A 57,671-nucleotide genomic window follows, 5' to 3' on the forward strand; every position below is an offset into this window, starting at 1 on the left:
GTCCACTTTAGTGGGATTGTATCACTTGTTTCGGAAAGTGTGAATTCTATGAAAGATACAAATATTGTTGTTAATGATGATGTTGGTCAATTGACCGATGAAGATAGAAAAAAGGCTTTTGTCCTTTGGTTTGATCAATTGCGTCGTAAAGATGTCAATTTAGTTGGTGGTAAGTCTTCATCATTAGGTGAATTGACATCTGGAACAAATGTCCCAGTCCCTTATGGTTATGCTACAACATCGACAGCATATCGTTACTTCATGGAAACTACTGGTTGCCGTGAGAAAGTGGATAAACTTTTGGCAACATTGAAGGATCCTGAAGATTCAGATCAATTGCACCGTGTAGCATCAAGCATTAGAAAAGTTATTAAGAGCGCAAAGATGCCAGAAATCTTAGCTACCATAATCGGTGATTCATACGATCAATTAGCTAAGAAAATGGGTCAAAATGAACCTTATGTAGCAGTTCGTTCAAGTGCTACTGCTGAAGATTTGCCAAATGCAAGTTTTGCAGGTGAACAAGATACTTACTTAAACGTTCATGGACGTGATAACGTTATTCGCAAGGTACAAGATTGTTATGCATCACTTTATACTGATCGTGCAACTTACTACCGGATTAAGCAACACTTCCCAGAAGAAAAGGTTGCTTTATCAGCTGCTATCCAAATGATGGCCTTCTCAAAGGCTGCAGGTGTTATGTTCACGGTTAACGTAGCTACTGGTGATGATACCAAGGTAATGATCGAAGGTTCATGGGGCTTAGGTGAATATATTGTCCAAGGCACTGTAACTCCTGATAACTATGTTGTTGATAAGAAGTCAATGACTATTTCAAGCAAAACCATCAATAACAAGAATATTGAATTGATTCGTTTGCCAGGTGGTGGCGTTGAGCAAAAAGATGTTCCTGAAGATATTGCTAAGAAACCAGCATTAACTGATGAACAAGTTATTGAACTTGCTGGTTATGCTGAACAAATTGAAAAGCACTATGGCTGTTACATGGATATGGAATGGTCTTTGGATCAAAACAATAAGTTATGGTTAGTACAAGCTCGTCCTGAGACAGTTTGGTCACAACGCAAGAAGAATGGTGAAAAAGCTAAGACTGAAGATGAGCAAGTAACTACAGATCATAAAGTATTATTGAAAGGTTTGCCAGCAAGTCCAGGTTTAGCAAGTGGTATTGTTCATGTGATTGATGATCCTAAGGACATTAAAGAATTCAAGAAGGGTGAAATTCTAGTAACGTTGATGACCTCACCTGATTGGGTTCCTGCAATGAAGAAGGCTAGTGCTATTATTACCAATAATGGTGGTATGACTTGTCACGCAGCTATCGTTTCTCGTGAAATGCAAATTCCATGTTTGGTAGGCACTAGTTCTCGTGGCTCTGCTGCAACCAGAATTTTAAAGACAGGTCAAGAAGTAACTGTTGATGCCAAAGACGGTGTTGTATATCAGGGCAAGATCGAAGAAGCTAAGAAACCACAAGCAAGTCAAGCTCCTACTACTAGTGTTGCTGAATACTTCCCACCAACAGCTACTAGAGTCATGATGAACTTAGGTGACCCTGATTTAGCAGAGAAGTACTCCAGCTTACCAGCTGACGGTATTGGTTTGATGCGTGAAGAGTTCTTATGGACTACTTATATTCACCAACACCCACTTTACTTGATTGAAACCGGTCATCCAGAAAGAGTAGTTAACGAATTAGCTAATGGCATTAGTAAGGTAGCTCGTGCTATGGCTCCACGTCCAGTTGTCCTAAGATTCTCAGACTTTAAGTCAGGCGAATATCGTAACTTAAAGGGTGGAGAAAAGTATGAACCACATGAATCAGCTGACCTATTAGGTTGGCGTGGTGCTTCAAGATATTACGATCCTAAGTACTTACCAGCATTTAAGCTTGAATTACAAGCTGTTAAGAAAGTTCGTAATGAATACGGTTTAAAGAACTTGAATGTTATGATTCCATTCTGCAGAACTGTTGAAGAAGCTCGTAAGGTAACTTCAATTATGGCTGATGAAGGCTTGGTAAGAAGTGCAGACTTCAAGGTTTATATGATGGCTGAAATTCCTTCAAACATTATCTTAGCTGATCAATTCAACCAATATGTTGATGGTTACTCAATTGGTTCCAATGACTTGACCATGTTGATCTTAGGTTGTGACCGTAACAGCGACATCGTTTCTCACTTATTTGATGAACGTAACTTAGCTGTCAAGAGAGCGATCCGTCACTTAATCAAAGCTGCTCACAAAGATGGCAAGACCGTTTCTATTTGTGGGTAAGCTCCATCTGAGTATCCAGAATTCACTGAATTCTTAGTAAGAAGCGGTATCGACTATGTATCAGTAAACCCAGATATGGTAAAGCAAACCAAGTTGAATGTTGCTCACTTTGAGCAAAGAATTTTACTTGACCATGCTACAGGGTTAGGCAGACAAGATCCAACTGACTACGAATGGTAATAAATTAAATAAACTATTGATCTAGCTGATAAAGATCGCTATACTAAAGAAAGTATTGCATCTGCGATCGGTGCAAAATCAACAGAAATTTAAAAATCTCCTTAAAGGAAAATTCCTTTAGGGAGATTTGTTTTTTATCTACCAATTAATTTAAATTTAGTCCAAGGTTTAATGAAGTCTAATAGAAATAATTCATCTTTTCGAATAGAGCCAATTTTATTCTTTCTTGAGTCTTTGTGTGGCTCTAATACAATTTGTAATTCATTTTTATAGATGCCAAAATCATCATTACCAATTAGGACATCGCCACGCTTAAAGATTTCTTCATTATCGTGTAATGGGTTAGGAATATCTTTATAAGTTACTCTTGGAATTGTGGAACGAATAACTGTGGTATTCATATCTCCGCGACGAAAATGCTGTGTTTCTTCAACGATCTTTTTTTCAATGTTATTGATTCCGTCGACATAATCAATATGAAGCTGCAATTGATAACGATTAACTTGTGATAATGCTCTAAGTTCATCTTCGCTTGCATAGGCATTTCCAATAATGACATCGTCAATTAAATTAGAGGCGAAAAGATGCATAGCTTGAACATCAATTGGTAAGTCGCGATCCTCTTCAAGAGTAGGTAAGCCATCTTCCACATTCCAAGGTCCCATTGTACCTGTTTGACTAGAAACAAATGCTGCAGTATGAATGTTAAATCTCTTGAATCGTTTGCTACAATCTAGGAAAAAGTTATAGGGTAAACCGGTTCCTCGTTGTGGATAAAAATTATGGCAACCGTAGATAAATGGCTCATTAGCTTGATAAGAAATGATGTTGTTTAGGTAATCAACATTGTTGCTCATATTTAATTCAATGATTAGACCATATGGGTTATAGGAAAGCATAGCTTCTGTTGCGCCATTGAATGCTTCATCTAATCTTATTCCAGTTGTCCCAATATCCGCAAAGAATTTAAGATCAGAATAGTCAATACCTAATTTTTTGAATAATTGTGGTGAAACATCAAGAAAAGTTTGATAACCTAATTTATTACCATATTCAATGATTTTCTTGTATTTGGCTTGTGTCTCCGCAGGACTACCTTGTATCTCAAGCATGCTCATAAAGATACGTGAGAAGCCATATTTATGTCCTAATGTTAAATATTTGGCATCTTCTTCAAAATTGCTATGGTCTGGATAAATGGACAGACCTAATGATCTCATAGTCATCTATAATACCTCACTTTTCTAGCTGTCTATACCAATTATAAATGATTTATTATTAAAGGTCTAGTCCAATAGCCTAATAAAAAAAGATGAGTAAAAAAACTCATCTCTTTTGATGTTATTAAACTTATTCGCTAAATAAAGCAGTTGAAAGGTAACGATCACCGCCATCGGGCACTACAGTTACTACAGTATGCCCTTTGCCAAGTTTTTTAGCTAATTCTAGTGCACCATGAATATTTGCCCCGGCAGAAATACCTGGCAAAAAACCTTCATTTTTAGCCACTTCGCGAGCAGTAGTCATAGCTTCTTCCGTTGAGACTTCCACTACACCATCATAAACATTCTTATCTAGGTTTTTAGGAATAAAACCAGCTGCAATACCTTGAATACCGTGTTTACCGGTCTTGCCGTCCTTGAGAAGAGGAGACTCAGCTGGCTCCAATGCGTAAACCTTAGTATGGCTGTTTTCACGTTTTAATGCACGACCAATTCCTGAAAGAGTACCACCAGTGCCGACCCCAGCTACAAATGCATCAATTGATTTGCCAATTCCATTCATAGCACCAATAATTTCAGGACCAGTAGTTAATTCGTGAATATTAGGATTTTCAGGATTGTCAAATTGCATTGGCATGAAGTAACCTTTTTCCTTAACTAGCTCCTCAGCTTTAGCAATTGAGCCTTTCATGCCTTCAGCACCAGGCGTTAAAATTAGTTCTGCACCATAACCTTTCATCAATTTGCGACGTTCAACACTCATTGTTTCAGGCATGACGATAATAATATGATAGCCTTTAGCAGCAGCTACCATGGCTAAACCAATTCCTGTATTGCCAGAAGTTGGTTCAACGATTGTACCACCAGGTTGCAAATTTCCATCTCTTTCTGCTTTTTCAATCATTGCTAAGGCAATTCTGTCTTTAATAGAACCAGCGGGATTTTCAAATTCTAATTTTACGTAAACATCGGCAGCGTCTTCTGGCACGATGCGATTTAATTTTAATAATGGTGTATTGCCGATTAACTCTGTAATTGAATTATAAATTGTACTCATATACTAACCTCTTATTTATTTAAAACTAATTTATTACTTTCTACTTCTTTTAACCAATTATTGAAAAATATCTTCTGAGTGTCTTGCCACTGAAAAAGTGGGGTGGACAACGAATAATTTTCTGGCTTCTTATAATGGCGGTCAGGATGAGCAGCAATTTCACGTTGATATTCATCTCTTAAGCCATTACGATCATATTCGATGTGTGAAAAGATAAAGTTTTGTTCAGGCTTATCTTTAGCAGATACCATAAAAAGATGACCATTATCATCAATTGAATTTATGGTTAAACGAGGATTCTGCATAATCTGCTTTTTGTCCATTTCTGCATAACGTGCATGGGGAGCAATAAAACCTTGGCTTAAGCCATTTAATAAGGGATGCGGCTCGATTATTAAATGAGAATAGATGCCGAAGATTTTCTCAGGTAAAATCCTTTTTTCAATACCATAGAAGTAATTCATTGCGACCATTGCGCCCCAACAGAAATAAAGTTGTTGTACTTTATATTTATTCAGTTCTTGGAGCAAACATCGAATTTCTTCAATGTAAGTGACATTTTTGAAATCAAGGTGATCAATGGGTGCGCCTGTGATAATAAAACCGTCAAAGTTACGTATTTGATTAAGGTTAAGTGGCTTTGATGTAGAAGCAACATCCATTGGAACAGGACGATCTTGATAATGCATACGTGGGTAGAAAAAAGTTAGATTCACTTTAGGTAGTACAGTCTTAAAACGTTTTTGCGTATCCATTTTGTTATGCATTAGGTTTAATACACCTATTCTAGTGTTAGTGCCAAGTTTATACCTCCTTACTTTTTACAAGTTATCTTAATTATATAGCTTATCAAAAATAAGTAAAGAAAAATGATTGTACAAAAAAACTGACATTACTGTCAGTTTGAAAAATATTTAAAAGATCGGTGAAAGCAATCTAGAAAAGTATTGTTTGAATTTTAACCATGAAGATTGTTTGGCAAAGTATTCATTAGTTAAAAGAGTACATTCTTCCAGGTCTTTTTCGAAAATAGTTTTTAATTCTTGTGCTAGGACTGGGTTATAGTTGAATGAGTTTACTTCAAAGTTCAATGTATAACTACGGAAATCTTGATTAGCTGAACCTACAGAAGATATGTCTGATCCACTTACCATAGTCTTAGCATGAATAAAGCCATCATTATATTTATAAACTTTGACGCCATGTGCTACCAAATACTTAGCATAGTATTCTGTTGCACGATAAACAAATGGATGATCTGGCATACATGGAATCATGATACGAACATCAACACCACTATTTGCGGAAACGATTAACGCTTCAAGAATTGAATCTTCTGGAATAAGATACGGCGTTTGAATATAGATATATTTTTTAGCACTGGCGATAATCCCCTCATAGCCACGGCGAATGCCATAATGTTGGTTATCTGGACCAGAAGAGACAATTTGCATAGCTACATTATCTTTTTGATTAAAGTCTTTACGATCAATAGTAAATTTCTTAAGTTCTTTTAATTCGAATTTTGGTAAACTGGTTCTTCTAGTCGAGGTATTCCAATCCATGGCGAATCTCGCCTCCATTAAAACTGGAGATTGACCTACAACTCGTAGATGAGTGTCACGCCAATGACCAAATTTTTTAGATTGATTTACATATTGATCACCAATATTAAAGCCACCAATATAACCAATTTCATGATCAATAATTACCAGTTTTCGGTGTAAATGGTAGTTTAGTCGTGGAGTGGTAAACCAGTGCTTTTTCGAAGTAGAAATAAATGGTTGTGCTTGACCGCCTAATTCTCTTAAATGATCGAAAAAAGCTGGTTTAGTACCGCGCGATCCAGAGGTATCATAAATCACTCTAACTTTAGCTCCATTTTTAGCAGCTTCTTCCAGAGCGTTTAAAACCCTTTTGCCTAGATTGTCAGCATAAAATGTATAAAACTCAAGACTAACAGATTTTTTAGCCATTCTAATATCTTTGATCATTTGTTCAAATAATTGTGGCCCATCAGTGAAAATCTTAACTTTATTTGCAAAAGTTAAAATAGCATCGTCATTATTTAGATTGAGTTCAGATAACATTCGAGCTCGGGGTACGCGTTCCTTTTCAGGAAGGAGATCATGTCCCTCTAACATTTTGCGTTGTTTATTTAAATAATAATTACGTGCCTTTTTCTGTTCCTCTTGGATAGCGAAAATTTCATCCTGTGAAAGTTGGCGCCCGAAAAACAGATAAAGGATAAAACCAATACCAGGCAAGACAGTCAAAACAAGCATCCAAGCCCAAGTTGCGACTACACTGCGTTGACTTCTAAAGACAGTCCAAACAGCAAAAGCAATATTGATTAACCATAAAACTTCAATGGTTCGTCGTATAACATCCCAAGTTAACATCATTGATAAATTACTCCCTTAAATAGTATCAATAAGTAATTTTAGCAGATATTATCTAAAAAAATGACTCCAATTATTTATTCTCTGATAAAATAGAAGTGGAGATAAAAAATACGAATTTATTAGACGGGGGTAGTGACAATGATGAGAAAGAAGATTATTTACATTGCCGGCTTAACTTTGATGGCTTTGGGCTTAGGAGCTGCAACTACTACCCAATCAGTTAGTGCAGCTGTTGCTAATCCAATTCAACAAGGTAAGAGATTAAATTTAACTAGAAAAGCTACAGTTTTTAATAAAAAAGGTGTTAAAGTTGGTCATTTAAGAAAGGGTAGAGTATACAAGATTCGTGCACTTCGTATTATCAATGGTGACACTTATGTTAAAATTGGCAGAAATAGATTCGTTAAAGAAGAGGCTTTCTTGCCATATTTAAAGCCAACTATGAAAGTTGAAAATAGAATAAAGAGACCATCATTTATTTACGATGAGAATGGTGAAAAGATCCCTGGTAAGTTTGTAAAACGGGGAGCTAAAGTAAATAATTTGGGTCATAAAGAAATTAATGAAAAGCCTTTTATTAAGATTGCAGAAGGTCAATATGTTAAAGCTTTTAATGTTTTAACTACTATCATTAATTATTAAATGTATTAGAGCATAAAAAAGAGAAGTTGCGATTGCAACCTCTCTTTTTTAGTTATCTATTTTTCATTACAGGTTGGTAAACCAAGTCAATTAATACTGCTGCAATAACTGCAACGACTACGGTAATTAGCAAATTCTGCCAACTAATTTGTGCCATTGCTAAACCACACAGAGCGAGGATAAAAGTTAAAATTACATCAGCAATTTGTACAATACCCACTAATTTAGATGGATAGTCTTGCCAGAAGTATTTACGTGTTCGAGTAATTAAAACAATCAGCATTGCGCTAAGTACTAAATAAACATAAACCATCGTTGAAATAGAATTGTGTGCCCAACCATGAGTATTGAGATACCAAACAAAGATGAAACCAATTAAGGTCCAGCCTGCAGCCAAAGAAAAGGCAATTTTGGCTAGTTTAGCCATATCCCAGTTCTCTGGCTTGTAAGTGATGTGCGTTCTATCGGTACCAATCATCATAGTAACCATGTTGTTCATAATAGTATAGATAACCATAGCATTTAAAGCCATTGGAATATAATTAAAGAAAAGATAACCAAAGGTTAATAGCATGGTTAATTCAGCAGTTCTGGCTAATTTGGTTAAAGACCAAGTAGTCATTCTTTGATATACACGGTGACCGGCATCAAGGATCTTAATAATTGAAGTTAAACCATCATCTAAAAGAACCATCTTACCTGAACGTTTAGCCACATCTGCTGCGTTGGATACAGCAATACCGACTTCCGCTTGTTTTAAAGCAGGTGAGTCATTGACACCGTCTCCAGTCATGCCCACGATGTAACCTTTCTTTTGGAAGAATTTTACCATTTTCAGTTTATCTTCAGGCAATACGTCAGCAATACCAGCTAATTGATTAATGTCAGTATTTTCATTGAAATCATGAATTGAAATGACTTCACCAGTTAAATCAACTTGCTCAGCGACTGCTGCAGCAGTTCTTTGATTGTCACCGGTTAACATGATAGGACGAACGCCACGTTTCTTAAGTTCTGCAAGGGCAGCCTTAGAATCTTTTCTAACTTTATCTTGCAAAATAAAGACACCAGCAAGTTGATTATCAATTAAAACAGCCACGGAACGACCAGCCTTAAAATTAATATCCTCAACTTTTTCATTAGCCGTTTTATCTATTAGAGATAATTGTTTGAATGAACCTAATTTGACATTATGACCATCAACATCAGCCATTGAGTAACCAGTATCAGAAGTAAATGGGGTGAAATTATTAGCCTTTATTACAGGGATGCTCTTTTTATTTAAAAATTCATCAATGGCGATATCAATAATACCAGCATTTCTCTTATCAGTAGCGGCACCTGTTAAGGCTAAAACGTCTTTATCTGGTAAATCACTTAAATCAGTCCATCCAGCAACCGCAGTTTTATTTTCAGTAATCGTTCCCGTTTTGTCGAGTAATAAGAGATTTAAGTTAGCTGCATCTTGAATACCCGTTAAGTCAGAAGTTAGAACGCCTTCTTTGCTGAGTCGTGTAGCTTCAAATGAATTAGAAAGTGCAAAAGTTGATGGCATTGCGACAGGAATTGAAGCAATAAACATCATAGCCAAGAATGGAAGCATATTAATGAAGGTGTTGAAATTACCACCTTTGAAGAATGAGGCGATAATGATTATCAGAGTAAGGACACCATCAAGCAGGCAAAGATAATAAATAATCTTTGTTAAGAGCTGTTGCAAGTGACCAGGAGCAGCTGAATTGTTGATCAAATTAATTGTTTTGCCACTTCTGGAGTCCTTACCAGTAGCTGTAACAATAGCCAAGCCATCGCCTTCTACCACAGTAGTACCAGCGTAAGCCGTACTATCAATTTCTTTTTTAACAGGCTTAGATTCTCCAGTAATTGAGCTTTCATCGCAAGCTAAATGACCATCAGCGATTCTAACGTCAGCAGCTAAGACGTCACCACGTTGTAGTGAGATTAAATCACCTTTGACTAATTGCTTTGAATCAATTCTAATCCATTTGCCATCACGTTCTACAGCAACTGTTGGCGTTAATTTATGTGAGATAGTATTTAGTACTCGCCTTGATTGCTTCTTTTTAGATGCACCATTAAAGGCTGCAAATAAAAGCATTAATAAAACAAATAATGATTGTACCCACTTGCCTAGAATACATTCAAGGATTAAAGCTCCTTCGAGGATCCAGGCGGAAAGATTCCATAACTTTGACAAGAATTCCTTAAAGAAATTATATTCTGGCTCAGGTACTTCATTTAAGCCATCTTCTTTAAGTCGCTTGTCCGCTTCGGCTTGAGTTAAGCCATGTAATTGTTCAGACATTTTATTCCCTCCAAATCTACCTTATTAAATTAGCACATAAATTGCTGCAATTAAAATACTGAAATACAATATAAGATATAAAATTTTTTAATATCACTAATTTGAAAAATAAAAAGGATAGATTATGAACCTTAAACAATTACGTTATTTTCTTGTAGTGGCAGAAGAGAAGCAGATTACTTCTGCTGCTGAAAGACTTTATATAGCTCAACCACCACTTAGTTATCAATTAAAGCAACTTGAAAAAGAATTAGGCGCACAGCTTTTTAAACGAACTGCTCATGGTGTTGAGTTAACTGATGCAGGGCAGATACTTCAAAGTTATGCTACAGAGATACTGTCTTTGGCACAAAATGCACGCAATCAAGTACATAAAACGATTTCTGGTGAATTAGGTACAATTGCAATTGGAATGGCATCTTCATCGACAGGATTAATTCCTATGCCTTCTTTTCAAAATTTGATTAAATTCTATCCAGAAATAAGTTTTGATATTTATGAAGATAATACTTTTGGCATTATAGATAAGTTAGAAAAGAAGACCATTGACTTAGGGATTGTTCGTACGCCCTACAATCGTAATGGCCTGAACGCTAAGACTTTGACCACGGAGAAAATGATGGCAGTTACAGTGGATCCTGAATTAAGAAAGAAAAAGCAGTTGTACATTAAAGATTTAGCCAATCAACCATTAATTATTTATCGACGTTTTGAAGACATTTTCAATCAAACTTTTGCTCATCATGGGTTTAAACCTTTTTACGCAGTTAAATGCGATGATTCTCGAACAGCAATTACCTGGGCTAAGAGAAAGATGGGAATTGCATTAGTTCCTGAATCTATTGCTACAACTTATGCTAAAAAAATAATGATTCCGGTGAAACATGCTAATTGGATTACTCATTTGCAACTAGTATGGCGGAAAGACGAGCAGGTTACACCATTAATGGATAAAATAATTAAATCAATCAGCTGAGAGAATTGTAACTTTTGTCTAATTGATCCATAATAAATGTAAGCGGATGCAAAATTAGACAGGAGGGATGATTTGATGAGTAGTCCTATTCATATTTATTCAGAAATTGGTAAATTAAAAACAGTTATGCTTCATCGACCTGGCAAAGAATTAGAGAATCTTTCTCCAGATATTCTTAATCGGATGTTGATTGATGATATTCCTTATTTGAAAATTGCACAGGAAGAACATGACTATTTTGCTCAAACTTTAAAAAAGCAAGGGATTCATGTTGTTTACTTAGAAGACCTTTTAGCTGAGTCATTGGTTAAAAAAGAAACTAGAATTAATTTCTTAGATAAATTACTCGAAGAGTCTGGTATTAAAAACAATGACCCTTTACATCAACTGCTTTTGGAATACTTGCTTAATATGCCACCAAAATTAATGGTAAAACAAGTAATCGCTGGAATTAAAAAGAGCGAGATTAAGAATGTAGAACCAACGTTAGCTGATTTAGCTGAAGATCCTGATTATCCATTTTATATGGATCCGATGCCCAACGTTTACTTTACTCGTGATCAACAAGCGGCAATTGGCAACGGCATGACGATTAACCGGATGACTTTTAGAGCAAGAAGACGGGAATCGCTCTTTATGAAAACAATTCTTGAGCATCATCCTGATTTTAAGGATCAAGATATTCCAATTTGGCGTGATCGTGATACACACGGTCGAATTGAAGGTGGGGACGAGCTAATTCTAAATAATCATGTGTTAGCAGTTGGTATTTCACAGAGAACATCAGCTACAGCCATTAGTGATTTAGCACGTAACCTTTTTGGGCATTCGAGTTTTGATACAATTTTAGCAATCAAGATTCCGCACAGTCATGCAATGATGCACTTAGATACGGTGTTCACAATGATTAATTATGATCAGTTTACAGTGAATCCCTTTATTTTAACTAAATCTGGTAAAATCGATATTTATGTACTGCAGCCGGATGGAAAAGGTGATGTTCGGATTACACCAAGAAATGATCTTCTGGCCGTACTGAAAGAATATTTGCATTTGTCAGAAATTGATTTAATTCCAACGGGTGGCGCGGATCCTATTGCTGCACCGCGAGAGCAATGGAACGATGGTTCTAATACGTTGGCAATTGCACCTGGCGAAGTAGTTACTTATGATCGTAATTATGTTTCTAATGATTTATTGAGAAAACATGGCATTTTGGTGCATGAAGTTCGTTCAAGTGAGCTATCCCGTGGTCGTGGTGGTCCAAGATGCATGTCATGTCCACTTGTTCGTGAAGATTTATGAGAGGCAAAAAAATGAAGTATTTACAAAATGTTTTTCAAGGCAGAAGTTTTTTAGACTGTAAAGACTATACACCAGCAGAAATTGAGTATCTGATTGATTTTGCGCTTCATTTAAAAGAGTTAAAGAGAGAACACATTCCACATGAATATTTAAAAGGCAAAAACATTGCTTTGCTTTTTGAAAAGTCTTCTACAAGAACTCGTTCTGCCTTTGTAGTTGCTTGCAATGATCTCGGGGCAAATCCAGAGTATATGGGTGCTGGTGAAATCCATTTAGGCAAGAAAGAAAGCGTTAAAGATACTGCTAAAGTATTAGGCAGAATGTTTGATGGGATCGAATATCGCGGTTTTGCGCAAAAAGATGTTGAGGATTTAGCTAAATATTCAGGTGTACCTGTTTGGAATGGCTTGACTGATAAATGGCATCCAACTCAAATGCTGGCTGATTTTATGACTATCAAAGAAAAGTTTGGTCATTTAAAAGGGCTAACTTTAGCTTATGTGGGTGATGGTCGTGATAATGTTGCGGACAGTCTATTAGTTGCTGGCAGCATGCTAGGAGTAAATATTCATATTGTAACTCCTAAGCCATTATTTACTCATCAAGACGTTCAAGCTATTGCGGAAAAATTTGCAAAAGATTCTGGATCACAAAACTTAATTACAGATGATATTCAACAAGGCGTTAAGGGAGCTAATGTTATTTATACCGATGTTTGGGTATCGATGGGTGAAAATGACTGGAGCGAGAGAATTAAGCTTTTGAAGCCATATACTGTCAATATGAAAATGATGAAAGCTACGGGTACGCCTGATGATCAACTGATTTTTATGCACTGTTTACCAGCTTTTCATGATCGCAGTACAGTAGTTGGTGAGGAAATCTATCAAAAGTATGGCTTAAGTGAAATGGAAGTGACAGATGAGGTCTTTAATTCTAAATATGCTTGGCAATTTACTGAAGCTGAAAATAGACTTCACTCTATCAAGGCTATAATGGCTGCAACTTTAGGTAATTTATTTATTCCTAGCGTTAATGAAAGAGGCAACTAAAATGAAAAAGATAGTTGTTGCTCTCGGAGGCAATGCGATTCAAGCTAATGATAATAGCGCTACTGCCCAGCAAAAGGCAGTCAGGAAGACGATGAAAGTCATAGCCCAGATGATTGAAAATGGGGATCAAGTGGCTATTACACATGGTAATGGGCCACAGGTAGGAAATCTGTTGTTACAACAACATAAGGGTGCTAGTGACGCTAATCCCGCAATGCCGCTTGATACAATTAGTGCGATGACTCAAGGCAGCATTGGTTACTGGATGCAAAAAGCTTTGGATGATCAATTCAAACATGATAATTATCCAAGCCAAGCAGTTGCTTTGGTCACTCAAACAATCGTTGACATTAACGATCCTGCATTCAACAATCCTACCAAACCAATAGGTCCCTTTTATAATTTCAATGAAATGCAAAAACAACGAATTTATCATCCAGATTATATTTATAAACAAGATGCAGGACGAGGATATCGGCAAGTTGTTGCTTCGCCTAAGCCATTAGAAATTGTAAATGCTCCAATTATCAAGAATTTGCTAAATAATAATTTTGTACCCATCGCTGCTGGTGGTGGGGGCATTCCTGTGGTTGTTGATCATGGTCATTTAGATGGCGTGGCTGGAGTAATTGATAAAGATTTTAGTGCCGCTAAGATGGCTGAAGATATCAATGCCGATGAATTAGTTATTCTAACCACTGTTGATAATGCATATTTGAATTACAATGAGGCTAATCAAACGGCCATTGGTAAAGTTAAAGTAGATCAGTTAAAGCAGTATCTTAAAGATGGTCACTTTGCGGCTGGTAGTATGAAACCTAAAATTGAGGCTGCAATTGAGTTTGTTGAAAAAACAGGGAATAGAGCTATTATTACTTCTTTAAGAAATGCAAATAAACTCAATGATGAAGTTGGCACAATCGTTTATAATTAATGCGGTGATTATGAATGAATATTTTTAATGAAGGAAAGCCGCAAGATATTGCTCATGTTTTAAGTGCTAAAGATAAAAGAGTAGCTCTGCAACAAGCAATTTTTACTAAATATCCAATAGGGACACTTGTTGATATCAATTTGAATATTCCTGGTCCGATTAAAAATAATTGTTATTTGGAGAAATTGTTTAGATTTGGAATTTCGCAGTTGGAGAAAAAGTGGCAAAATATGGAGTATTCCTATCGATTGGTTTCTTCGTTGGATGAAGATACTGGTTGTGAGAATTTCTATATTCTTGACTTGCCAGCAAAAGTTGTTAAAAAATCTACTGTTGATTTTGAGGATAATACATCACTGGGTCGTTTATTCGATGCAGATGTTTTAGTTAAGAATCAGGCAGCTGCAATTTCCCGTAAAGATCTTGGAGAAAGGCCAAGACGTTGTTTTCTTTGTAATCGACCAGCAAAAGAGTGTTCTCGTTCTAGACGTCATTCGGTAGTAGAGATGCAGGACTATATTTCTAGGTTATATGAAAAATATGTGAAGTGAGATAGGTTAAATATCTATCTCTCTTTTCATTTTTGTTTAAAAATTACTGCTAAATTTGATCAAAATGATCTAAAATAAAAAGTGAGATAAATGATAAGTATATATGTTTATTAGGAAAAGATATGAAATTAGAAAATAATCAAGACAACTTAGATCAAATTGCCACTTTAATTGAGTATGCTTTTTTAAAAAATAAAGATTTAGAACATGATGTTAATTTTATGTCACGTTATGATCATAGTACTAGCTATGGTTATTTTGATAAAAAGAAACTAACTAGCTATATTATGGTTAACCAGTTCAAAAGCGAAGTCTTTGGACATCATTTGCCAATGGCTGGTATAGGGTATGTTGCTTCATATCCAGAATATCGGGGGCAAGGCCATATTTCTAAATTGATGAAAGAAATACTGCAAGATTTGCATGAACAAAATATCCCCTTGGCTAATTTAGCTCCTTTTTCTGAAGGGTTTTATCGGCAGTATGGTTTTAGTAATAGTATTTACCAAAAAGAATATACATTTTCGGGGAATGCGTTAAGGAATTTTAAATTACCAAGAAATGGACATGTTATCCGTGGTGACTGGAATGACCTTAATGTCCAGAATGGTGTAATTCAATTGTATGAACGCCAATTGCATACTGATGATGAAAGAAATACGATGGTTAGGGATGCTTGGTGGTGGAATAGATTAGATACCTACTATCCTAATCGTCATATAGCTGTTTATTTTGATGGTGATGGCAGGCCGATGAGTTATCTGATCTATCGTTTAATGGAACAGAGATTTATTGCAGATGAGCTGTACTCCATTACACCACAAGGTTTATTAAGTATGCTGGGATTTATGAATTCTCATGCAGGATCAGTTAAAGAATTTTGTATGATTTTACCTGAAAAATCCTTATTGGCAGAATTATTTTCAGAGCAAAGGCAACTTAAAGTTCGTGTTCGTCCATTCATGATGAGTCGAATAATCGATTTTAAACAGATAGTTGAATGTACGAAGCCGATTCAAAATGAGACTTTCAACCTTGAAGTTAACTCTGATGATCAGTGCCCTTGGAATATTGGCGTATGGCAAATTAATAGTCAGAATGGACAAGTAACTTGCAGTCGAAAAGAAGATGAACTAGTTGATTTTTCTGGTTCAATTACTGCTTGGACACAAGTTCTTTTAGGTCGACTAACTATGAGTGAAGCTGTTAAACTAGGATTGATCACTGATTATCAGATAAAGAAGCTTGACTTCAAAAAGGGTGACGTTTCCTTCTATGATTATTTTTAGAGGAAGGCTTTTGAAATGAGCAGACAGAAGAAAATAAAATTGTTAAAGTGCGTAAGTATAATTGTTAGTGGTTTGAATGTTCTTATTTCACTAATGATTATGGTCAATAAGTATCAAATCAAGAAAGATAAAAAAAGGATTGCAGAAGATGGTCATGCACCATTAGATGAGAATTAAAATGAATCAACTTAGAATAGCATATTTTGATCAGCTTGGCAGACGCGAGTTAGATGCTGCGAAGGATAAATTAAAGCAAGTATATCCTAGTGTAAATATTAAGTTGGTGGGAACAGGTCATGATGAAATTTGGGATAAATTAACTAATCATGAAGTCGATTTAGCAATTAATGATTTACGAGATGAAAAAAATAGTTTTTCCTCTGAAACTATTAGTAAAAGTGGATTAATGGCTATCCTGCAAAAGGGTAGTTATCTAAGAGGTGTTCAGATGATTGAAAAATCTGAATTAACTGATCTAACTTGTTTCATAGTAGCTAAACCAGAAGAAGAAGCTGCGGAATTACATTTATTTAAAGATCTCTATCAAATTAAAAGTCCATTTATAGCTTCTAATTCAGTTGAAGAAGCAGCTCTTTTAGTAGCGTCAGGTTCAGGATATTTCTTAATGAATGAAAATACTGCAAAATTGATAAAAAATGATTCTCTTCAGCAACTTTTCTTGTTGGATGAAGGAAAGCAAATGCATCAAACAATTGCAGCATTTTATCAAGAGAAAACTCCTATAATTAGTAAATTTCTCCAAATTTTGAAAACAGAATATTAAGATTTAACAAGATGGATACCGACACCTAGAAATTAGGTTAATCAAAAGTTAAATTTAAAAGCCACATTTTTGTGTGGCTTTTTGAGTAGGCAAATTATATTGATTGTACTAACTAACAGCCAAAGTGCAAGTAGCGTTAAAGAGATAATTAATAAAGTAATATATGCTTCAATACTTATGTATGAATAGTATTGGAACAAACTTAAGTGTTTTTCTCATCTCTATTTTCTCATTTCAATAATTTAATTTGTTGCTTAAAATTACATATAATTAAAAAAATCTATTTCTTATATTAAGTTAATGATGAAGCTGGGTAATTCCAAAAAAACAGTTATTGCAGTGCTGCAAATTGTAATATGCGAAAAAGCGTAGGTGATAAATAACATTAATAGAAACTAAATGAAATTACGTATATACTTATTTGCTTTGTAAAGTAAATCTCTGATATGATAAATTTTAGATGAAATTTCTAAAAACATAAGGGAGGTTTATTATGAAAAAATTTATCAAAGTGGGTGCTGTTGCATTAGCCTTGACTGCTTCAGTAGGGACTATTGCTCCAGTCATTTCTCAACCTCAGACTGTAGAAGCTGCTTCTAAAACTATCAAAAGTGGTTCACTCACTTTTTACATTAAGAAGAAACAAGTAAGAAAATCTTCTCTTAAAGGTAAGAAGATTCTAGTGCTGTGGGTAAATGTTACTAACCATGGTAAAAAAACAGTTAAGAGTGAAATGTTGATGAACTATACTGGTGTTAATGCTTATCAGCAAGTGCATGGAAAATGGCAAGAATTGACTACAGGTGCTACTAATTCCTCTTCTTTGATTAAGGGACTAGGTAAGATGGAACATAATTTGAAACCGCATAAAACTATTAAAAATGGTGTAATTATGTTCACTTTAGAAAACCGGAATAAGGTTAAGGTTGAATTCCAAAAGGGTTATAATCAAATAACAGCTAGACGTTACTTTAAAGTTAAATAAAATTATAGAAGCATTTATCGATCATTACGATAAATGCTTTTTATCTAGAGTTTTAACAGAGAATAATTATGAGGTTACCACTAAGCCTTTGTTACCTATTTAATTCAAATATAGATTAACTTTTAATGAATTGATTAAAAATCACTTGTTTTTTGATGTAATAATACTGTAAAATTAGTAATGAAAGCGAATACATAAATACTAAAATTCTGGAGATGATTTTTATGCTTAAAAAGAATTTATTACCTTTAACCTCAATGGTATTAGTTTTAGGCTTAGGTGGATTAGTTACTCACATTGATTCAGTGCAAGCTTCAGCTTTTGGTCGAAGTGGAATAGTAACTGTGCCTAAGAAAATGCAGGGAACTTGGTATTCTTATGATCGTGATGCTCATAATGGCAAAAAAATCACCTTCACTGCACATACAGTTAATGGAAGAATGATTTATGTACAAGATAAAGATACGATTAATAATTACTTGAATGGTAAAATTAAGAATCAAAAAACTTTTGACCAAACTACCCAAAATTGGATGTCTGGTAGAATAACTAAAATGAAAAATGACGTCTTTTATGAAATTGATCCTTGGATTACTTTCGAAAAATGGAGTCTCTATAGAGTTACACCACAAATCATTAATGGTAAACAACATAACGTGTTAGTTTACTCGAGTAGATATGATGGTGGTAATTATTACAGAAGTAAAAAGCTTGCCAAGCAAATGAAAAATTTCAAATTTGAAAAAGTTAACTATACTATGTAAGAAAAATGCACCTAGGGGTGCATTTTTTGTGCGCTTTTAATAATTAAAATTATGTTAAGTAAACAAAAAATGCTGATTTTGTAAAAATCTATTATAATAGGTTTTAAAAATTAATCAGCGAGGGATAAAAATGAAATTACAAAAAGCACCTATTTTACATTTGTTTAAATTAGAAACTGATCCTAAGAATCATGATAATTTGGTCCAAAACGTGTTGTCTTCTCAATTTGAAAAGAATGCATTATTTGTACAAAGCGGTCATGAAACTGGTAATAAGAACTATGCTGTTGAATGTTTTCAAGACGAAGAACATTATCAAGCATTTTTGAACTCCGCAGAGTATCAAAAGGCTTTAAAGGCTGCTCATGGCATTTTAATTAATCGTGTTGATGTAGAGTTACAGCCAGAATTTATTTCCACTAAGGCGGAAGAATTGAATATTTCAGGTCCTAACGACTATGTGGTTTATATGACAGAAATTGGTGTGCAATTGGGTAAAGGTGATGAATTTGCTAACGGCGTCTTGAAAGAAATGAAAACGGCCGTTGAAAGTGAAGAGGGCATTATGGCCATGATTGCTGGTACTGTAATGAATCAACCTAATGAATGGTTATCTCTAGAAGTATACAAGACAGAAGAAGCTTATAAGAGCCATCTTGAAACTAAACACTTCAAGAAATATCTTGAAGCAACTAAATACTGTGTTGAAAGTAAAGGTCTTCATTTGCTTAAACCAGATATTGTCTTTGATAAAGGAGAAATTTTTTATCGTCCTTAATAATGAAAAAGGGCAAGACATTAAAAATGTGTCTTGTCCTTTTATTTGTATTAATTATTTTTAGCGATTTCTCTTAACTCGTACGTCAACGGGCTTCTTAAGTAATACTGAACTAATCCCCATTAAACCTGTTAATACTAAAGTTGTGCCAAATATGATTAGTTTAATCATCGTTCTTTTTCCTTTCGTTTAATTGTTGTCAGTATAAAGGAAATAGTTTAAGAAAGAATAAGTAAAAAGTAATAGATTGTTAAAGAGTAGGATTAAAAAAGACTATGAAAAAAATCTAGTTGCAAGTAAAATAGTTATAGAGTCAAGTCTAATGCATACAAAAACAGGAGAAAATTCTCTCCTGTTTTTAATTTAACATTGATTAAATTATGTTAAGTTTATTTAAGCGATAAAATTATCATATATTGTTTTGATTACTGCTTCTTCATCTTTTCGTTTAGTTCCTATCATAATTGATATTTGGGATGCACCCTGATTAATCATTTGAATCGAAATATCTTTTTTACCAAGAGGGTATAAGATGCTTGCACAAAGTGTCAGCTTATCCTTCATCCCTTCACCAACAACCATGGTAATTGCATAATCATCAATCCATTGCATTTGGTCAGGATTAAGGCTAGTTTGAATTTCATTACAAATTACATCAATTAATTGATCACTTAAGGCATCCTTCTTAAAAATTATGGTTAAATCATCGATTCCGGATGGCATATGTTCATAAGAAACATGATGACGATTAAAAATCTCCATTAGTTTAAGAGTAAAACCAGCACCTTTATTAAGCATATATTTTCTTAAATAAAGGGCTGCGAAATTTTTGCCACCAGCGATTCCTGTAATTGTTCTTTTAGGTACAAATCCTTCTTCAGGCACAATTAAAGTTCCTGGCTTTTCAGGATGATTAGTATTTTTAACATTTACTGGAATCTCGCCTTCAATGGCTGGAATTAAGGCTTCATCATGAAAAACAGAAAAACCAGCATAGGATAATTCTCGCATTTCCTGGTAAGTCATTTTTTTAATCGGTTTAGGATTCTCAATGATATTAGGATTAGCAGAGAAAATTGCGTCAACATCAGTGAAATTTTCGTATAATTCTGCATTCAATCCTCTTGCCAAAATAGCGCCAGTAATATCCGAGCCTCCACGTGAGAAGGTAGCAATATGACCAGACGGCGTTATACCGTAAAAGCCTGGAAAAATGATGCGTTCATCTTTATTTATTTTAACGCGCTTTAAATTGACATAAGTTTCAGGATTAACCTCAGCGTTGTTAGGCATCCCTGTTACAATGAGTCCTACATCTTTAGGCTCAAGAAAGCGTGTCTTGATTCCTTGATGATTTAATATCTTTGATATGAGTAAAGCGTTTAGTCTCTCACCATGAGCTTTAAAAGCAGCCATACGATAATCAGCATTAGGGTAAGATAGTTTGGGTAAAGTTAAAAGAATACGCTTGATTTCAGTCAAATCAGACTCGTTTAAATCAAAGTATTGTGCAATTAGCTCGTAACGCTTGAATACTTCATTAGCAATATCTTCGTAATTGTTGCTTCTCAGACTGGTATAAGCGTAAGTGATCAATAAATCAGTTACCTTAATATCATCTTCACTTCTTTTTCCTGGTGCTGAAACAACTATTACTTGTCTTTTAGGATCATTTTTAATGATGTCTAAAGCCTGATTGACATTATTGCCAGTGGCTAAGGAAGATCCTCCAAATTTAACAACTTTCATGTTTACCTCGTAAAAACTCTTACTTTAAATTTAAAATTGAGCTAATTTCTGCCTCCATATTGCTTGGATCAATAATCATTTCTTTATGAGGTTCGTGGTCAAAGAGGGCACGAACGCCAATTGATAGTTGACCGCCTAGTTCATCATGTAGTTTCTTTATTGCAGCGACACCTGTTTGAGGACATTCTCTGCCAGTAATAGCTGTATAAACCGTTTCAGGGAACTTGTAAGGACTAGCCGTAGAAACAATTACCATTGGAGTTTTATCTTTAGATTTTTGTTGGTATTGATGAGCTACATAAGAGCCAACTGCTGTGTGAGGATCAATGACGTAGCGATCATAATCATAGATTCGTTTGATTTCTGCTTTTACTTCATCTTCAGAAGCAAAAGCAGCTGCAAAAATATCTTGCATTTTAGAAAAGACTTCACCGGAAACTTGGTAGTGTCCCCTTTGAGTTAACTGATTCATTAGGCTAGCAATTTCTTGGGAATCTTCCTGGTAAAGATCAAATAAAAGACGTTCTAAATTGCTGGAAACTAAGATATCCATTGCCGGAGCGTTAGTTAAATGGAATTTACGACGCTTATCATAAACACCATTATTAAAGAAGTCGGTTAATACATTATTTTCATTTGAAGCACAGACTAATTTATTGATCGGTAATCCTAGCTTTTTGGCATAATAACCAGCTAAAATATCACCAAAGTTTCCAGTTGGTACTGCAAAATTGACTTTATCACCTAATTTAATTTCTTGTCTGCGAACTAATTGACCATATGTATAAAGATAGTAAGAAATTTGTGGAACGAGTCGACCAATATTCATTGAATTAGCTGATGAAAATTGGAAACCATTTTGATTTAACTTAGTTCTAAAAGTTTTATCATTAAAGATTTTCTTAACTTCCGTTTGTGCATCGTCAAAATTACCCTTAATGGCAATAGCTCGGAGATTATTACCACGCTGACTAAGCATTTGTTTAAGTTGAACTGGACTGACTCCGCCTTCAGGATAGAAAACAATGACTTGAGTGCCATTTTGGTTGGCAAAACCTCGCATAGAAGCAGTACCAGTATCACCTGAGGTTGCGGTTAAGATGATAATATCGCGATCGATTTTTTTAATTTGAACTGCCCGTGTCATCAATTGAGGGAGCATTTGTAAAGCAATATCTTTAAATGCTAGGGTTGGACCGTGAAATAGTTCCATGTAAAAGTTGTCATCGTGTTTTTCGATGGGAACAATGCTACGATCATCCCATTGTTCACTGTAGGCATTGATAACTGCTGATTTAATTTGTTCTTTAGAGAAATCGTCAAAGAATAGACTAATGATCATCGCTGAAATCTGCTTATAAGACAATTTAGGCAGATCTTCTAATTTAAAGTTAGCTTTTGGGAAAGCAAGTGGAACATAGAGACCACCATCTTGTGCTAATCCTTGAATAATAGCAGCTGGTGCATTTAAAGTGTTTTCCTTTGATCCGCGTGTACTACGGTATTTCATAAAAATCGTCCTCTTCTTAAGTCTGAAATATAAGTATATTAACTATTGTAACTTGTTTTTGCCTTGTGTTACAATCATAAAAATAAGAAAATCATTAAAATAGAGGAAATGGAAAATGGCAATCAAAATCGCATTACTTGGATTAGGAACTGTTGGTTCTGGTGTTTTAAAAATAATCAAAAATAACCAAAAAAAGATCAAACAAACCAGTGGGGAAGAGATTGTTATTAAGAAAGCGTTGGTCCGTAATCCCAATAAACATAAGAATGTGGCTAAAGAACTTGATTTAACTACTGATTTTATGGAAATTCTTCAAGATCCTGAAATTAAAATTGTAGTTGAACTAATGGGCGGTCTTCATCCAGCAAAAGAATACATTTCTGATGCTCTTAACGCGGGTAAAAATGTAGTAACTGCTAATAAAGACTTAATGGCTACTTATGGTTCTGAACTAATTGCTCTAGCTGCGAAGGATAGATGTGACTTAATGTACGATGCCAGTGTGGCTGGTGGTATTCCAATTTTAAGAACTTTAAGTACCTCTTATGCCAGTGATATGATTTCTGAGATTCAAGGGATTATCAATGGTACGACTAATTATATTTTGTCCCAGATGGGAGAGAAGGGCCTGAGTTACGATGCAGCCTTAAAGCAGGCGCAAGAATTAGGTTTTGCGGAAGCTGATCCAACTAATGATGTAACAGGCAAAGACGCTGCTTATAAAATTGTTATCTTAAGTAAATTTGCGTTTGGTACCAAGATTGGAATTAATGATTTTACTATTGAAGGAATTAATAACTTACAAGATTTTGATATTAAGCAAGCGCAAAAAATGGGTTATGTTATTAAGTTAATTGGGATTGCCAAAAATATAGCAGGTAAGCTATTTGTGGAAGTTGCTCCTTGCCTTTTGCCTGAAAATGCGATCATGGCTCATATTAAAAATGAAATTAATGCTTTACAAATTAAGAGTCAGAGCTTAGGTACTGCAGTCTTTACAGGACCAGGAGCAGGTAGCTCAGCCACTGCTAGCTCTGTAATGAGTGACGTAATTGCGGAAACTAGCAACTATGTAAAGCAAATAAATGGTAAGCCTTTTAGTAATTTCTCAAGAATAATGAAATTAACTAGTTCAGAAGATGTTAAATATCCATATTACTTGTCGTTTGATGCGGAAGAAACTTTATTCACTTTGAGTAAACTACTTTCGAAGTTAGAGATTCCGGTAAGAGAAATAAAACGAATTAATCAAAAAACTGTTGTAATGACAGAAGAAATTAGTCGTCAACAGCTTCAAGATTTAGCAATTCAAGATCAATATTTAAGAGCTAGTTACAAGGTTTTAAAGTGAAAAGAGGGTTAGAATGCTTATTAAAGTACCAGCTTCAACAGCTAATTTAGGACCAGGATTTGATTCAATTGGAATGGCTGTTTCATTGTATTTAGAGGTAAAAGTTTTAGGTTTATCAGATCACTTTCAAGTTGATCATGTTATGCCAGACATTTCTCACGATGAGAGTAATTTGATTGTTAAGACGGCCCTGACGGTATATCCAGGGCTAAAACCGCTTCATTTACAAGTAAGAAGTGATATTCCCCTTTCTCATGGCTTGGGCAGCAGTTCGAGTGCCATAGTTGCTGGAATTGAACTTGCTGATCATTTTGGAAAGTTGGGATTGACTGATGATGAAAAAGTGCAAATCGGTGCTGAAATTGAAGGTCATCCAGATAACATTGCTCCAACTATTCTTGGCGGATTAGTAATTGGTACTGAAGTTGAAAAACACTTTGATGCAATTAAGGCTCCGTTGCCTCCATTTTCTTTAGTTGCTTATGTTCCAAGCTATAATTTACCAACAAAAAAAGCTCGTGAGGTCTTGCCCCAAGAGCTGGATTTTAAGACGGCTACTCATGGTTCTGCAATTGCTAATACATTGGTAGCAAGTCTATTTGCTAAGAATTATCAAATAGCTGGAGAGTTAATGGAAAAAGATGTTTTTCATGAAAATTATCGTGAGAAATTAGTACCAGAACTTTCTAAAGTAAGAGATGTGGCGCACCAAAAACATGCTTTGACAACTTATCTTAGTGGTGCAGGTTCAACAGTGATGACCTGGGTGGCGGATGAGCATGTCAATGGCTTTTTGTCTGGGCTTCGAAAGCATGATCTAAGAGATAAAACTCTTGTTTTACATCCTGATCCTCATGGTGTGCAAATAATTGAATAAAATAAAAAATAACCTTGATTTTTCAAGGTTATTTTTGTTAGACATCAAAAGTTTCAGTAAAACTGTCACCGTCGATAAGCATCCGCTTTGCATTGACAGCGTACCAATATGGCATTATTTCAGTATTATCTTCTATTTCTGGTTCATAATCTGCTAAGGCTAAGATCTTATCAAGATCCTTTTTCTTAATATTAGGGTAGAGGTTAAGAAATGCAGATTCAGTGATGCCGTCTTGTTTGAAACCACTGGAAGAATAGTTTTCTTTAAAAATATCTTTAAAATCAGATAGATCGTAACGAGGTTTAAAATCTTCATCGAAATATTTTATTTCAATATTTTCTATTTCCATGAAGGCACCAAGTTGATTGGCCATATGAGGTAGTTTATTTGCTAATTGTTCAACTGTGTAGCCATTTTTTGTATCGGTTGCTTTTTGCTTATGTTGTTTTAGCCAGCTTTCTCTAATATCATGGGCATCATCACGTTGAGTAATAATGTCTTTTACCTTTTTAATTGTGGCTTCATGGTGGTTAACTGCTTTTTGCCATTCAAGCCGGTTGGAATACATTTGCCGATATCTAACAGGGTAGGGATGATTAATTGTATTAAAAATAAAATTCAATTTGTCGGTGGAGTATGAATCGAGTTCGTCTTCCCGCCATATTAATTCATAATAAGAACTCATTAAAGTCACCTTTCTTTTGTTTCTATTATACAGTTAGATTTTTGCGTATAAAAAATTAATTAGATATGTAAGCATAAATGATTCGAATTATTATATCTTGTGTTAAAGTAACTTTAATTTATAGAAGACCGGAAAAATGCCGGAAATTTTATTGAAAAAAGGAGAATATGAGAGAATGACAGAGAATAACAAACAAGCTAAAAGCACTGATACCAAGGCAAAAGCCCATTATGATACGGCTATTTTTGCTGGCGGTTGTTTTTGGTGTATGGTAGAACCATTTGATACAGTTGATGGAGTCGAAAAAGTGGTTTCTGGTTATACTGGTGGTCATGTTGCTAATCCAACTTATGAGCAAGTATGCACTGGTACAACAGGCCATACTGAGGCAGTTAAAATTACATATGATCCCAGCAAGATTTCTTATGAAAAACTACTAGATTATTACTGGCAAGTAACTGATCCAACAGATGCAATGGGACAGTTTCAAGATCGTGGTGATAATTACCGTCCAGTAATCTTCTATAATTCAGAAATGCAAAAAGAAGCTGCAGAAGAGTCTAAACAAAGACTAGCAGATAGCGGTTTCTTTGATAAACCAATTGTCACCCAAATTGAAAAAGATAAACCATTTTATCCAGCAGAAGAATATCATCAAAACTTTTATAAAAAGAATCCTGAACGTTATGCTTTAGAAGAAGCAGGTGGTCGTGCAGATTACATAAAAAAGCACTGGAACAAGTAGTTTTTAGGTTGGTCCTAGCTTCAAATTTTGTTAAACTTAATATGCTCAATTAAATAAAATAATATATTTGATTTAAGGATTGACATAAAATATGGATCAATTAGACAAATTCAACAGGCGATATAACTTTATTTCAAAGTTATCTGCAGCTTTTTTCTATTCTATCGCGGTAGCCATTGCCTTAAACTTTTTCTGGACTCCAGGACATATGTACTCATCCGGAATTACTGGTTTTGCGCAACTAGTCAACACCGTTAGTGAACGATATTTACCTTTTACTTTGTCCACATCATTTATGTATTTTGCCTTGAACTTTCCATTGTTCATTTTGGCTTGGTGCAAGATAGGACATAAATTCACTTTCTTTACTATTATTGCAGTTGCTCTTGGTTCCGTGATGATGCACTTAATTCAGCCACTACAAATGCATTTGGATCCTGTGGTTTGCGCAATTTTCGGTGCTTCGATCAACGGAATTGGTACCGGATTAGCACTTAAGAATGGGATTTCAACAGGTGGGCTTGATATTATTGGAATTGTAATTCGTCAAAAAACCGGTATTAGTTATGGTAAGTTTAATATCTTTATTAATTTAATTATCATTGCTGCGGCTGGTTTTATGTTTGGCTGGACACGTGCTTTATACTCAGCTTTGACTATTTTTATTAATGGTCGAGTAATTGATGCGGTTTATACTCAACACCAAAAAATGCAGGTAATGATTGTTACTCAACATCCTCAACATATTATTGATGGTATTCAAAACCGGATGCATCGTGGTATTACTATTCTTCATGATGCGGAAGGTGCTTACAGTCATATTGAAAAGACTGTTTTAATCACTATTATCGATCGTTATGACATGTATGATATTCGTCAGATTGTTCAACATGCTGATCCATATGCATTTATGAGTATAAGTGAAGTTGAAAAAGTATATGGCCGATTTAAAGAACAAGAAATTGTGTAAAAAGAAAAAGCTTGAAGTTCTTGAAACTTCAAGCTTTCTTATTTGTTTAGATTTTTATTTCCTATAATGTTTCTTAATTACACTGATTGGATTAAGCCAAGTACCATTATTTACGTTCCAGTTGTTGCAAGGAAAGCCATGCTTGTTAATGTACTTTTTAGTGGTTTTGGTTAAACCTAAATGAAGGTGAGAACCAGTTAATTTGCCAATCTTTTGACCAGCTTTTACTTTTTGACCAGTTTTTACATATATATCACGTTTCTTGGTAAAACCTTCCTGGTAGATTTCTACATATTTATCAGGACTGATTATCCAAATGAACCAGCCTAATCCGTTAGCATAACCCACTTTTTTTACAGTACCTGGATGAATTGCATAAACGGGTGAATAACCAACTTCTGAGTGACCAAAGTCCCAACCATCGTGAAAGTATGAAGGTGGGTTAACTGAACGCAAGTAGTTAGTCATTCCAAATACTTGAGCGTTAAACATAGGACGTACACCATATTTTTCACAAGCCTTAAATGGATAAGTCCATTTATAAGTCTTTTTAGTGGTGTCTTTGTTAGCATCAACTGTGTCAGTTATATTAGTTATAGGATTACTATCAATCGTATCAGCTGAAGCAACAGTTGACATGCTTACACTTGAACCCAATAAAACTGCACCTAATAAAGTAATAATTTGTTTACGAAATTTCATCTATTATAAAACCAGGACGTTCCTGATTTTTTCTCCTTTCTATAAGTGACCTAGACCATTGTAACGCAGTAATTTTATGTAACCGTTACAAAATTGTTGCCACTAACTAAAAGATAGAAAAAAGACTGAAACTTTAGTCTCAGTCTTTTAAATATTAAATATAATTATTTATTACTTAGCGTAGTCGTCAATACCCAAGTGTTCCAAAATTAGAGCAGCAGTTTCTTCAATTGAACGGTGGGCTACATTAATTACGTAGCATCCCAACTTCTTGTATAAAGCTTGTGCTGACTCAAGTTCCTTGTTGATTGAATCCATGTTTGAATAGGTCGTATCTGGGTTAAGACCGTAGGCAATCATTCTTTGACGTCTAATTTCATTTAAAACAGATGGGTCATTAGTCAAACCGATAATCTTCTTTGGATCAATTTCGTAAATTTCTTTTGGAATATGAGTTTCAGGAACCAGTGGTAAGTTAGCAACCTTCAAATTCTTATTTGCCAAGAATAATGAAAGTGGAGTCTTAGAAGTTCTAGAAACACCAAGTAAAACTACGTCAGCTTCTAGGAATCCTTTTGGATCTTTACCATCATCATACATTACAGCGAATTCCATTGCAGAAATTCTATCGAAGTACTTCTGATTCAAACTGTGCTGTGCACCAATCTTTTGGTCTGGCTTCATGTGAGTAGTTTGTTGAATGGCTTCAACTACAGGAGAAAAGATGTCAACACACTGAATATTATGTTCACGTGCAAATTTGATAACTGGCATTTGCATTTCATCTTTTACTAAACTATAGATGATAACCGAATTTGGATACTTTTGAATTTCTTCTAAGACTTCATCCAATTTTTGTTGATTAGTAATAAATGGGTAACGACGATAATTAATTTTGGCATTTGGAAATTCAGCAGCGGCTGCAGTGGCGTTGCTAAATGCGGTATCACCAGCGGCATCTGAAATAATGATGATATTTAATTCATTTTGATCTTTTGTTTCTGCCATATTAGCACCTCTTTCTGAAATAATTATACTATTAATGAAAGCGGATTAACAAGGAAATTCAAGCGATAAACTTTTTCAAAAAATATTTATAAATTGGTATTGACCCTAAAGATTTGTTTGGTATAATTTAAGTAAATGTATGGCGTAACGCCAAGAAATGGAAGGAGGGATCACACATGGCTAAGACAATCGTTCACGAAAACGAGTCTATTGATGATGCTCTTCGTCGTTTCAAGCGTTCCGTTTCTAGAAGTGGTACCTTACAAGAATACCGCAAGCGCGAATTCTACGAAAAACCAAGTGTTCGTAGAAAGCTTAAGTCAGAAGCTGCTCGTAAGCGTAGACATTATTAATAATTTTTGGAAAAGCTCACCCGGGATTGGGTGAGCTTTTTGTTTTACATAAAAGCACTATTCATATTATAGATTATGTTAAATAAATAGATAACAGATTTATTTTCGTTAGACATTTAGTTTGTTATAATATTATTGGGTTTTTAATAGAAAGAAGGAATTATTAAATTGAGTTTGTCAGAGAAAATTATGACTGATATGAAAACAGCCATGAAGAATCACGACAAAACTACTCTTAATACTGTTCGAATGATTAAGTCTGCATTGATGAACGAAAAAATCAAATTAGGACATGATTTGAATTCGGATGAAGAATTAACTGTTCTTAATCGTGAGAAAAAGCAAAGAGAAGAATCAATCGAAGAATTTGCAAAAGCAAAGCGCGATGACTTAGTTGAAGAAACTAAGAAAGAATTAGCAGTAGTTGAGAAGTATTTGCCTAAACAAATGAGCAAAGATGAATTGGAAGCTGCTGTTAAAGAAACGATTGATGAAGTTGGCGCTAAAGGCAAGTCCGATTTTGGTAAAGTCATGAAGTCTTTAATGCCTAAAATCAAGGGACGTGCTGATGGTAAAGCTGCTTCACAAGCAGTTCGTGATCAGCTGAATTAGTTATAAACAAGAAGGAGCGGATCTTTTTGGCTCAAACAACTTTTACACCTCAAAAACCAGAGAATATTCAAAAATTAGTTGGAGTTAATGATGGGAATCTAAAGCTTCTTTCTGAAGGTTATGATTTATCTGTGTCAGATACCGGTAATGAAATTGTCATTACAGGTGATGATGAGGCAAATATCAAAAAAGTTATTGCTGTTCTAAAAGCATTAGACAGTGTTGTGAATACCGGCGTTAACGTTGGCGCGCCCGACACGGTCAGCGCGATGAAGATGGCTGATAAGGGTACAACCGAATATTTTGCAGACTTATATAAGAAAGTTTTAATTCGGGATGCTAAAGGTAGACCGATTAGAGTTAAAAATATGGGTCAAAAGCGTTATGTTGAAGCTATTGATAAATCTGACGTTGTTTTTGGAATAGGACCAGCGGGAACTGGTAAGACTTTTTTGGCAGTTGTTTGTGCAATTGCAGCCTTTAAAAAGGGAGAGGTTTCTCGGATCATCTTAACAAGACCGGCTGTTGAAGCTGGTGAATCACTTGGATTTTTGCCTGGTGATTTGAAGGAAAAAGTTGATCCATATTTGAGACCAATTTATGATTCTTTGTACGCTATTCTTGGTAATAATACGACTGACCGCTTAATGGAACGTGGCGTAATTGAAGTTGCTCCGCTAGCTTATATGCGTGGGCGTACGCTTGATGATGCCTTTGTAATTCTTGACGAAGCCCAAAATACTACTGATGCACAAATGAAGATGTTTTTGACACGTCTTGGGTTTAATTCCAAGATGGTTGTAAACGGAGATATGACTCAAGTCGATTTACCGGGACGACAGCATAGCGGTTTAATCGACGCAAAGCACATATTGAAGAATATTGACCAAATCAAATTCATCAACTTTTCTGCAAATGACGTTGTTCGTCACCCTGTAGTTGCTAAAATTATTACTGCTTATGAAAAAGAGGACATTAAACATTAAAAATGGATCCAATTGATATTACATATAATGATGAAGTTGGCTTTTTAGATGATAAAAAGCGTGACTGGCAGGACTGGATTATGAAGCTCTTACTTTTAGCTAAAAAGGAAATAGGCAAGACTAATAACTTAGAAATGAGTATTAATTTTGTTGACGAAGATCGTAGTCATGAGATTAATTTGAAATATCGTGACAAAGATCGTCCAACTGATGTGATTTCTTTTGCAATTGAAGATGGTGAGGATTCAATTGACTTAGCTGCCTTTGAGGATGATCCAGATTTTCAAGAGGATATCGGGGATCTATTTATGTGTCCGAGTGTTATTAAGCGTCATAGTAAAGAATATGGTACAGGGTTTGATCGAGAATTTGGCTACACAGTTGTTCACGGCTTTTTGCACTTAAATGGCTATGACCACATTAAGCCAGAAGAAGCTAAAGAAATGTTTGGTATTCAGGGAAAGGTGCTAGAAGATTATGGCTTGCCACTTTATCCTGATCAGTTAGATGAAGGCAGAGGTAAATAATGGAAGAAAAAGATTTTAAATCTGGCTTTGTTGCTTTAATTGGTCGTCCTAATGTTGGCAAATCAACTTTAATGAACTACTTAGTTGGTCAAAAAGTGGCGATTACGTCAAATAAGCCTCAGACAACGCGAAATCGTATCTCAGGCATATATACTTCTAATAAAATGCAAGTAGTTTTTGTTGATACACCAGGTATCTTTAAACCTCATTCAAAGCTTGACGATTACATGGATAAAGCTAGTCTTTCAAGTTTAAATGACGTAGATTTGGTTTTATTTATGGTTGAACCTGAGGAAATTGGTAAAGGTGATCAATATATCGCTGACTTGTTAAAGGAAGTAAAAGTTCCTGTATTTTTAGTAATTAATAAGGTTGATCAAATTCATCCTAATAAACTTCTGCCAATCATGGATTCGTATCATAAACTTGAAGGATTTAAAGAGATACTACCGATTTCTGCTACTCAAGGTATTGGTATTGAAGATTTGCTTGGTACAATTAATAAATATTTGCCAGAAGGACCGCAATATTATGGTGCTGATCAGATCACAGATCGTCCAGAATATTTTGTTGTTGCTGAACTTATTCGTGAACAGATCTTAGTTCTTACTTCACAAGAAGTACCGCACGCTACCGCGGTTGCAGTAGATCACATGAATAAGCATGAAAGAGGCAAATTGGTCATTGAAGCAACTATTTATGTTGAAAAAGATGGACAAAAGGGCATTATCATAGGTAAAGGTGGTAAGATGCTCAAGCAAATTGGTATAAATTCTCGCAAAGAAATTGAAAATTTATTGGGAGAAAAAGTCAATTTGCGTCTCTGGGTTAAGGTTCAATATAACTGGCGCTCAGATCCAGGCTTTTTGAAGCAAATTGGGTATGATAAAAAGGAACTCAGTTAAATGGTACGTGAACTTAAAGAAGTTCAGGGTATTATTTTCAAAAGACAAAAATATAAAGAAGCAGATTTATTAGCTAAAATTATGACTAAACAAGATGGTATTATTACTTTAATTGTGAAAGGTGCTTTAAGACCGAAATCACGATTAAGTGCGGCCACGTTGAATTTTTCAACAGGTACTTATATCATCTATACTAGTGGTCATGGTTTAAGCAATCTGCGTACGTATAAAGAAGTAAAGCAATTCGATGGTCTTTATCATGATTTGACCAAGAACGCTTATGCTTCTTTTATTTTTGACTTAATTGACCATGCTTTTGTTGAATATCAGCCGATTGGTAAATATTACAACTTGGCTCTTTTTGCCCTGAACAAGATTGACAAAGGCGTAGATAGTGAAATGATTACCCAAATTGTACAAATGAAAATGTTAAGTGCTTATGGCGTAGAACCGGAGTTACGGCATTGTGTAATTTGTGGTAAGGAAAAAGGTGTTTTTGATTATTCAATTAAATTAGGCGGTATTGTGTGCAGTGATCATTTTGGTGTAGTTAATAGTCGCATGCATTTAAAACCTAAAGAAACCGCTGTATTGAGAACAATTGCTTTATTACCGATTGATCGACTTGGAACAATATCCATCAATGAAGAAACAAAAAAAGCTACACGCAAAGCAATTGATCGTATTTATAGAGAAACAATTGATTTGAATTTAAAAACTAAAAAGTTTTTGGATGAATTAAAGCTATTTTAGTCAGTTAAAAATATGGTTAATCCCTGATTCATGTGTTAAAATAAAAACGTACGTGGCAATAATGAGGATTAGAAAAGTACTAGTTCAGCGAATGCCGTTTGGTGAGAGGGCATCTAGGAAAAGGCACCTCTAGCCATGTCCAATTAAGTGCAGGAAGAAGACTTCCTGAATTAGGGTGGAACCGCGATATATTTCGTCCCTATGCAAAATTTTGCATAGGCTTTTTTTATGGCCTAGCGCAGGAGGAGAATTAAGGAAAATGGCAGATAAGAAATTAAATATTCAAAATATGATCTTTAAGCTGGAACAATTCTGGTCCTCCAAAGGTTGTATGATTATGCCTTCATACGATGTTGAAAAAGGTGCAGGTACGATGAGTCCTTACACTTTTCTTCGTGCAGTTGGTCCCGAACCATGGGCAGCTTGCTATGTAGAGCCTTCAAGAAGACCTGCAGATGGTCGTTATGGTGAAAACCCTAACCGGTTATTCCAACACCATCAATTCCAAGTTGTTATTAAACCAGCTCCAAAAGATATTCAACAATATTACTTAGACAGTTTGAAGGTTTTAGGCATTGATCCTTTGGAACATGATATTCGTTTCGTGGAAGATAACTGGGCTAACCCATCAATGGGTTGTGCCGGTGTTGGTTGGGAAGTATGGCTTGATGGAATGGAAGTTAGTCAGTTTACATACTTCCAAGTAGTTGGTGAATTAGACGTTAAGCCAACTATGAGTGAAATTACTTACGGTGTTGAAAGATTAGCTTCATATATTCAAGATGTCAACTCAGTGTTTGATCTTGAATGGGGAAATGGCGTTCTTTATCGCGATATTTTCAAACAACCAGAGTATGAACATTCTAAGTATGCGTTTGAAGAATCTGATCAAGATCAATTACTTAAATTCTTTGATGTTTATGAATCAACTGCTAAACGTCTTCTGGGCCAAAACTTGGTACACCCAGCATATGATTACATTTTGAAATGCTCACATACTTTCAACTTGCTTGATGCTTGTGGAGCAGTTTCAGTAACTGAACGTGCTGGATATCTATCAAGAATTAGAAGTTTAGCTCATGAAGTTGCTGTTAAATTTGTTGAAGAACGTGAAAAACGTGGCTTCCCATTGCTTAAAAGTGCAGAAGACAAGAAAGCGGGGGTAGAAAATGGCTAAAGATTATTTATTTGAAATTGGTACTGAAGAAATGCCAGCTCACGTGGTACCACGCAGTGTTAAGCAATTAGCTGACAGAACTAAGAAGTTTTTGAAAGAAAATGGCTTAAAGTTTAAAGATATCAAGACTTTTTCAACTCCACGTCGTTTGACCATTCTTGTTGAAGACTTAGCTGAGAAACAAGACGATATTGATGAAGTAAAGAAGGGCCCAGCTAAGAAAATTGCTCAAGATAAAGATGGTAATTGGACTAAGGCTGCTCAAGGCTTTGCACGTGGTCAAGGCATGACTACTGATGACATTTACTTTAAAGAACTAAAGGGTACAGAATATGCCTATGTTCATGTTCAAAAAGAGGGTAAAAAAGCTAGCGATATTTTGATGGGCATGAGCGATATTATTAAAGATATGACTTTCCCAACTAAGATGCGTTGGGATTCAAACGATTTTGAATTCGTACGTCCAATTCACTGGCTTGTGTCTTTATTTGGTAGTGATGTAATTCCCGTTAAGATTTTGGATATTACTGCAGGTCGTAAGACTGAAGGTCATCGTTTCTTAGGTGATTCAGTTGTGTTAGCTAATGCAGATGATTATGAAGATGCATTGAAAGATCAATACGTCATTGCTAACGCTGAAGAGCGTAAGGACATGATTGTTAACCAAATGAATGAATTGGTTAAGAAGAATCATTGGCAAGTTAAGCCAGATCGTGACTTGCTTGAAGAAGTTACTTATTTGGTTGAATATCCAACTGTCTTTGCTGGTTCGTTTGATAAAAAGTATTTAAACATTCCAGATGAAGTATTAATTACTTCCATGAAGGATAACCAAAGATACTTTGAAGTTTATGATGAAGATGGCAATTTGATCAATCACTTTATTGCTGTTCGTAATGGTAATAAAGATTATCTTGATAATGTTATTTCTGGTAATGAAAAAGTTTTGGTTGCTCGTTTGGATGATGCCCAATTCTTCTATGATGAAGATCGTAAGTATCCACTCAGTCACTTTGTTGATCGCCTTAAGGATGTTTCATTCCACGATAAGATTGGTTCAATGGCTGAAAAGATGCAACGTGTACGCTTGATTGGTGATTATCTTGCAAAGCGTTGGAACTTGCCAGATAACGTTGTTAAAGATTTTGATCGTGCTAGTGAGCTTTACAAGTTTGACTTAGTTACTCAAATGGTCGGCGAATTTGCTGAACTTCAAGGTGTAATGGGGATGCATTATGCTCGTCTTGCTGGTGAAAATGAAGAAGTTTCAGTGGCTATTAAGGAACATTACATGCCAACAACTGCTGAAGGTCCACTTCCAGAAACTACAGTTGGTTCATTGTTATCAATTGCAGATAAGATTGATACTATCGTAACATTCTTTGGTGCAGGCATGATTCCTACCTCATCAAATGACCCATACGCTCTTCGTCGTTATGCATATGGTATTGTTAGAATTTTGCTTAATGAAAAGTGGTCACTTCCATTTAATGAAGTATTGCCTGAAATCATTAGTATGCTTAATGGTGTAACTCCAGCTAAGTTACCTAAGGGTGATGCCGATCAAGAAATTGCTGACTTTATTCGTGATCGTGTAAAGCAATACTTACAAAAGAATAAATTTAAGTACGATATTGTTGATGCAGTTCTTGCTTCAAGTCAACAAGATCCAAGTCAAGTTTTAGCAGCAGCTAATGTATTGCAACTTCATCATGATGATGAAGAATTCAAGCCAGTTGTTGAAAGTTTGACTAGAATTGACAATATTTTGAAGAAAGCTAAGTTTAAGGGCAACGTTGATGTTGATGAAAGTTTGTTTGATGATAACAGCGAAAAGGAACTCTATGTCGGTGTCCAAAACTTGCAAGATGTTGAAAGCTTAGCTGATCTTTACCAAGGTTTTGTTCAACTTCAACCAGTGATTGACCAATACTTCGACACTAATATGATTATGGCTAAGAATGAAAAGGTTAAGAATAATCGTTTAGCACAATTGTATGCTGTAAGTGAATTAGCTGATCGCTTAGGTGATTTAAGCAAGTTGGTTATTAAATAAAGATTTAGATAGAAAAGGTGATTCATGTGGCTGGACGAATTCCAGAAGAATTCATCAGTGAGGTCCGCAATAATGTGAATATTGTAGATGTCATTAGCCAATACGTATCACTTGAAAAGAAAGGCAAAGACTATATTGGTCTTTGCCCTTTTCATCAAGAAAAAACACCATCTTTTACAGTTAATGAGGAAAAACAATTCTTTAAGTGTTTTGGCTGTGGTAAAGGCGGTAATGTATTTAAATTCTTGATGTATAAAGACAATTTGACTTTCCCTGAAAGTGTTGAGCGTGTTGCTGAATTTGCTCATATTCCCATGCCAACGGGATATGGTAAAGGTAGTGCTCCTAAACTTAGTCCGATTATGCGAATGCATCAGGATGCAACAGAATTTTATCATCGAGTATTGCTTACAACTAAAGCCGGTGAGCGAGGAATGCAATACGCTAAAAAGAGAGAGTTAGATCATGATACGCTTGAACATTTTAAGATTGGTTATGCTCCTAAACAAGATAATGTGCTAATTACATATCTTCGTGGTAAAGGATATCAGGATGATGACCTAGCTAAAAGTGGCCTGTTTGTTCAAAGTAAAGATGGAAGATTATTCGATCGTTTTCGTGATCGATTGATGTTTCCACTAGATAACGAGAACGGTAAGACTATAGGTTTTTCAGGGAGACGAATTTCCAATGATAAAACCGAAGCTAAGTATATGAATAGCCCTGAAACTGAAATCTTTACTAAATCTAAGGTACTGTTTCATTTTGCGGAAGCAAAAAGGGCAGCCAGAAGTGAAGGACATTTGATTCTTTATGAAGGCTACATGGATGTAATAGCAGCTTATAAAGCTGGCGTAAAATCTGGTATTGCTTCGATGGGGACTAGTTTAACAGATGATCAGATCTATATGTTAAGACGAGTTACACCAAATATTATTGTCAACTATGATGGCGATGATCCAGGAGTTCATGCAGAAGAACGGGCTGCACGAATGTTTAATAAAGATGGCAATTTTAATTTAGGTATTGTCGTTTTACCAGAGAAGCTTGATCCGGATGAATATGTTAGAAAATATGGTGCTGAAAAATATCGCGAAGAAGTAAAAGGTGCTTTAACACCAACTGACTTTTTTCTTAAACGATTAGCACAAAAGTATAACTTGGATAATGATCGTGAAAAGATTACTTATCTTAATGAGGCAATTAAAGAAATTAGCCAAGTTAGGAATCCTGTTGAACAGGATATGTATGTTGAAAAACTAGCACGTTCAGCTGGTGTTTCTATTGAGTCATTAAAGGCAAATTTAGCTAGGGAAAGACGTAAGAACAATCGTGCTCGCAGTCATATGCGTCAGTATAGGGATTATTCTGTTCCCACTGATACATCGATCCCTGAATCTGCACCTATAACGGAAGAGGTGCCGCAACAGACTGAAGCACAACAACATCCATGTCAAACGAGATTGCTCTATTTATTTATTCATGCAGCTCAAGCTCAAAAATATCTTTTGGAGGGGCATTTTCATTTTCCGGATAAAGATTTTGAATCTCTGGCTAATTTATGGATAAAATATCAAGAAACACATGATAATCCACAAATTGATGGTTTCTTAGATTTTATTCCTGAGCAACTTCAAGGTATAATAGTAGATGCTGAACTAGCAGAAATGCCAAAAGATTTCACAATTCAAGAGGTTGATGAGTATGTGCAATCTTTACAAAAGCGCAGCATTTATTCCCGGCTGAATGAGCTCAAAAATCAATTACAGGATGCTAAGCGCAAACAAGATGTACAAGAAATATTAAAGATTACTCAAGAGATTATTGGATTGAAGAGGATCTTAGGTTAATAAGGAGGCTTTTTAGTGGTAGAAAAGAGAACTACACAAAAACTATCTTTGGATAAGATGGTGAAGAAAGTCGTTAAAGACGTAAAAAAAGATAAGTCGATTACTGAAAAAGACTTTACTGCTCGTCTGATTAAGCCTTATAACTTACAAGGTAAGGCTATTGATCAACTGGTACAAGAGTTTGAAGATAATGGTATCAGTATTGTCGATGAAAATGGTGATCCTTCAAAGTTAGCTTTAAAGAAGCAAAAAGATGTTGAAAAAGCTGAATTGAAGGACATGTCTGCTCCGTCAAGTGTTCGAATGAATGATCCGGTTCGGATGTACTTGAAGGAAATAGGTCGTGTGCCTCTTCTTACTGCTGATCAAGAAATTGCTCTTGCTAAAAGAATTGAAGCTGGGGATGAAGAAGCAAAGCAAGAATTAGCTGAAGCTAACCTTCGTTTGGTGGTTTCCATTGCTAAACGTTATGTAGGTCGTGGAATGTCATTCCTTGATTTAATTCAAGAAGGTAATATGGGTCTGATGAAGGCTGTTGATAAATTTGATTATCGTCTTGGATTCAAGTTCTCAACTTATGCAACTTGGTGGATTAGACAGGCTATAACTCGTGCGATTGCCGATCAAGCACGTACAATTAGAATCCCCGTTCACATGGTTGAAACTATTAATAAATTAATTAAAATTCAACGTCAATTGCTTCAAGATTTGGGTCGTGAACCTACCCCAGAAGAAATTGGGGCAGAAATGAATGTGCCTACTAATAAAGTACGTGATATTCTTAAAATTGCTCAAGAACCTGTTTCTTTGGAAACTCCTATCGGTGAAGAGGATGATTCACACTTAGGTGACTTTATTGAGGACAAGGATGCTACTAGTCCCGAACAACATGCATCTTATGAAATGTTGAAGGAACAACTTGAACAAGTTCTTGAAACTTTGACTGACCGTGAAGAAAATGTTTTACGTTTGCGTTTTGGCCTTGATGATGGCCGTACTCGTACTTTGGAAGAAGTAGGTAAGGTATTTGGTGTAACTCGTGAACGTATTCGTCAGATTGAAGCCAAAGCTTTACGTAAGCTTCGTCATCCAAGTCGTTCAAATCAATTAAAAGACTTTATGGATTAACATTTAATACTAAGTAAAAGCAGAAAGTCATATTTGTTGAAAAACAAATATGACTTTTTCTTTATTTTGGTATTCAAGGATTTATAATCTTAAAACTGAGATATATGATAAAATGTATGAAAACTAAAGAGAAATAGAAAAATGAAAAGTCTAACACAGAAAAATAAATTATTACTAGGATATCTCATTTCTGGTTTTGGTGATCAGTTTTATACCTTTGCTATTCCACTTTTAATGTTATCTCGTTCTCATTCTGCCGTAATTATGGGATTATTGACGGCTATGGAGTATCTTCCTACTGCTATATTTGGGTTTGTCATTGGTTCTTTATTTGACACGTATTCTCGAAAAAGAATAATGTTAATTTCACTTCTAATGCAGGTACTATTAGTACTGGCAATTCCGTTTTTGATTCAGTTTACAGCTCCAATTTGGTTAATCTTAATAATTATTTTTATATTGGGTACATTTGATCTAATCACTTGGACTGGTTATCAAATTTTTATCGCTGAATCTGTAATTACTGAGGAATTACCAACTGTTTCTGGTCAGGTAGGATTAATTTCTTCCATTCAAAAGACTTTTGGCCCAGGGATTGCCGCTATTGTGTTGAATTTTATGCATTATATTGGTGGTTTTATTCTTGATGCATTAAGTTATCTTAGTCTTATTTGGACTATTAAAGATTATAAGCCGGAATCTTCTAAGGGCGGTGATCGTTCCCAAAAAGGCAATTTGAAAAAACATGTCGGTTTTCACTTTTTAATGGCTAATCATGATCTCAAATGGCTAATTGTCAGTTTTTTTGTCGCTAATATCGGCTTCCAAGTTGTTGTACCCATGCTAACTTTCCTGTTGAAACAAACTATGCATGTTTCCGTTAGCTTAATAGGGATATTTTTTACTATTTCGTCAGTAGCTAGCATTTTAGGCAATTTTGTCTATTTACACTTCGGAAAAAAGTTAAAACTTGGTTTTCAATTAGTTCTTATAGGTCTGTTAATAATGTGTGGTTTTGCCATGATGTTATTTCTAAATTCTTTCATATTGGTAACTGTTGGATATGCTATTGTTTCCTTTGGTAGCGTATGGGCTCAAGCTAATTTCTTTACTATTATGCAAGCTAAAACCCCTTCAAAATATAAAGGGACAGTTACCTCTATATCGACTACGTTAACAAGGATTGCTGGACCAATTATGGCTTTGGCAAGTGGCTATCTGACAAAAATAGAGGCACATATTGTTCTTATTGTTGCAATCATATGCTTGATTTTGTCTGTGATAATAACATGTAGTGCTGGTTTGAATCGTCTTAGTAAATTAGAAAATTTCAATTAATATATAATCGAAGAAGTTTTCAAAAATAAGCCTTGGATAAGAAAATATCCAGGGCTTTTTGTTTTAAAAATAACTTGCAAAATGTAAGTTATAGTTTATAATCTGTACTAATAAAAAGTAAGTATTCTTTAGAGGAGTAAATTATGGATTTAGGTTTAACAGGAAAGAAAGCACTCATTACGGGTTCGACAAAAGGAATAGGGAAGGCAATTGCCATTGAGATGGCTAGAGAAGGAGCTAACGTTATAATTAATGGGCGTAACGAGAAGACCGTAAATTCAGTTGTGAAAGAAATTAAATCTGCCTTTCCAACTACATCGCCATTAGGAGCAGCCTTTGATATATCATCAGAAGATGGACAGCAGTCTCTTTTTGAACAAATTCCTGAAGTAGATATTTTAGTTAATAATATGGGTATTTTTCAACCGATGAATTACTTTGATATAACTGAAGAAGTTTGGCAGCATTTTATTGATGTTAACTTCTATTCAGGCAATGCATTATCTAAATTCTATCTACCTAAAATGTTAAAACACGATTTTGGTAGAATTATTTTTATTGCTAGTGAAGAAGCGGTTATGCCATCTGGTGAAATGCCACAATATAGTTTAACTAAGACTATGAATTTGTCATTGGCTAAAAGTTTATCCAAATTGACAAAGGCAACTCATGTAACTGTTAATACTATTATGCCTGGTTCAACTTTGACCGAAGGTGTTGAGCAAATGTTGGAGGATATGTATAAAGATTCGGATCTGCCTAGAGACCAATGGGAGAGCGACTTTATGAAAAATCATCGTCCTCTTTCGCAAATCCAAAGATTAATTAGACCAGAAGAAGTGGGGCGTTTTACTGCCTTTGTTGCGAGTCCATATTCTTCATCCTTTTCTGGTGAAGCTTTACGTTTGGATGGTGGATTGGTACCAACTTTATATTAAAATTCAAAAAAGCAAAGAATCACTGCAAAATTGAATTTGCAGTGATTCTTCTATTTTTCGCTTTCTTTACCTTGGGCAATATCATCTTCAATGATTTTCATTGGATTAAGCCAGGTACCGTTGTCTTTCCAATAATATCGACAAGGTACACCGTGTTTGTCGATATAGTTCTTGTCAGTCTTGGTAACACCTAAGTGGATATGTGAGCCGGTTAAACGACCAATTTTTTGTCCCAACTTGATCTTTTGTCCCTTTTTCACATAAATATCTGTGATACTGAGAAAGCCTTCCTGATAGATTTCAACGTAACCATCATCAGAGATAACCCAAACATATAATCCTAAGCCAGGGGCATATTTAACTTTGTGAACTGTTCCTGCATGAACTGCATAAACAATAGAGTGTCCAACTTCGCTGAAACCAAAGTCATATCCATCATGGAAGTAACTTTTACTTGGATAGTATCGTCTGATTACATCTGTTTCACCAAATTTTTGACCTGACTTAAATTTGATTTTCTTCTCGTATAACCGTTTAAAAGGATATCCCCAAGTAACTTTATGAACTTTCTTCTTTTGAGTTTTTTTCTTCTTAACTACACTCGTTTGTGGTCTCGGAGAATTTAGGTTAATGTGCCACAAAGGAATTGAAGCAAAAAAGATAATTGCTATTAATGCGACAGAGAGTGAAATTTTGCTTTCAGTTTTTTTCATTTAAAAGAGTTCATCTCGCTTCCCATCAAGAATATGTTCACTAATTTTTGAATCGAAAAAGACTGGCAGATCATGATCAAAATTATACGCCAATTGGTGCCTTTTTAGTTCTTCTTTAGTCATCCAAGTAAGCGATCCTTCTTTAGATTCTCTAAGATTACCAGAGAATTGTTTGGCAGTATAAAATAGGACTAAATAGCGTTGTTTATTATGATCATAGAATTGTTTTATTCCTACAAGTTTCGGATGTACTATTTTTAAGCCAGTTTCTTCCAAAACTTCTCGAACGACAGAATCGTTGAATGATTCATGTGGCTCAACATGTCCACCAGGGAAAGTTAAACCAGGCCATACTGGATCATTTCGATTTAGTACGAGAATTTTATCCTTATTTTTAATCATACACATGTTAGTTAGAGTTACAGGTTCTGTTCTACTCATATAATTAAAACCCACTTTCTGGGATGATTATAACAAATAGTAGCCAAATAAACCTGATAAATATGCTAAAATTTGATTAAACAAACTCTTGATGGAGGAAAAATGAATTTAAGATTAAATACTTTAGCAAATATGGTAGATTCTGGCAGTAGAGTTGCTGATATTGGAACCGACCATGCTTATTTGCCGATTGAATTAGTTAAAAATGGCAAGATTGATTACGCTATTGCAAGCGATATTGCTAAAGGTCCACTTGATAATGCCAAGACAGATATCGCAGAAGCTGGTCTGAGTGATCAGATTGAAACACGCTTGGGAAGTGGCTTAGAGACAGTTACTCATGCTGATCAGATTGATACTGTCGTTATTGCAGGAATGGGTGGTAAGCTAATGACTGATATATTAGATACTGCCTGGAGTAAGGATTATCATTTTGATACTTTAGTACTTGAACCGAATATTGGTGAGGCAGGCGTCCGTAATTGGTTAATGATGCATAATTATAAGATTATTGCTGAAAAATTGATTGCAGAAGCTGGTCATACTTATGAACTAATTAAGGCAAAGTTGGTAAAAGAAAAGCATGATTTAACTGAGAAGGAAATATTCTTTGGACCTTTTATCTTGAGGGAAAAGAATCCAGTTTTTTATCAGAAATGGCAAGGTCAACTTGTGTATAATCAGAAGCTGCTCCAGAATTTGAATAAGGCTAAGAAAAAGGATGTAAATCGTATTAATGAAGTTAAGCATCATATTCAATTAATTGAGGAAGAGGTAAACGATGACTAAAGTTAAAGATATTGTTGCGCGGTTAAGACAGGATTTTCCTGAGGAGATTGCTTCACAGGGTGATCCAGTAGGGATGCAAATTGGTTCCATGGAGGAAGACGTTACAAAGGTAATGACCACTCTAGATGTTCGGCCTCAAGTGGTTGAAGAAGCAGTTAAAAAAGGTGTTAATTTTATCGTAAGTCATCATCCTGTGATGTTTAGACCAGCTCGTAATTTAGATTTTGCGAATGCTCAAAATGCGATGTATGGCAATATTATCAAGAATCGTATCACTGTTTATTCAATTCATACGAATTCGGATAAAGCTCAAGATGGTTCTGCTGATTGGCAAGCTGAAGAGCTAGGACTAAAGGATGTTGAACCATTTTGCTTAGATGATGATGGTATTGCCATGGGTCGCAAAGGTAAATTGCCTAAAACAATGTCAGCCTATGATTTTGCCTATTATGTAAAAGAAAAAATGGGGATTAAAATGGCTCGATTAATTACGGCTGATAATGAGAAACAAATATCAACTGTAGGTTTCATCTGTGGCGATGGTGGCAAATATTGGACTAGAGCTTTAGATGATAATCTTGATGCCTTCATTACCGGTGATGTTTATTATCATGTTGGTCATGATATGATTTCTTCAGGTTTGACTGTGGTAGATCCAGGTCACTATACAGAGAAATTGTTTAAGTATAAAGTGTATGATCGTTTAAAGAAATGGAATAAAGAAAATAATTGGAATGTCGGCGTAGAATTGTCGGAAGTTTCAACTAATCCATTCCAAGATTTATTTTAGATAAAAGGAGCATTTACAATGGAATATCCAAATCTGTTACCAAGATTTTTAAAGTATGTAAAAGTTAATTCTCGTTCGGATGAACATTCAGATCGCTTTCCTTCAACTGAAAGGGAAGAAAACTTTCAAAAGAATGTCATTATGAAGGATCTTAAAGAATTAGGTTTAAGTGATATTCATTATAATCAAAAAGCAGGTAGCGTTATTGCTGAAATTCCTTCGAACGTTGATTATGATGTGCCAGTAATGGGCTTTTTGGCTCATAGTGATACTGCTGATTTTAATTCTGAAAATGTTAAACCACAGATTCATGAGAATTATGATGGTAAGAGTAAAATTCAATTAGGTGATTCAGAGTTTTATTTGGATCCTAAAGTATTCCCACATTTAAAGAACTATAAGGGTCAAACTATTATTACTGCGTCGGGTGATACATTGCTTGGTGGGGATGACAAGTGTGGTATTTCAGAATTAATGACTTTTGCAGAATATTTAATGAACCATCCTGAAATAAAGCACGGTAAGATCCGCTTGGCATTTACACCAGATGAAGAAATTGGTACGGGTGCTGAACATTTTGATGTTAAAGACTTTGGTGCTGACTTTGCTTTTACAGTTGATGGGGAAGCTCCAGGTAAATTAGATTGGGGTACTTTCTCTGCAGCGCAATTTAGTCTTGATATTCAAGGTGTTAATGTTCACCCTGCCGTAGCCAAGGGTCAAATGATTAATGCTATTCAAGTTGGCATTGATTTCCATAATCAATTACCAGAGCATGATCGTCCTGAGCATACTGAAGGGCGAGAAGGCTTTTTCCATTTAATGAATTTTGATGGTACTGTTGATAATGCTCATCTGGATTATATTATTCGTGACTTTGAACGTGATGGCCTTGAAAAGCGTAAAAATCTAGTAAAGTCAATTGTCGATAAGATGAATGCAGAATTTGGTACTGAACGTATCAAACTTAAAATGTGGGATCAATACTACAACATGGCTGATGAATTAAAGAAGCATATGGATATTGTTGATTTAGCTAGGGATGCTTATAAGGCAGAAGGTCTTGAAATTAATGAAGATCCAGTTCGTGGTGGTACAGATGGCTCACAATTGACTTATATGGGTCTTCCTTGTCCAAATATTTTTGCTGGAGAAGAAAACATGCATGGTCGCTACGAATATACTGTACTTGAATCCATGTATAAAACTGTGGATGTCATGATCAAAATGGCAGAATTAAACGCCGAAAGAGCAAAGTAGTGGAACAATTTTACCCAATTCGAGGTAAAGTATATATCTTTAACTGAAGAATAAATGCTATAAAATCAGTAGGTTAAGCATTATAGTTTTAATTAATACAGTTATACACTAATATAAGCATACAGCGCATAAGAGTTCTAGAAGCTTGAAATTAAAGGCTTCTAGAACTCTTTTTATTAAAACTTATTTTTGAAAGAATTTGTGAAACATGACAAAAAATAATACTTGCAAAAATAATATAGATTGAGTAGTATTATTGGTGTAATAGATAAATAATACAGTAATTAAATAGAAGGTGAGTAAATGGAATTCAAGGATAATATTCCAATTTATCTTCAGATTGAACAATATTTATATCGCCAAATAGCTTTAGGTAAGATGAAGGCAGGCGAAAAGATCCCATCAGTTAGAAAGCTAGCTGTGGAATTAACCGTAAATGTAAATACTGTTCAACGTGCTTTGCAAGAAATGAATATGAAAGGCATTCTTTACACTAAACGTGGCGAAGGGAACTTTGTTACTGAAGATACTGAATTACTAGCTAAAACTAAACAAACTCTAATTGATAATGTATTAGATGAATTCATTCAGAGTATGGAAAAATTAGGTGTTTCAAGAGCAAAAATAGTATCAACACTAGAGAATTATTTAAAACAAGGTGGAGATAATAATGAGTGAATTATTGACAATAAGTGGTTTGACTTACAAGAAAAATCAAAGAACTATTCTTAAAGACGTTAATTTAAATCTAAGTTCTGGTAAAATTGTTGCTTTATTAGGTGAAAATGGTGCTGGTAAAACAACTTTAATGCGAATTATTGCTGGTGTTGCCAAGAATTATAAGGGTCAAATTAATTTAGAGGGTGCAACTAAAGAAGCTGAAAGAAAAGCTAAATTGTCTTTTACAGATGGTTTAACGGGTTTTAGTGATTCTACCAAAATTCAAGAAGTAGTTAGATTTTATGCTACAATCTTTCAAGATTTTGATGAAAATGAATTTGAAGAATTAAGAAAATTCATGCATTTAGATCCTGAGATGAAATTAAGTCAATTATCGCGAGGAATGCGAGAAAAATTGATTATTGCTTTAACCTTTGCACGTAAGACTGATTTATATCTGTTAGATGAACCTTTTGGTGGAATCGATGCAATGGCTTGTAAAAAGATCATTAATTCAATTATTCTTTGGAAAGATGAAAAATCAACAATCTTAATTTCGGACCATTTTGTTAATGAAATTTCTGCTTTATTGGATGAAGTGGTAATTGTTAAAGATAATACAGTTTTGGAGCACAAATCAGCCGATGATATTCGTCAACATCATAAGACAATTGAGGAATATTATGAAAGTTTCTATACAGATGAGGATGATGAATAATGACTAGTTTTAATACATTGTTCAACCGAATGTTTCAAGAGAAGAGCAAGTCTGTCTATCTGATTTACTTAATCCAAGCCTTTGCAAGTCTTTGCTTCACCGTAATGACTGCCATTGGTATGGGAAGAAATCCTAATTTTGTATATGGCAATGTTCACGAATCAACCAATATTGTTGTGGCTTATATTTTTGTTTTTGCAGTAATGATGTTTATTACCTCATTTTTTGCAAATTTTGTTTATTGGATCATTTCTTCAGTAAAGAATGAAAGAATTAATCGTAGTCAGACTTGGCGCTTAATACCAATTAGTGATACTAAGTTTCTATTGAGTAACTTTGGAACAGCCTTTTTCTCATATATTTGGTTAGGCATTCTTGAATTATTAACTATAATTGTGGCTTCTCTACCTTTAATTATTTCTAGCAACGAATTGCATAAACTAATGAGAGCTGCTAGTTTTGATTTTAATGCTAGTGATTGGGAACAATTATTAGGTAGCTTAATTCTGATTGTTTTACTTGGTTACGCTTGGTATGCAATTGTTAGTCTGCTTAATTTAAGTAGCCGTAGTATTATAGATTTTTTACCAAGCAGTTCTAGTAAGTTCTTAATGTTTGTAGTTAGAGTAGTAATTATTATTGCCATTATTTGGTTGTTAGGTTATGCAAGTGGCGCTTTATTCTCAGTACTGGGTAAATACTTACCATTTGCTGCAAGTGGAAATAATAATTTTGAAATTGGAACAACTTTGCTCGGATTCTTTGCTTTTGATGTAATTATCACAGCAATTGATATCTTGCTTTTAAATAAGTTTGTTGAAGCAAAACCAAATTAATGGAGGCCGATTATGACTAGTTCTAAAGCCTTATTTAAACAAATGTTTTTGCAAAAGAGACGGTACGCTAATCTGATTTTATTAATTCAGGTCTTTGCTGTAGTTTTTATGTTTTTGATGGGGATTATCTTTAAGGGAAGCAACAACCTAGTTAACAATTTTGCGGGTTTAATTGCGGATAACTCTAACAGCTGGGACCTGCTTTTAGGCATAGGTACAATTACCACTTTTTTGGCAGACGTGGCTTTATTTTGCTTGCTTTGCTGGCAAAATGAAAAGATTAACTTGAGTCAAACCTGGCAGCTGATCCCAACTTCTAGTAGTAAGATTTGGGTGATCAATATTTTCTCTAGCTTGATCGAATGTGCTTATTTATTCGTCATTCAAATTGTACTTGGTCTGGTTGTCTTAATTTTCGATAGTTATAGTCATCATATACCGTTTTTTACTCGTAGCGATTTTACCATTAATCATGATAGCCTTAGCGCTATAAGTGGGGTGTTTGAAGAGTTATTAGGCTTGATAGGTCTGTGTTTGCTCATTTTTGTATTTATTAGCCTGGCTAATTTTTTGACTAGAATTATTGTTGATCAGTTACCTGTTAAAAGTACTACCGGGATTAAGTTAATAGTTATGGCAGTTCTTGTCATAGTTGCAGTCTTTATTGCTGCTCAGGTTAATGATCAGGTAACAATAATGTATTACAATCATTTGGTTGCTCATTCTAAAACTCTAGATATGGATTTGATTGGTGTTACGGCTCTTGAATACTGGATCGGAGCAATTATATTAGGAATAATCAATTGTCTACTTGTTCAAAAGTTTGTGGAGTCAAAAATTATCAATCGTTAGAAAGGGATGAATGATTTGACTAGTTTCGGCAATCTTTTTAAGCAAATGTGGCTGCAAAAGAGAAGATATATTTATCTATTGTTCTTTATAAATTTATTTACAATTATCTTTGTTTCACTGTTCGCTTTAGCAACCCAAAATTATAATTTATTATTTTTCGAATCGCCGAATAAAAGTTTAGTTGATTTTTGGCGATACAATTCTGCTAATTTGACCATTTATTTTGATCTGGCCTTCGGCGTAATAACTTGTTGGCAAAATGAAAAAATCAATATGAGTCAAACTTGGCATTTAGCTGCGGCAGATGAGGGAAAAACTTATTTAGCAAATGTTTTCAGTAGTTTAATTGCATGTGGTTTTTTCTTCCTATTACAACAAATTGTTAACACATTATTACTTATTCCTACTATGGGAGCTGATTGCGTAGCGGAGGCTTTTAGTCAATTTGGGTTATCGCCTATAACTCCGAATATAACAGGAATCAATATAGCATTTGAGTTTTATTGGTTCTTTGTGGTATTAGTAATTTTGTTTATTTACTTCTTTGTAAGTTTTACTAATTTTGCTTCAAGAATTGTCTCAGAGGAATTACCTATGAAGAGCACTTTATGGATTAGACTTTTAATTATTGCAATTTTAGTAATTATTGCTGTATATGTTGGTTCAATTGTATTCACTCATTTGCAAAACTTAATTGATACTAATAAATCACTTCAGACATATGATCCAATTTGGCTAGATGATATATTGTTGTTATTAGTAGATCTGATTTTTGGCTTGTGCGATATATTATTTGTTAAAAAATGGGTTGAACCTAAAATTGTAAATAGATAAGATAAAGCAATCATTAAATTGATTGCTTTTTTCTTGCTATAATTAACTCCGAGGTAATTATTATGAAAGAAGAATCATTATTTTCTTTAGCAAATCAAGATGAAAATACTCCTTTAGCCGATCGAGTTAGGCCCCAATCCCTTGATGAGTTTGTTGGTCAAAAAGATCTTATTGGCAAAGGAAAAATCTTAAGAGAATTAATCGAAAAGGATAAAGTACCATCTTTGATTTTATGGGGGCCACCAGGTACGGGAAAAACTACTTTAGCGGAGATTATTGCTAAGCATACCAAAGCCCATTTTATTACCTTTAGTGCGGTCACATCATCAATTAAAGATATTCGTAAAATTATGGAGGAAGCTGAATCTAACCGCCAATTTGGTGAAAAAACAATAGTTTTTATCGATGAAATTCACCGCTTCAATAAAGCTCAACAAGATGCTTTTCTGCCCTTCGTAGAGCAGGGAAGTATTACTTTAATTGGTGCAACTACAGAGAATCCATCATTTGAGGTTAATTCTGCTTTATTAAGTCGAGCTAAAGTTTTTGTCTTACACTCCTTGTCTACCGAAGACATTGTGCTTTTACTTAAAAGAGCAATTAAGAATCCTAACGGTTTTCCAGGTTTAAATATTAAAATTTCGGATGAAAATTTGCATTTAATTGCAGAATTTGGCAATGGAGATGCTCGTAGTAGTTTAAATACGCTGGAAATAGCAGTCTTAAACGGTAAAAAGTCTGGTCAAAACGTAGTTGTAGATGAACAGATATTAAAAGAATTAATGAATACCAAGTCTTTACGTTACGATAAAAAGGGAGAAGAGCATTATAATCTGATTTCGGCTCTGCATAAGTCTATGCGTAATAGCGATGTAAATGCAGCCGTCTATTGGGTGAATCGAATGCTTGATGGGGGAGAAGACCCGCTTTACATTGCTCGACGACTGGTACGATTTGCAAGTGAAGATGTTGGCTTAGCAGATACTAATAGTTTAAATGTGGCAATTAATACTTTCCAAGCATGTAAATATATTGGGATGCCGGAATGTGGCGTTCATTTAACTGAATGTGTTATTTACTTAGCTTGTACACCTAAATCTAATTCTGTTTATATAGCTCAGCAAGAGGCAGAAAAGGCAATTAAAAGAACTGGTAATTTACCAGTTCCTTTACAAATTAGAAATCCGACGACAAAATTAATGAAAGATTTAAATTATGGTAAAGATTATCAGTATGCCCAAGATGCACCAGATAAGCTAACAAATATGAAAACTTTTCCACCAGAATTGGAGGGGAGCGAGTTCTATCATCCTAGCAATCAGGGTAATGAGATTCGTTTTAAGAGGCGACTCGAACAAATCAAAGAATGGCATAAGAAAAATGGCTAAAATAAAAAAGCTTCAATTTTTTTAAAATTGAAGCTCTTTTATTTGTTATCGATTACGCATTTGCGGACATGTAGTCATAAAGTTGGTTAACTTCTTCATTGGTGAATTGACCATCGCCAGTTTTCATTGCATGGACCTTTTCAACTGATAAATGACTAGCAAAAGCTAAGTCGGTATCATTGACATGGTGCTTTACTTGATAATCAATAATTGCATCTGATAATTGTTCTTGCTCATTCATAATAATTTCTCCTTACACTTTAATTTTAATCAAACATGGCGAAAAAATAAAATTTTAAGGGTTTAATTTAATTAAAATGTTTTCCATTGGTTAAATGGCCAATAGCGGAAGACAACTCGTCCAATTAACGAACTTCGTTTTACAAAGCCGAAGTAACGAGAGTCCTTAGATACATCTCTATGGTCACCCATTACGAAATACTCATCTTTAGGTACACGTTCTTTTAAGGTGAAGTTGTTAGTATAAAGCTCACCTAAACGATGATCTCTTCTTTCATAGCTATTGTTCAAATATGGTTCTGCAATATGCTTGCCATTAATGTATAATTTGTCATTTTTAGAAGTGACCATGTCACCAGGAGTACCAATTACACGTTTGATGTAAAGAGCACCTTTTTGATCAGGGGCTTTTAGAATAACAATATCATTTCGCTTAGGAGTGAAATGGCTAACAGCGATCAAACGATCACCATTTTCAAAAGTAGGTTGCATTGATGGTCCCGAAACTGTTTCATTTGATAGAAAGAAACTAAAGATAAAATAGTAAATTCCCATCAAGATTGCAAACATGATAATGATGTCGAGAACAAATCGGCCTATACTTTCATCATCATTTTTCTTCTTGATATTTTCTGCCATAAACATTCTCCTTTTCTTGCTGTTCTTATTATAACTGATTTCTGGTGGTTTGCATGGTAAAATCATTAGTAAGGTAAGAGATATGACTAAATTTTTAGAAAAAGTAAACAAATTAGACCAAGAAATCAATTATTCTTTAATTCATGAGCAGGTTGAAGCAATGGAACAAGTAGACCATTATGTAAGTCGAGGAAAACCTTTGCTGGTAGCTCCGCAAAGAATTGGTTTAATGCCAGATGAATTTGAAGATATATTGACAGATATAGGTCAAAATAAGAGAAAACAATTGACAGATATTAATAATTTATTTAATAATTTCCGGCAATATTTATCTTTAAAATATGGTATTTGGTCAATAGCCAATTTACAAACTGCTAAGCTAATTAAAAAAGAATTGAATGTGAATACTGCTTTGGAGATTATGGCCGGAAATGCTTATTGGTCAAAGGCTTTAGAAGAATCTGGCATTCAAACAATTAGTACCGATTCACTAGAGTGGGCTAAGACGTCTAAAACAGGTTCAATACAATTTCATCCGGTAATCAATCTTTCTGCAGATCAGGCCATAAAAAAATACAATCAGGTTGATTTGATTTTGTGTTCTTGGTCACCGAATTTTGGAAAAAGTGATATAGACACTGTTAAATCATGGCAGAAGTACAATAAAGATAGTCATTTGCTTTTTATCGGCGAACGGAATGGTGCAACTAATTCACCCGAATTTTGGGATCATCACTGGTTTAAGAAAACACCTGCTTTAATGTCTATTAATCATTCTTTTCAAAGTTTTGATTTTATTGATGAACGGATTTTTGAGATAAACAATGAATTTTAAAAAGATATTTTTACTTTTAATACCGCTTTTAACATTTTTATGCATAGGTACAATGCTTTCTAATATTGAATCAGGTTATGCAGATGAATTGTTAGAAGCTCATGGCTTAACTAATAATACACGCTATTTTCGAACGGATAGTGATGAAAGTGTTAGTTCATTTTTACGCTATTTAGATAAGAATTATAAGCATCATCAAATCCAATTGCATCTGGACAGTAATTATGAAAAAGATCAGGTTCTAGTATGGGCAAATCATTCTGTTAAAAGTTTGCCAACAGAAAGTGGTCGCTATTTTTCTCCAGATGATTTTAAGGGAACCATATCTTTTGCAGTATTAGGACCAGCTACCAAAACGAATTTATTAGATGTGCAAAATAATAAATATGTTATTCTTGGACAGCATTATTATTCAGTAATTGGTGAGTTTAAAGATTATCCGCAAGTAGAAATGAATAAATATTACTTGAGTACAGGTATTGATCAACCAACTGCTAAAGATCAACTGAAAAACTACCGAATTGTCGTTGATGGTGCGCCAAATGTGATTAGTAGAATAGCTAAACATTACAATGCTAAACTCCATATTCCATCATTTGTTCAAGAACACCACCGTGATCGTTTATCTATATTACCAGACTTACTTCTGATGTTAGCAGCTTTAGTTGTTGGTATTGTGGGTAATCTGTTGTTAGCTACAATAATTAAGCGACAAGCTAAATTAACACATCTTCACGGTGATTTATTACGTAACTGGGTAATTAATCGTAGCGTACGTTTATTCATGATAGAAGGCGTTTTTGCTATTGCTGTCTATTTCTTCCTACGTTGGCACGCTTTTTACTCAACTTATAGTTCATTGAGGATCAGTTTGTTGGCATCGTGGATTATCTATATAGTTGCATTCTGCATAATGCTTCGTTATCTGGTAAGAAAGGATAGAAAAGTTGCTAGAATTACCAAATAGTTTTAAAGAAAAATATATTGAATTGTTAGGAGAAAAAACTGCAGATCAGCTTTTTAAAGCTATGAATCAAGATAGCAAAAAGGCATTCAGGGTTAATACTTTGAAGAATCAAGTTAAGATTTCCTACAGTTTGGCTAAACCTGTTCCAGAGATAAATCATGCATATTATGGTGAAATCAGCGGTGAAGATCCCGAATGGGTGGCTGGCTATGTTTATTCACAAGACCCTGCAGCTATGTTTCCTGCGGCTATCAGTGGCGTTAAACCGGGAGACAGAGTACTTGATCTGTGTGCTGCTCCAGGTGGTAAGACTACTGCACTAGGTGAACAATTAAAGAATAAGGGACTGTTAGTAGCTAATGAAATTTCGTCAACTCGAGCAAAGATATTACGTGAAAATATTGAACGTTGGGGTATTAGTAATGCATTAATTATAAACGAAAGTCCAGAAAAATTGACGCCCGTTTTTCCAGACTATTTTGACATAATTTTAGTCGATGCGCCTTGTAGTGGAGAAGGAATGTTTAGAAAAAATCCAGAGGCTATTGATTATTGGTCTCAAGATTATGTATTAGTTTGTCAAAAGCGTCAAGAAACAATTCTTAACGAAGCAGTCAAGATGCTTAAACCGGGTGGTCGTTTAGTTTATTCAACCTGTACTTTTTCTCCAGAAGAAGATGAGAAAATAGTCGAATGGTTGATAAATGAATATGGTTTTTCTATTTTGGATACCCATATTAAGAACGATCACATTAGTGTTGGTCGTCCAAAGTGGGCCAATGATGATCAAAATTTGAAAAAGACTTTACGATTTTGGCCACAAGATGGAATAGGTGAAGGTCAATTTGTGGCAGTTTTACAGAAGCCGGGAGAAACTCAAGAATTGGTTAAAAAAAGTAAACGTAAAAAGAAAAAGCAACTAGCCTTACGTTTAACTAAAAATGATCAAGAATATGTAGCTCAATTATTGGATAAATTTAATTTACCTGAATGTTTGAATGATTGGCGCAAAAAAGTATTAGTTAGAAATGATCATGTTTTTGTACCTGCTGTTAGTTTACCGGAAAGGGTAAATTTACATGTTTTGAATAATGGCGTTGAGCTTGGCATATTAAAAAAGAAAAGATTTGAGCCGGGGCATCAGTTAGCCGAAGTGCTAGGTCAGGTTAACCAAGATCGAGTAATTGATTTATTAACTTCAGAAGTATATCAAGAATATCTTCATGGTGAAACAGTTAAAGTACAAAGTGATTTACGTGGATTTGTACTTGTCAGTTATCAAAAGATGATTTTTAGTTTTGGTAAAATTGCTGGCAATCAGGTATTAAAGAATTTTTATCCAAAGGGTTTAAGAAAATGATTAAGTTAATTGCGACAGACATGGATGGAACATGGCTGAATGATCAGAAAGATTATGATCACGCATTGTTTGCTCGTGAATTTAAAGAAATGCAGGAGCGCAATATTGAATTTGTAGTAGCAAGTGGTAATCAACATGCCAACTTATTAACTCGTTTTCCTGGAATTGAAGATAAGATCTATTTTGTGGCTGAAAATGGTGCTTTAGTAGCCAAAGGAAAACAAATCTTGCATGTTGATTCTTTAAGTGATGAGCTGTATCACACTTTACTTAAAATTGCGGCTGAATATCCTTATCCTGTAATTGTAATGGGCTTAGTAAGTGCCTATGTCTTAAGTAGTAATTCTTCGGCCTATGTACAAGAAATGCGTAAATATGTTGAGCATTTGGAAGTGGTAGATTCTTTTAATGAGGTTCACGACAATATTTTTAAACTCAGTTTAAATGTGCCAGTAAATAAGATGCCACAAGTTCTAACAGAATTGAAGCAAAAATATCCAGAAATTGGTTTTGTTTCAGGAGCGGCAGATTCAATTGATATGCAGACCAAAGGCATGAACAAGGCAGTTGGATTAAAATATTTAGGTCAAAAATTAGGAATAAAACCTAGTGAAATGATTGCCTTTGGTGATAGTGGTAATGATGTGGGAATGTTAAACTATGTTGGTCGTAGCTTTGCTACGAGTACAGCTCTTAAAGAGGCGAAAAGAGCAGCTGATCAAATTATAGGTTCTTGTAATGAGAGTGCTGTTCAAAAAGAAATTCTTAAATTATTAAATATTAATTGAAATATTGATGATTATGTTAAGTGAAAATGAACGATAATAAAAAACACACTTTGAAAGTGTGCTTTTTATTTATCGTATTAATTGATTGATTTGAGTTTTAAGTGGTAAATCATAGTATTTTGGGATTGAAGGGAGGGATGCTAAATCTTTTTTGCCATAAATAGCAATTAGAGCTGCAAGTTGTTTTTTCCAACTGGCAATTAAGTTTTCAAGTCCATCAATACCGTTTTGATTGAATTCTTGTAAAAATACATTTGATATACCAATATATTGTCCGCTCAAAGTCAGACCTTTTAAAATATCTAAAGGATTACGGACACCGCCAGATACAATAAAGTTTACCTGTTCTTTTTTCGCCATCAGGGCCGAAATAACTGTGGGCAGGCCAATATCTTCAAGATAAGAGACATCATTTTTGTTACGAGCATTTTCGATCTGGGCAAAATTAGTACCGCCACTTCCAGCAATGTCAAAATACTGAATGCCTTCATTTTTTAAAATGTGAATCGTATTTTGATCAAGACCAAAACCAACTTCTTTAATGATAATTGGAATATTTACTTGATTACAGATCTCTTTAATATTATCTAACCAATGAAAGTCACGATCGCCTTCAGGCATTGCAATTTCTTGAACCGTATTCAGGTGTATTTGCAAGGCATCCGCATTAAGCTCTTGAATGATCTTATGAATAGCTTTTACAGGTGTTTCTGGATTGACATTAACGATCAAAATACCGTCCGGATTTTTGCTTCTAGCTACGTAAAAGCTGTCAAGCTGATCATCTTCTTTAGCTAAGATGCTAGCTGAACCTAAAGCTAAGGCGATTTTTTCTTTTGCGGCAACTTTGCCTAAGGCCTGATTAACTATTTTGGATTTGGGTGAACCACCAGTCATAGCATTGATAAAAAAAGGCGCAGAAACGCTTTTATTGAACATTTCTGTTGTCAAAATTGTTGGATCAACATTTGTCTCTGGTAGGGCAGGGCGCAATAAATGAAGTTGATCAAAACTGTTATATTTTTGTTTATTAAAAAACATCTGAGCTAGTTTCAGATGTTCTTCCTTTCTTTCGGATCTAATTGACATATAGCCTTTCTCCACTAATGTGCAAGGGTAATTTGGTGAACTTTAAAATTCAATGGCAAGATACCATTATGACGCCATTCGTTTTCAAGTGCTGCTACATCAGTATTAGAATCAGTAATTACAATTCCACAGTCACCATTTCCTGCACCTGAAGTTTTAGCAGCTCCACCAAAGTTTTCAGCAATATTAATTAAGCGTGTTAAACGTGGAATTTCAATAGCTATTTGATTAATTTGAGCAAAGTGTTGTAATAATTTACGATTTGCTCGAATCTGCTTTTTAATAATAGAAATATCATTAGCTTCGAAACCATCAATCATCTTTAATACGCAGGCTCTAGAAGCGGCTAAAAAGTTTTTATATTCCATATTTAAAGCAGCTTTATTAGCATTGGTTTCGTCAACTAGGCGAGAGGTAGAAGCCGGTTTTTGGCTCCAGCCAATCATTAATTTCATATCTTTAGGCGGGGTTAATAATTCAATTTTAAGGCCAGGCCAAGCTTCGTTAACAACTTCTGATAAAGTTTTAGTACTTAATTCGTGTTTAAGCCAATCTTTTTCAAAAGTTTGATATGCTAGCCAACCGCCATAAACACTGGCTGCTATATCACCTGCGGAGCCGTTTCCTTGCACTGAATAGTGAGAAATAGCTGAAAGCTTGTAAACTAACTCATTACTCATTTTTACACCATAAAAGTGTA

General features: G+C 34.8%; 57 protein-coding genes and 1 pseudogene (1 of these 58 running past the window's edge). 42 read left to right on the forward strand and 16 right to left on the reverse strand.

The window, feature by feature from the left end:
- Positions 1-48: 48 nt before the first annotated feature.
- Positions 49-2,481 (forward strand): annotated as a pseudogene (gene ppsA / locus FC57_RS01845) (phosphoenolpyruvate synthase).
- A 134-nt stretch (positions 2,482-2,615) separates the two neighbouring features.
- Here ppsA and FC57_RS01850 read toward each other — a convergent pair.
- From FC57_RS01850 to cls, 4 genes are all read right to left on the reverse strand, one after another.
- A complete protein-coding gene (locus FC57_RS01850; protein ID WP_007126295.1) occupies positions 2,616-3,707 on the reverse strand; it encodes a DUF871 domain-containing protein in 1,092 nt (363 codons plus the stop codon).
- A 124-nt stretch (positions 3,708-3,831) separates the two neighbouring features.
- Positions 3,832-4,761: a cysteine synthase A gene (cysK, locus tag FC57_RS01855; RefSeq protein ID WP_007126294.1), complete on the reverse strand. Its 930-nt coding sequence runs from the start codon at positions 4,759-4,761 to the stop codon at positions 3,832-3,834.
- Positions 4,762-4,772: 11 nt separating this feature from the next.
- Positions 4,773-5,546 (reverse strand): homoserine O-succinyltransferase, encoded by a 774-nt coding sequence (locus tag FC57_RS01860; protein ID WP_262361607.1) that lies wholly within the window; start codon positions 5,544-5,546, stop codon positions 4,773-4,775.
- A 129-nt stretch (positions 5,547-5,675) separates the two neighbouring features.
- Complete coding sequence (gene cls, locus FC57_RS01865; protein ID WP_007126292.1) at positions 5,676-7,166, reverse strand: cardiolipin synthase; 1,491 nt, start codon at positions 7,164-7,166, stop codon at positions 5,676-5,678.
- Between the two features lie 138 nt (positions 7,167-7,304).
- On the opposite strand from cls, the gene FC57_RS01870 reads away from it, so the two are divergent.
- Positions 7,305-7,808, forward strand: coding sequence for an SLAP domain-containing protein (locus FC57_RS01870; protein WP_007126291.1), 504 nt, complete (start codon positions 7,305-7,307; stop codon positions 7,806-7,808).
- 52 nt (positions 7,809-7,860) lie between these two features.
- Here the strand turns inward: FC57_RS01870 and FC57_RS01875 are convergent, their stop codons facing one another.
- The gene (locus FC57_RS01875) at positions 7,861-10,134 is read right to left on the reverse strand and encodes an HAD-IC family P-type ATPase (protein ID WP_007126290.1); all 2,274 of its coding nucleotides are present in this window, start codon (positions 10,132-10,134) and stop codon (positions 7,861-7,863) included.
- A 124-nt stretch (positions 10,135-10,258) separates the two neighbouring features.
- Between FC57_RS01875 and FC57_RS01880 the strand changes: the two genes are divergently transcribed.
- The 11 genes from FC57_RS01880 (at position 10,259) to FC57_RS01925 (ending at position 19,552) form a co-directional block, all read left to right on the forward strand.
- Positions 10,259-11,110: a LysR family transcriptional regulator gene (locus tag FC57_RS01880; protein ID WP_007126289.1), complete on the forward strand. Its 852-nt coding sequence runs from the start codon at positions 10,259-10,261 to the stop codon at positions 11,108-11,110.
- A gap of 75 nt (positions 11,111-11,185) precedes the next feature.
- On the forward strand, positions 11,186-12,415 hold the full coding sequence (arcA, locus tag FC57_RS01885) for an arginine deiminase (RefSeq protein ID WP_007126288.1): 1,230 nt from the start codon (positions 11,186-11,188) through the stop codon (positions 12,413-12,415).
- A gap of 11 nt (positions 12,416-12,426) precedes the next feature.
- A complete protein-coding gene (gene argF / locus FC57_RS01890; protein WP_040529714.1) occupies positions 12,427-13,467 on the forward strand; it encodes an ornithine carbamoyltransferase in 1,041 nt (346 codons plus the stop codon).
- Between the two features lies 1 nt (position 13,468).
- The gene (gene arcC, locus FC57_RS01895) at positions 13,469-14,401 is read left to right on the forward strand and encodes a carbamate kinase (protein ID WP_040529712.1); all 933 of its coding nucleotides are present in this window, start codon (positions 13,469-13,471) and stop codon (positions 14,399-14,401) included.
- A 14-nt stretch (positions 14,402-14,415) separates the two neighbouring features.
- Positions 14,416-14,952, forward strand: a complete 537-nt coding sequence (citX, locus tag FC57_RS01900; protein WP_007126285.1) for a citrate lyase holo-[acyl-carrier protein] synthase — start codon at positions 14,416-14,418, stop codon at positions 14,950-14,952.
- 122 nt (positions 14,953-15,074) lie between these two features.
- Complete coding sequence (locus FC57_RS01905; protein WP_007126284.1) at positions 15,075-16,241, forward strand: GNAT family N-acetyltransferase; 1,167 nt, start codon at positions 15,075-15,077, stop codon at positions 16,239-16,241.
- 15 nt (positions 16,242-16,256) lie between these two features.
- Positions 16,257-16,418, forward strand: a complete 162-nt coding sequence (locus FC57_RS11075; RefSeq protein ID WP_007126283.1) for a hypothetical protein — start codon at positions 16,257-16,259, stop codon at positions 16,416-16,418.
- 1 nt (position 16,419) lies between these two features.
- Positions 16,420-17,025, forward strand: coding sequence for a LysR family transcriptional regulator substrate-binding protein (locus FC57_RS01910; protein ID WP_040529854.1), 606 nt, complete (start codon positions 16,420-16,422; stop codon positions 17,023-17,025).
- 493 nt (positions 17,026-17,518) lie between these two features.
- Positions 17,519-18,010, forward strand: a complete 492-nt coding sequence (locus FC57_RS01915) for a DUF5067 domain-containing protein (RefSeq protein WP_007126281.1) — start codon at positions 17,519-17,521, stop codon at positions 18,008-18,010.
- 215 nt (positions 18,011-18,225) lie between these two features.
- On the forward strand, positions 18,226-18,774 hold the full coding sequence (locus FC57_RS01920; RefSeq protein WP_007126280.1) for a hypothetical protein: 549 nt from the start codon (positions 18,226-18,228) through the stop codon (positions 18,772-18,774).
- Between the two features lie 130 nt (positions 18,775-18,904).
- The gene (locus FC57_RS01925) at positions 18,905-19,552 is read left to right on the forward strand and encodes an antibiotic biosynthesis monooxygenase (RefSeq protein ID WP_007126279.1); all 648 of its coding nucleotides are present in this window, start codon (positions 18,905-18,907) and stop codon (positions 19,550-19,552) included.
- 393 nt (positions 19,553-19,945) lie between these two features.
- Here the strand turns inward: FC57_RS01925 and FC57_RS01930 are convergent, their stop codons facing one another.
- The gene (locus tag FC57_RS01930; protein ID WP_007126278.1) at positions 19,946-21,301 is read right to left on the reverse strand and encodes an aspartate kinase; all 1,356 of its coding nucleotides are present in this window, start codon (positions 21,299-21,301) and stop codon (positions 19,946-19,948) included.
- A gap of 19 nt (positions 21,302-21,320) precedes the next feature.
- Positions 21,321-22,811 (reverse strand): threonine synthase, encoded by a 1,491-nt coding sequence (gene thrC / locus FC57_RS01935; RefSeq protein ID WP_007126277.1) that lies wholly within the window; start codon positions 22,809-22,811, stop codon positions 21,321-21,323.
- Positions 22,812-22,926: 115 nt separating this feature from the next.
- Here thrC and FC57_RS01940 point away from each other — a divergent pair, with 115 nt between their 5' ends.
- Positions 22,927-24,162 (forward strand): homoserine dehydrogenase, encoded by a 1,236-nt coding sequence (locus FC57_RS01940; protein ID WP_007126276.1) that lies wholly within the window; start codon positions 22,927-22,929, stop codon positions 24,160-24,162.
- Between the two features lie 13 nt (positions 24,163-24,175).
- A complete protein-coding gene (thrB, locus tag FC57_RS01945) occupies positions 24,176-25,039 on the forward strand; it encodes a homoserine kinase (protein WP_007126275.1) in 864 nt (287 codons plus the stop codon).
- Between the two features lie 37 nt (positions 25,040-25,076).
- Here the strand turns inward: thrB and FC57_RS01950 are convergent, their stop codons facing one another.
- Positions 25,077-25,724, reverse strand: a complete 648-nt coding sequence (locus FC57_RS01950) for a hypothetical protein (protein ID WP_007126274.1) — start codon at positions 25,722-25,724, stop codon at positions 25,077-25,079.
- A 175-nt stretch (positions 25,725-25,899) separates the two neighbouring features.
- Here FC57_RS01950 and msrA point away from each other — a divergent pair, with 175 nt between their 5' ends.
- Together msrA and FC57_RS01960 are read left to right on the forward strand one after the other, a co-directional pair.
- Complete coding sequence (gene msrA, locus FC57_RS01955) at positions 25,900-26,469, forward strand: peptide-methionine (S)-S-oxide reductase MsrA (protein ID WP_040529852.1); 570 nt, start codon at positions 25,900-25,902, stop codon at positions 26,467-26,469.
- A 91-nt stretch (positions 26,470-26,560) separates the two neighbouring features.
- Positions 26,561-27,439 (forward strand): YitT family protein, encoded by an 879-nt coding sequence (locus FC57_RS01960; RefSeq protein WP_007126272.1) that lies wholly within the window; start codon positions 26,561-26,563, stop codon positions 27,437-27,439.
- 54 nt (positions 27,440-27,493) lie between these two features.
- Here FC57_RS01960 and FC57_RS01965 read toward each other — a convergent pair whose 3' ends face one another.
- Positions 27,494-28,141, reverse strand: a complete 648-nt coding sequence (locus FC57_RS01965) for a M23 family metallopeptidase (protein ID WP_007126271.1) — start codon at positions 28,139-28,141, stop codon at positions 27,494-27,496.
- 171 nt (positions 28,142-28,312) lie between these two features.
- Entirely contained in the window at positions 28,313-29,149 is an 837-nt protein-coding gene (locus tag FC57_RS01970) for a pyruvate, water dikinase regulatory protein (RefSeq protein ID WP_007126270.1), read from the reverse strand.
- 176 nt (positions 29,150-29,325) lie between these two features.
- Here FC57_RS01970 and rpsU point away from each other — a divergent pair, with 176 nt between their 5' ends.
- The 12 genes from rpsU to FC57_RS02030 all read left to right on the forward strand — a co-directional run bounded on the left by rpsU (position 29,326) and on the right by FC57_RS02030 (position 41,772).
- Positions 29,326-29,502 (forward strand): 30S ribosomal protein S21, encoded by a 177-nt coding sequence (gene rpsU / locus FC57_RS01975; RefSeq protein ID WP_002880182.1) that lies wholly within the window; start codon positions 29,326-29,328, stop codon positions 29,500-29,502.
- 168 nt (positions 29,503-29,670) lie between these two features.
- A complete protein-coding gene (locus FC57_RS01980; protein ID WP_040529707.1) occupies positions 29,671-30,114 on the forward strand; it encodes a GatB/YqeY domain-containing protein in 444 nt (147 codons plus the stop codon).
- Between the two features lie 26 nt (positions 30,115-30,140).
- Positions 30,141-31,100, forward strand: a complete 960-nt coding sequence (locus FC57_RS01985) for a PhoH family protein (protein ID WP_007126268.1) — start codon at positions 30,141-30,143, stop codon at positions 31,098-31,100.
- A 2-nt stretch (positions 31,101-31,102) separates the two neighbouring features.
- Positions 31,103-31,627, forward strand: coding sequence for an rRNA maturation RNase YbeY (gene ybeY / locus FC57_RS01990; protein WP_007126267.1), 525 nt, complete (start codon positions 31,103-31,105; stop codon positions 31,625-31,627).
- On the forward strand, positions 31,627-32,532 hold the full coding sequence (era, locus tag FC57_RS01995; RefSeq protein WP_007126266.1) for a GTPase Era: 906 nt from the start codon (positions 31,627-31,629) through the stop codon (positions 32,530-32,532). The genes ybeY and era overlap by 1 nt, the downstream gene beginning before the upstream one ends.
- Positions 32,533-33,285, forward strand: a complete 753-nt coding sequence (gene recO, locus FC57_RS02000; protein WP_007126265.1) for a DNA repair protein RecO — start codon at positions 32,533-32,535, stop codon at positions 33,283-33,285. It abuts the gene before it with no gap.
- A gap of 259 nt (positions 33,286-33,544) precedes the next feature.
- Positions 33,545-34,462: a glycine--tRNA ligase subunit alpha gene (glyQ, locus tag FC57_RS02005; protein ID WP_007126264.1), complete on the forward strand. Its 918-nt coding sequence runs from the start codon at positions 33,545-33,547 to the stop codon at positions 34,460-34,462.
- Positions 34,455-36,518: a glycine--tRNA ligase subunit beta gene (glyS, locus tag FC57_RS02010; RefSeq protein WP_007126263.1), complete on the forward strand. Its 2,064-nt coding sequence runs from the start codon at positions 34,455-34,457 to the stop codon at positions 36,516-36,518. The genes glyQ and glyS overlap by 8 nt, the downstream gene beginning before the upstream one ends.
- Before the next feature lie 26 nt (positions 36,519-36,544).
- The gene (gene dnaG / locus FC57_RS02015) at positions 36,545-38,368 is read left to right on the forward strand and encodes a DNA primase (RefSeq protein WP_040529704.1); all 1,824 of its coding nucleotides are present in this window, start codon (positions 36,545-36,547) and stop codon (positions 38,366-38,368) included.
- Positions 38,369-38,383: 15 nt separating this feature from the next.
- The gene (rpoD, locus tag FC57_RS02020) at positions 38,384-39,496 is read left to right on the forward strand and encodes an RNA polymerase sigma factor RpoD (RefSeq protein WP_007126261.1); all 1,113 of its coding nucleotides are present in this window, start codon (positions 38,384-38,386) and stop codon (positions 39,494-39,496) included.
- 141 nt (positions 39,497-39,637) lie between these two features.
- Positions 39,638-40,834: an MFS transporter gene (locus FC57_RS02025; RefSeq protein WP_007126260.1), complete on the forward strand. Its 1,197-nt coding sequence runs from the start codon at positions 39,638-39,640 to the stop codon at positions 40,832-40,834.
- Between the two features lie 143 nt (positions 40,835-40,977).
- Entirely contained in the window at positions 40,978-41,772 is a 795-nt protein-coding gene (locus FC57_RS02030) for an SDR family NAD(P)-dependent oxidoreductase (protein ID WP_007126259.1), read from the forward strand.
- 50 nt (positions 41,773-41,822) lie between these two features.
- Here FC57_RS02030 and FC57_RS02035 read toward each other — a convergent pair whose 3' ends face one another.
- Together FC57_RS02035 and FC57_RS02040 are read right to left on the reverse strand one after the other, a co-directional pair.
- Entirely contained in the window at positions 41,823-42,485 is a 663-nt protein-coding gene (locus FC57_RS02035) for a M23 family metallopeptidase (protein ID WP_007126258.1), read from the reverse strand.
- Positions 42,486-42,926: an 8-oxo-dGTP diphosphatase gene (locus tag FC57_RS02040; protein ID WP_007126257.1), complete on the reverse strand. Its 441-nt coding sequence runs from the start codon at positions 42,924-42,926 to the stop codon at positions 42,486-42,488.
- A gap of 102 nt (positions 42,927-43,028) precedes the next feature.
- On the opposite strand from FC57_RS02040, the gene FC57_RS02045 reads away from it, so the two are divergent.
- The 9 genes from FC57_RS02045 to FC57_RS02085 all read left to right on the forward strand — a co-directional run bounded on the left by FC57_RS02045 (position 43,029) and on the right by FC57_RS02085 (position 51,053).
- On the forward strand, positions 43,029-43,715 hold the full coding sequence (locus tag FC57_RS02045; RefSeq protein WP_040529702.1) for a tRNA (adenine(22)-N(1))-methyltransferase: 687 nt from the start codon (positions 43,029-43,031) through the stop codon (positions 43,713-43,715).
- A complete protein-coding gene (locus FC57_RS02050; RefSeq protein ID WP_007126255.1) occupies positions 43,708-44,505 on the forward strand; it encodes a Nif3-like dinuclear metal center hexameric protein in 798 nt (265 codons plus the stop codon). The genes FC57_RS02045 and FC57_RS02050 overlap by 8 nt, the downstream gene beginning before the upstream one ends.
- Before the next feature lie 18 nt (positions 44,506-44,523).
- Complete coding sequence (gene pepT / locus FC57_RS02055; RefSeq protein ID WP_007126254.1) at positions 44,524-45,765, forward strand: peptidase T; 1,242 nt, start codon at positions 44,524-44,526, stop codon at positions 45,763-45,765.
- Positions 45,766-46,068: 303 nt separating this feature from the next.
- Entirely contained in the window at positions 46,069-46,443 is a 375-nt protein-coding gene (locus FC57_RS02060; RefSeq protein WP_007126253.1) for a GntR family transcriptional regulator, read from the forward strand.
- A complete protein-coding gene (locus FC57_RS02065) occupies positions 46,436-47,143 on the forward strand; it encodes an ABC transporter ATP-binding protein (RefSeq protein ID WP_007126252.1) in 708 nt (235 codons plus the stop codon). Before FC57_RS02060 ends, FC57_RS02065 begins: the two co-directional genes overlap by 8 nt.
- Positions 47,143-47,979 (forward strand): hypothetical protein, encoded by an 837-nt coding sequence (locus tag FC57_RS02070; protein ID WP_007126251.1) that lies wholly within the window; start codon positions 47,143-47,145, stop codon positions 47,977-47,979. The genes FC57_RS02065 and FC57_RS02070 overlap by 1 nt, the downstream gene beginning before the upstream one ends.
- A gap of 12 nt (positions 47,980-47,991) precedes the next feature.
- A complete protein-coding gene (locus FC57_RS02075) occupies positions 47,992-48,831 on the forward strand; it encodes a hypothetical protein (RefSeq protein WP_007126250.1) in 840 nt (279 codons plus the stop codon).
- A 6-nt stretch (positions 48,832-48,837) separates the two neighbouring features.
- Positions 48,838-49,665 (forward strand): hypothetical protein, encoded by an 828-nt coding sequence (locus FC57_RS02080; RefSeq protein ID WP_007126249.1) that lies wholly within the window; start codon positions 48,838-48,840, stop codon positions 49,663-49,665.
- Positions 49,666-49,727: 62 nt separating this feature from the next.
- Positions 49,728-51,053, forward strand: a complete 1,326-nt coding sequence (locus FC57_RS02085; RefSeq protein ID WP_007126248.1) for a replication-associated recombination protein A — start codon at positions 49,728-49,730, stop codon at positions 51,051-51,053.
- A gap of 52 nt (positions 51,054-51,105) precedes the next feature.
- On the opposite strand, the gene FC57_RS02090 is transcribed toward FC57_RS02085, so the two are convergent.
- Both FC57_RS02090 and lepB read right to left on the reverse strand, forming a co-directional pair.
- A complete protein-coding gene (locus FC57_RS02090) occupies positions 51,106-51,294 on the reverse strand; it encodes an LBP_cg2779 family protein (RefSeq protein ID WP_007126247.1) in 189 nt (62 codons plus the stop codon).
- 71 nt (positions 51,295-51,365) lie between these two features.
- Positions 51,366-51,932, reverse strand: a complete 567-nt coding sequence (gene lepB, locus FC57_RS02095) for a signal peptidase I (RefSeq protein WP_040529699.1) — start codon at positions 51,930-51,932, stop codon at positions 51,366-51,368.
- An 82-nt stretch (positions 51,933-52,014) separates the two neighbouring features.
- On the opposite strand from lepB, the gene FC57_RS02100 reads away from it, so the two are divergent.
- From FC57_RS02100 to FC57_RS02115, 4 genes are read left to right on the forward strand one after another with little or no spacing between them, the layout of a single operon-like run.
- Entirely contained in the window at positions 52,015-52,767 is a 753-nt protein-coding gene (locus FC57_RS02100; RefSeq protein ID WP_040529697.1) for a hypothetical protein, read from the forward strand.
- Complete coding sequence (locus tag FC57_RS02105) at positions 52,757-53,734, forward strand: ABC transporter permease (RefSeq protein ID WP_007126244.1); 978 nt, start codon at positions 52,757-52,759, stop codon at positions 53,732-53,734. Before FC57_RS02100 ends, FC57_RS02105 begins: the two co-directional genes overlap by 11 nt.
- Positions 53,715-55,094, forward strand: a complete 1,380-nt coding sequence (locus FC57_RS02110) for an RsmB/NOP family class I SAM-dependent RNA methyltransferase (RefSeq protein ID WP_007126243.1) — start codon at positions 53,715-53,717, stop codon at positions 55,092-55,094. Before FC57_RS02105 ends, FC57_RS02110 begins: the two co-directional genes overlap by 20 nt.
- Positions 55,091-55,882, forward strand: coding sequence for a Cof-type HAD-IIB family hydrolase (locus tag FC57_RS02115; protein WP_007126242.1), 792 nt, complete (start codon positions 55,091-55,093; stop codon positions 55,880-55,882). Before FC57_RS02110 ends, FC57_RS02115 begins: the two co-directional genes overlap by 4 nt.
- A 69-nt stretch (positions 55,883-55,951) precedes the next feature.
- On the opposite strand, the gene fni is transcribed toward FC57_RS02115, so the two are convergent.
- Both fni and FC57_RS02125 read right to left on the reverse strand, forming a co-directional pair.
- Complete coding sequence (gene fni / locus FC57_RS02120; RefSeq protein WP_040529693.1) at positions 55,952-56,971, reverse strand: type 2 isopentenyl-diphosphate Delta-isomerase; 1,020 nt, start codon at positions 56,969-56,971, stop codon at positions 55,952-55,954.
- A gap of 14 nt (positions 56,972-56,985) precedes the next feature.
- On the reverse strand, positions 56,986-57,671 hold the 3' portion of the coding sequence (locus tag FC57_RS02125; protein ID WP_007126240.1) for a phosphomevalonate kinase. 397 nt of this gene lie beyond the right edge of the window; the window shows 686 of its 1,083 coding nt (coding positions 398-1,083); its start codon lies beyond the right edge, outside the window — the gene reads right to left on this strand; it ends in the stop codon at positions 56,986-56,988.

It is taken from the genome of Lactobacillus ultunensis DSM 16047 (assembly GCF_001436305.1).
Taxonomy (GTDB): Bacteria; Bacillota; Bacilli; order Lactobacillales; family Lactobacillaceae; genus Lactobacillus; species Lactobacillus ultunensis.

What these genes read in the sequence shown, in the direction of transcription:
- FC57_RS01850 (WP_007126295.1), bottom strand. Translation starts at nt 3,707, where the DNA reads ATGACTATGAGATCATTAGGTCTGTCCATTTATCCAGACCATAGCAAT.
- cysK (WP_007126294.1), bottom strand. Translation starts at nt 4,761, where the DNA reads ATGAGTACAATTTATAATTCAATTACAGAGTTAATCGGCAATACACCA.
- cls (WP_007126292.1), bottom strand. Translation starts at nt 7,166, where the DNA reads ATGATGTTAACTTGGGATGTTATACGACGAACCATTGAAGTTTTATGG.
- FC57_RS01870 (WP_007126291.1), top strand. Translation starts at nt 7,305, where the DNA reads ATGATGAGAAAGAAGATTATTTACATTGCCGGCTTAACTTTGATGGCT.
- FC57_RS01875 (WP_007126290.1), bottom strand. Translation starts at nt 10,134, where the DNA reads ATGTCTGAACAATTACATGGCTTAACTCAAGCCGAAGCGGACAAGCGA.
- FC57_RS01880 (WP_007126289.1), top strand. Translation starts at nt 10,259, where the DNA reads ATGAACCTTAAACAATTACGTTATTTTCTTGTAGTGGCAGAAGAGAAG.
- arcA (WP_007126288.1), top strand. Translation starts at nt 11,186, where the DNA reads ATGAGTAGTCCTATTCATATTTATTCAGAAATTGGTAAATTAAAAACA.
- argF (WP_040529714.1), top strand. Translation starts at nt 12,427, where the DNA reads ATGAAGTATTTACAAAATGTTTTTCAAGGCAGAAGTTTTTTAGACTGT.
- arcC (WP_040529712.1), top strand. Translation starts at nt 13,469, where the DNA reads ATGAAAAAGATAGTTGTTGCTCTCGGAGGCAATGCGATTCAAGCTAAT.
- citX (WP_007126285.1), top strand. Translation starts at nt 14,416, where the DNA reads ATGAATATTTTTAATGAAGGAAAGCCGCAAGATATTGCTCATGTTTTA.
- FC57_RS01905 (WP_007126284.1), top strand. Translation starts at nt 15,075, where the DNA reads ATGAAATTAGAAAATAATCAAGACAACTTAGATCAAATTGCCACTTTA.
- FC57_RS11075 (WP_007126283.1), top strand. Translation starts at nt 16,257, where the DNA reads ATGAGCAGACAGAAGAAAATAAAATTGTTAAAGTGCGTAAGTATAATT.
- FC57_RS01910 (WP_040529854.1), top strand. Translation starts at nt 16,420, where the DNA reads ATGAATCAACTTAGAATAGCATATTTTGATCAGCTTGGCAGACGCGAG.
- FC57_RS01915 (WP_007126281.1), top strand. Translation starts at nt 17,519, where the DNA reads ATGAAAAAATTTATCAAAGTGGGTGCTGTTGCATTAGCCTTGACTGCT.
- FC57_RS01920 (WP_007126280.1), top strand. Translation starts at nt 18,226, where the DNA reads ATGATTTTTATGCTTAAAAAGAATTTATTACCTTTAACCTCAATGGTA.
- FC57_RS01925 (WP_007126279.1), top strand. Translation starts at nt 18,905, where the DNA reads ATGAAATTACAAAAAGCACCTATTTTACATTTGTTTAAATTAGAAACT.
- FC57_RS01930 (WP_007126278.1), bottom strand. Translation starts at nt 21,301, where the DNA reads ATGAAAGTTGTTAAATTTGGAGGATCTTCCTTAGCCACTGGCAATAAT.
- thrC (WP_007126277.1), bottom strand. Translation starts at nt 22,811, where the DNA reads ATGAAATACCGTAGTACACGCGGATCAAAGGAAAACACTTTAAATGCA.
- FC57_RS01940 (WP_007126276.1), top strand. Translation starts at nt 22,927, where the DNA reads ATGGCAATCAAAATCGCATTACTTGGATTAGGAACTGTTGGTTCTGGT.
- thrB (WP_007126275.1), top strand. Translation starts at nt 24,176, where the DNA reads ATGCTTATTAAAGTACCAGCTTCAACAGCTAATTTAGGACCAGGATTT.
- FC57_RS01950 (WP_007126274.1), bottom strand. Translation starts at nt 25,724, where the DNA reads ATGAGTTCTTATTATGAATTAATATGGCGGGAAGACGAACTCGATTCA.
- msrA (WP_040529852.1), top strand. Translation starts at nt 25,900, where the DNA reads ATGACAGAGAATAACAAACAAGCTAAAAGCACTGATACCAAGGCAAAA.
- FC57_RS01960 (WP_007126272.1), top strand. Translation starts at nt 26,561, where the DNA reads ATGGATCAATTAGACAAATTCAACAGGCGATATAACTTTATTTCAAAG.
- FC57_RS01965 (WP_007126271.1), bottom strand. Translation starts at nt 28,141, where the DNA reads ATGAAATTTCGTAAACAAATTATTACTTTATTAGGTGCAGTTTTATTG.
- FC57_RS01970 (WP_007126270.1), bottom strand. Translation starts at nt 29,149, where the DNA reads ATGGCAGAAACAAAAGATCAAAATGAATTAAATATCATCATTATTTCA.
- rpsU (WP_002880182.1), top strand. Translation starts at nt 29,326, where the DNA reads ATGGCTAAGACAATCGTTCACGAAAACGAGTCTATTGATGATGCTCTT.
- ybeY (WP_007126267.1), top strand. Translation starts at nt 31,103, where the DNA reads ATGGATCCAATTGATATTACATATAATGATGAAGTTGGCTTTTTAGAT.
- era (WP_007126266.1), top strand. Translation starts at nt 31,627, where the DNA reads ATGGAAGAAAAAGATTTTAAATCTGGCTTTGTTGCTTTAATTGGTCGT.
- recO (WP_007126265.1), top strand. Translation starts at nt 32,533, where the DNA reads ATGGTACGTGAACTTAAAGAAGTTCAGGGTATTATTTTCAAAAGACAA.
- glyQ (WP_007126264.1), top strand. Translation starts at nt 33,545, where the DNA reads ATGGCAGATAAGAAATTAAATATTCAAAATATGATCTTTAAGCTGGAA.
- glyS (WP_007126263.1), top strand. Translation starts at nt 34,455, where the DNA reads ATGGCTAAAGATTATTTATTTGAAATTGGTACTGAAGAAATGCCAGCT.
- FC57_RS02025 (WP_007126260.1), top strand. Translation starts at nt 39,638, where the DNA reads ATGAAAAGTCTAACACAGAAAAATAAATTATTACTAGGATATCTCATT.
- FC57_RS02030 (WP_007126259.1), top strand. Translation starts at nt 40,978, where the DNA reads ATGGATTTAGGTTTAACAGGAAAGAAAGCACTCATTACGGGTTCGACA.
- FC57_RS02035 (WP_007126258.1), bottom strand. Translation starts at nt 42,485, where the DNA reads ATGAAAAAAACTGAAAGCAAAATTTCACTCTCTGTCGCATTAATAGCA.
- FC57_RS02040 (WP_007126257.1), bottom strand. Translation starts at nt 42,926, where the DNA reads ATGAGTAGAACAGAACCTGTAACTCTAACTAACATGTGTATGATTAAA.
- FC57_RS02045 (WP_040529702.1), top strand. Translation starts at nt 43,029, where the DNA reads ATGAATTTAAGATTAAATACTTTAGCAAATATGGTAGATTCTGGCAGT.
- FC57_RS02050 (WP_007126255.1), top strand. Translation starts at nt 43,708, where the DNA reads ATGACTAAAGTTAAAGATATTGTTGCGCGGTTAAGACAGGATTTTCCT.
- pepT (WP_007126254.1), top strand. Translation starts at nt 44,524, where the DNA reads ATGGAATATCCAAATCTGTTACCAAGATTTTTAAAGTATGTAAAAGTT.
- FC57_RS02060 (WP_007126253.1), top strand. Translation starts at nt 46,069, where the DNA reads ATGGAATTCAAGGATAATATTCCAATTTATCTTCAGATTGAACAATAT.
- FC57_RS02065 (WP_007126252.1), top strand. Translation starts at nt 46,436, where the DNA reads ATGAGTGAATTATTGACAATAAGTGGTTTGACTTACAAGAAAAATCAA.
- FC57_RS02070 (WP_007126251.1), top strand. Translation starts at nt 47,143, where the DNA reads ATGACTAGTTTTAATACATTGTTCAACCGAATGTTTCAAGAGAAGAGC.
- FC57_RS02075 (WP_007126250.1), top strand. Translation starts at nt 47,992, where the DNA reads ATGACTAGTTCTAAAGCCTTATTTAAACAAATGTTTTTGCAAAAGAGA.
- FC57_RS02080 (WP_007126249.1), top strand. Translation starts at nt 48,838, where the DNA reads ATGAATGATTTGACTAGTTTCGGCAATCTTTTTAAGCAAATGTGGCTG.
- FC57_RS02085 (WP_007126248.1), top strand. Translation starts at nt 49,728, where the DNA reads ATGAAAGAAGAATCATTATTTTCTTTAGCAAATCAAGATGAAAATACT.
- FC57_RS02090 (WP_007126247.1), bottom strand. Translation starts at nt 51,294, where the DNA reads ATGAATGAGCAAGAACAATTATCAGATGCAATTATTGATTATCAAGTA.
- lepB (WP_040529699.1), bottom strand. Translation starts at nt 51,932, where the DNA reads ATGGCAGAAAATATCAAGAAGAAAAATGATGATGAAAGTATAGGCCGA.
- FC57_RS02100 (WP_040529697.1), top strand. Translation starts at nt 52,015, where the DNA reads ATGACTAAATTTTTAGAAAAAGTAAACAAATTAGACCAAGAAATCAAT.
- FC57_RS02105 (WP_007126244.1), top strand. Translation starts at nt 52,757, where the DNA reads ATGAATTTTAAAAAGATATTTTTACTTTTAATACCGCTTTTAACATTT.
- FC57_RS02115 (WP_007126242.1), top strand. Translation starts at nt 55,091, where the DNA reads ATGATTAAGTTAATTGCGACAGACATGGATGGAACATGGCTGAATGAT.
- fni (WP_040529693.1), bottom strand. Translation starts at nt 56,971, where the DNA reads ATGTCAATTAGATCCGAAAGAAAGGAAGAACATCTGAAACTAGCTCAG.